This window comes from Iodobacter violaceini, from assembly GCF_011601265.1.
Taxonomy (GTDB): domain Bacteria; phylum Pseudomonadota; class Gammaproteobacteria; order Burkholderiales; family Chitinibacteraceae; genus Iodobacter; species Iodobacter violaceini.
Genome location: NZ_JAAOLX010000004.1, coordinates 230,687 through 288,357 on the forward strand (window position 1 = coordinate 230,687; position 57,671 = coordinate 288,357).

General features: G+C 47.5%; 52 protein-coding genes (1 of these 52 cut by a window edge). 7 read left to right on the forward strand and 45 right to left on the reverse strand.

Going from position 1 to position 57,671, the window contains the following annotated elements; all coding sequences use genetic code 11:
• Nucleotides 1–460 precede the first annotated feature (460 nt).
• The 12 genes from HA050_RS09405 to HA050_RS09460 all read right to left on the reverse strand — a co-directional run bounded on the left by HA050_RS09405 (nt 461) and on the right by HA050_RS09460 (nt 16,977).
• Entirely contained in the window at nt 461–2,692 is a 2,232-nt protein-coding gene (locus HA050_RS09405; protein WP_205836375.1) for an alkaline phosphatase D family protein, read from the reverse strand.
• A gap of 102 nt (nt 2,693–2,794) precedes the next feature.
• Nucleotides 2,795–3,646: an ABC transporter substrate-binding protein gene (locus HA050_RS09410; protein WP_205836376.1), complete on the reverse strand. Its 852-nt coding sequence runs from the start codon at nt 3,644–3,646 to the stop codon at nt 2,795–2,797.
• A 203-nt stretch (nt 3,647–3,849) separates the two neighbouring features.
• Nucleotides 3,850–5,583 (reverse strand): ABC transporter ATP-binding protein, encoded by a 1,734-nt coding sequence (locus HA050_RS09415; RefSeq protein ID WP_166825038.1) that lies wholly within the window; start codon nt 5,581–5,583, stop codon nt 3,850–3,852.
• Between the two features lie 12 nt (nt 5,584–5,595).
• Complete coding sequence (locus HA050_RS09420) at nt 5,596–6,654, reverse strand: ABC transporter permease (protein WP_166825041.1); 1,059 nt, start codon at nt 6,652–6,654, stop codon at nt 5,596–5,598.
• Between the two features lie 15 nt (nt 6,655–6,669).
• Complete coding sequence (locus HA050_RS09425) at nt 6,670–7,608, reverse strand: ABC transporter permease (protein WP_099397183.1); 939 nt, start codon at nt 7,606–7,608, stop codon at nt 6,670–6,672.
• A gap of 37 nt (nt 7,609–7,645) precedes the next feature.
• A complete protein-coding gene (locus HA050_RS09430; RefSeq protein WP_166825043.1) occupies nt 7,646–9,418 on the reverse strand; it encodes an ABC transporter substrate-binding protein in 1,773 nt (590 codons plus the stop codon).
• 95 nt (nt 9,419–9,513) lie between these two features.
• The gene (locus HA050_RS09435; protein WP_166825046.1) at nt 9,514–11,514 is read right to left on the reverse strand and encodes a M3 family metallopeptidase; all 2,001 of its coding nucleotides are present in this window, start codon (nt 11,512–11,514) and stop codon (nt 9,514–9,516) included.
• A gap of 159 nt (nt 11,515–11,673) precedes the next feature.
• Nucleotides 11,674–12,093, reverse strand: a complete 420-nt coding sequence (locus HA050_RS09440) for an ExbD/TolR family protein (protein WP_166825049.1) — start codon at nt 12,091–12,093, stop codon at nt 11,674–11,676.
• A 101-nt stretch (nt 12,094–12,194) separates the two neighbouring features.
• The gene (locus HA050_RS09445) at nt 12,195–12,578 is read right to left on the reverse strand and encodes an ExbD/TolR family protein (RefSeq protein WP_205836377.1); all 384 of its coding nucleotides are present in this window, start codon (nt 12,576–12,578) and stop codon (nt 12,195–12,197) included.
• Between the two features lie 59 nt (nt 12,579–12,637).
• Nucleotides 12,638–13,375 (reverse strand): MotA/TolQ/ExbB proton channel family protein, encoded by a 738-nt coding sequence (locus HA050_RS09450; RefSeq protein WP_115226902.1) that lies wholly within the window; start codon nt 13,373–13,375, stop codon nt 12,638–12,640.
• Between the two features lie 37 nt (nt 13,376–13,412).
• Entirely contained in the window at nt 13,413–14,078 is a 666-nt protein-coding gene (locus HA050_RS09455) for an energy transducer TonB (protein WP_205836378.1), read from the reverse strand.
• Nucleotides 14,079–14,448: 370 nt separating this feature from the next.
• Complete coding sequence (locus tag HA050_RS09460; RefSeq protein WP_166825055.1) at nt 14,449–16,977, reverse strand: TonB-dependent receptor; 2,529 nt, start codon at nt 16,975–16,977, stop codon at nt 14,449–14,451.
• Nucleotides 16,978–17,766: 789 nt separating this feature from the next.
• Here HA050_RS09460 and HA050_RS09465 point away from each other — a divergent pair.
• On the forward strand, nt 17,767–18,462 hold the full coding sequence (locus tag HA050_RS09465; protein ID WP_166825059.1) for a crotonase/enoyl-CoA hydratase family protein: 696 nt from the start codon (nt 17,767–17,769) through the stop codon (nt 18,460–18,462).
• A gap of 77 nt (nt 18,463–18,539) precedes the next feature.
• Here HA050_RS09465 and HA050_RS09470 read toward each other — a convergent pair whose 3' ends face one another.
• The 3 genes from HA050_RS09470 to HA050_RS09480 all read right to left on the reverse strand — a co-directional run bounded on the left by HA050_RS09470 (nt 18,540) and on the right by HA050_RS09480 (nt 20,064).
• Nucleotides 18,540–19,013: a WbuC family cupin fold metalloprotein gene (locus HA050_RS09470; protein WP_166825062.1), complete on the reverse strand. Its 474-nt coding sequence runs from the start codon at nt 19,011–19,013 to the stop codon at nt 18,540–18,542.
• 6 nt (nt 19,014–19,019) lie between these two features.
• Nucleotides 19,020–19,247 carry an RNA-binding S4 domain-containing protein gene (locus tag HA050_RS09475; RefSeq protein WP_115226897.1) on the reverse strand — a complete coding sequence of 76 codons (228 nt, stop codon included), beginning with the start codon at nt 19,245–19,247 and terminating at the stop codon, nt 19,020–19,022.
• A gap of 67 nt (nt 19,248–19,314) precedes the next feature.
• Nucleotides 19,315–20,064: a fused MFS/spermidine synthase gene (locus HA050_RS09480; protein WP_166825065.1), complete on the reverse strand. Its 750-nt coding sequence runs from the start codon at nt 20,062–20,064 to the stop codon at nt 19,315–19,317.
• A 6-nt stretch (nt 20,065–20,070) separates the two neighbouring features.
• Between HA050_RS09480 and HA050_RS09485 the strand changes: the two genes are divergently transcribed.
• A complete protein-coding gene (locus tag HA050_RS09485) occupies nt 20,071–20,352 on the forward strand; it encodes a GIY-YIG nuclease family protein (RefSeq protein ID WP_166825067.1) in 282 nt (93 codons plus the stop codon).
• A 13-nt stretch (nt 20,353–20,365) separates the two neighbouring features.
• Here the strand turns inward: HA050_RS09485 and HA050_RS09490 are convergent, their stop codons facing one another.
• The 6 genes from HA050_RS09490 to cysM form a co-directional block, all read right to left on the reverse strand.
• A complete protein-coding gene (locus tag HA050_RS09490; RefSeq protein WP_166825070.1) occupies nt 20,366–20,710 on the reverse strand; it encodes a hypothetical protein in 345 nt (114 codons plus the stop codon).
• Nucleotides 20,711–20,746: 36 nt separating this feature from the next.
• Entirely contained in the window at nt 20,747–21,949 is a 1,203-nt protein-coding gene (locus HA050_RS09495) for a tryptophan--tRNA ligase (protein WP_166825073.1), read from the reverse strand.
• Between the two features lie 68 nt (nt 21,950–22,017).
• Nucleotides 22,018–22,659 carry a site-2 protease family protein gene (locus HA050_RS09500; protein WP_166825076.1) on the reverse strand — a complete coding sequence of 214 codons (642 nt, stop codon included), beginning with the start codon at nt 22,657–22,659 and terminating at the stop codon, nt 22,018–22,020.
• A 41-nt stretch (nt 22,660–22,700) separates the two neighbouring features.
• Nucleotides 22,701–23,324: an L-threonylcarbamoyladenylate synthase gene (locus tag HA050_RS09505; RefSeq protein WP_166825079.1), complete on the reverse strand. Its 624-nt coding sequence runs from the start codon at nt 23,322–23,324 to the stop codon at nt 22,701–22,703.
• A 3-nt stretch (nt 23,325–23,327) separates the two neighbouring features.
• Nucleotides 23,328–24,197, reverse strand: a complete 870-nt coding sequence (locus tag HA050_RS09510) for a 3',5'-nucleoside bisphosphate phosphatase (RefSeq protein WP_166825082.1) — start codon at nt 24,195–24,197, stop codon at nt 23,328–23,330.
• Nucleotides 24,198–24,447: 250 nt separating this feature from the next.
• The gene (gene cysM / locus HA050_RS09515; protein ID WP_166825086.1) at nt 24,448–25,326 is read right to left on the reverse strand and encodes a cysteine synthase CysM; all 879 of its coding nucleotides are present in this window, start codon (nt 25,324–25,326) and stop codon (nt 24,448–24,450) included.
• Nucleotides 25,327–25,485: 159 nt separating this feature from the next.
• Between cysM and HA050_RS09520 the strand changes: the two genes are divergently transcribed.
• Nucleotides 25,486–26,844, forward strand: coding sequence for a sodium-dependent transporter (locus HA050_RS09520; protein ID WP_166825089.1), 1,359 nt, complete (start codon nt 25,486–25,488; stop codon nt 26,842–26,844).
• A gap of 53 nt (nt 26,845–26,897) precedes the next feature.
• Here HA050_RS09520 and HA050_RS09525 read toward each other — a convergent pair whose 3' ends face one another.
• From HA050_RS09525 to HA050_RS09640, 24 genes are all read right to left on the reverse strand, one after another.
• Nucleotides 26,898–28,031, reverse strand: a complete 1,134-nt coding sequence (locus tag HA050_RS09525; protein WP_166825092.1) for an MFS transporter — start codon at nt 28,029–28,031, stop codon at nt 26,898–26,900.
• A gap of 4 nt (nt 28,032–28,035) precedes the next feature.
• Nucleotides 28,036–28,365: an EscU/YscU/HrcU family type III secretion system export apparatus switch protein gene (locus HA050_RS09530; protein WP_115226886.1), complete on the reverse strand. Its 330-nt coding sequence runs from the start codon at nt 28,363–28,365 to the stop codon at nt 28,036–28,038.
• The gene (gene fliK / locus HA050_RS09535) at nt 28,355–29,413 is read right to left on the reverse strand and encodes a flagellar hook-length control protein FliK (protein WP_166825094.1); all 1,059 of its coding nucleotides are present in this window, start codon (nt 29,411–29,413) and stop codon (nt 28,355–28,357) included. The genes HA050_RS09530 and fliK overlap by 11 nt, the downstream gene beginning before the upstream one ends.
• 2 nt (nt 29,414–29,415) lie before the next feature.
• Nucleotides 29,416–29,808, reverse strand: coding sequence for a DUF2802 domain-containing protein (locus tag HA050_RS09540; protein WP_166825096.1), 393 nt, complete (start codon nt 29,806–29,808; stop codon nt 29,416–29,418).
• 36 nt (nt 29,809–29,844) lie between these two features.
• Nucleotides 29,845–30,162 carry a flagellar protein FliT gene (locus HA050_RS09545; RefSeq protein ID WP_099398481.1) on the reverse strand — a complete coding sequence of 106 codons (318 nt, stop codon included), beginning with the start codon at nt 30,160–30,162 and terminating at the stop codon, nt 29,845–29,847.
• Nucleotides 30,149–30,610 carry a flagellar export chaperone FliS gene (gene fliS / locus HA050_RS09550; protein ID WP_115226884.1) on the reverse strand — a complete coding sequence of 154 codons (462 nt, stop codon included), beginning with the start codon at nt 30,608–30,610 and terminating at the stop codon, nt 30,149–30,151. The genes HA050_RS09545 and fliS overlap by 14 nt, the downstream gene beginning before the upstream one ends.
• Nucleotides 30,611–30,731: 121 nt before the next feature.
• Nucleotides 30,732–33,161 carry a flagellar filament capping protein FliD gene (gene fliD, locus HA050_RS09555; RefSeq protein WP_166825098.1) on the reverse strand — a complete coding sequence of 810 codons (2,430 nt, stop codon included), beginning with the start codon at nt 33,159–33,161 and terminating at the stop codon, nt 30,732–30,734.
• Nucleotides 33,162–33,204: 43 nt separating this feature from the next.
• Nucleotides 33,205–33,588, reverse strand: a complete 384-nt coding sequence (locus HA050_RS09560) for a flagellar protein FlaG (protein ID WP_166825101.1) — start codon at nt 33,586–33,588, stop codon at nt 33,205–33,207.
• Between the two features lie 73 nt (nt 33,589–33,661).
• The gene (locus HA050_RS09565; RefSeq protein WP_166825103.1) at nt 33,662–35,293 is read right to left on the reverse strand and encodes a flagellin N-terminal helical domain-containing protein; all 1,632 of its coding nucleotides are present in this window, start codon (nt 35,291–35,293) and stop codon (nt 33,662–33,664) included.
• A gap of 133 nt (nt 35,294–35,426) precedes the next feature.
• A complete protein-coding gene (locus HA050_RS09570) occupies nt 35,427–40,307 on the reverse strand; it encodes a rhamnan synthesis F family protein (protein ID WP_166825105.1) in 4,881 nt (1,626 codons plus the stop codon).
• A gap of 66 nt (nt 40,308–40,373) precedes the next feature.
• Entirely contained in the window at nt 40,374–41,531 is a 1,158-nt protein-coding gene (gene rffA, locus HA050_RS09575) for a dTDP-4-amino-4,6-dideoxygalactose transaminase (RefSeq protein ID WP_166825108.1), read from the reverse strand.
• Entirely contained in the window at nt 41,528–42,550 is a 1,023-nt protein-coding gene (locus tag HA050_RS09580; protein WP_205836379.1) for a class I SAM-dependent methyltransferase, read from the reverse strand. Before HA050_RS09580 ends, rffA begins: the two co-directional genes overlap by 4 nt.
• Nucleotides 42,551–42,623: 73 nt before the next feature.
• Nucleotides 42,624–43,634: a class I SAM-dependent methyltransferase gene (locus tag HA050_RS09585; protein WP_166825110.1), complete on the reverse strand. Its 1,011-nt coding sequence runs from the start codon at nt 43,632–43,634 to the stop codon at nt 42,624–42,626.
• 35 nt (nt 43,635–43,669) lie between these two features.
• Entirely contained in the window at nt 43,670–44,479 is an 810-nt protein-coding gene (locus tag HA050_RS09590; RefSeq protein ID WP_205836380.1) for a phytanoyl-CoA dioxygenase family protein, read from the reverse strand.
• Between the two features lie 26 nt (nt 44,480–44,505).
• Entirely contained in the window at nt 44,506–45,426 is a 921-nt protein-coding gene (locus HA050_RS09595) for a glycoside hydrolase family protein (RefSeq protein ID WP_166825112.1), read from the reverse strand.
• The gene (locus HA050_RS09600) at nt 45,423–46,094 is read right to left on the reverse strand and encodes an acetyltransferase (RefSeq protein ID WP_166825114.1); all 672 of its coding nucleotides are present in this window, start codon (nt 46,092–46,094) and stop codon (nt 45,423–45,425) included. The genes HA050_RS09595 and HA050_RS09600 overlap by 4 nt, the downstream gene beginning before the upstream one ends.
• Before the next feature lie 2 nt (nt 46,095–46,096).
• A complete protein-coding gene (locus HA050_RS09605; RefSeq protein WP_205836381.1) occupies nt 46,097–46,720 on the reverse strand; it encodes a class I SAM-dependent methyltransferase in 624 nt (207 codons plus the stop codon).
• Nucleotides 46,717–47,430, reverse strand: coding sequence for a WbqC family protein (locus tag HA050_RS09610; RefSeq protein ID WP_166825117.1), 714 nt, complete (start codon nt 47,428–47,430; stop codon nt 46,717–46,719). The genes HA050_RS09605 and HA050_RS09610 overlap by 4 nt, the downstream gene beginning before the upstream one ends.
• Nucleotides 47,431–47,554: 124 nt before the next feature.
• Nucleotides 47,555–48,424: a UTP--glucose-1-phosphate uridylyltransferase GalU gene (gene galU / locus HA050_RS09615; RefSeq protein ID WP_166825499.1), complete on the reverse strand. Its 870-nt coding sequence runs from the start codon at nt 48,422–48,424 to the stop codon at nt 47,555–47,557.
• Between the two features lie 263 nt (nt 48,425–48,687).
• The gene (ligA, locus tag HA050_RS09620; RefSeq protein WP_166825119.1) at nt 48,688–51,084 is read right to left on the reverse strand and encodes an NAD-dependent DNA ligase LigA; all 2,397 of its coding nucleotides are present in this window, start codon (nt 51,082–51,084) and stop codon (nt 48,688–48,690) included.
• Between the two features lie 172 nt (nt 51,085–51,256).
• Nucleotides 51,257–51,820, reverse strand: coding sequence for a hypothetical protein (locus tag HA050_RS09625; protein ID WP_166825122.1), 564 nt, complete (start codon nt 51,818–51,820; stop codon nt 51,257–51,259).
• Nucleotides 51,821–51,971: 151 nt separating this feature from the next.
• A complete protein-coding gene (locus HA050_RS09630) occupies nt 51,972–53,168 on the reverse strand; it encodes a cell division protein ZipA C-terminal FtsZ-binding domain-containing protein (RefSeq protein ID WP_166825124.1) in 1,197 nt (398 codons plus the stop codon).
• Between the two features lie 958 nt (nt 53,169–54,126).
• Complete coding sequence (locus HA050_RS09635; protein ID WP_166825127.1) at nt 54,127–55,065, reverse strand: DUF808 domain-containing protein; 939 nt, start codon at nt 55,063–55,065, stop codon at nt 54,127–54,129.
• Between the two features lie 30 nt (nt 55,066–55,095).
• Nucleotides 55,096–55,962: an MBL fold metallo-hydrolase gene (locus HA050_RS09640; protein WP_166825129.1), complete on the reverse strand. Its 867-nt coding sequence runs from the start codon at nt 55,960–55,962 to the stop codon at nt 55,096–55,098.
• An 85-nt stretch (nt 55,963–56,047) separates the two neighbouring features.
• Between HA050_RS09640 and HA050_RS09645 the strand changes: the two genes are divergently transcribed.
• The 4 genes in view from HA050_RS09645 to HA050_RS09660 are tightly spaced (at most 8 nt apart) and all read left to right on the forward strand, a layout consistent with a single transcriptional unit that may run on beyond the window.
• Complete coding sequence (locus HA050_RS09645) at nt 56,048–56,380, forward strand: ArsR/SmtB family transcription factor (protein WP_205836382.1); 333 nt, start codon at nt 56,048–56,050, stop codon at nt 56,378–56,380.
• Nucleotides 56,370–56,795, forward strand: coding sequence for a YeeE/YedE family protein (locus tag HA050_RS09650; RefSeq protein ID WP_166825132.1), 426 nt, complete (start codon nt 56,370–56,372; stop codon nt 56,793–56,795). Before HA050_RS09645 ends, HA050_RS09650 begins: the two co-directional genes overlap by 11 nt.
• 8 nt (nt 56,796–56,803) lie before the next feature.
• The gene (locus HA050_RS09655) at nt 56,804–57,220 is read left to right on the forward strand and encodes a DUF6691 family protein (RefSeq protein WP_166825134.1); all 417 of its coding nucleotides are present in this window, start codon (nt 56,804–56,806) and stop codon (nt 57,218–57,220) included.
• Nucleotides 57,217–57,671, forward strand: the 5' end (the start) of a protein-coding gene (locus HA050_RS09660; RefSeq protein WP_166825136.1) for a SulP family inorganic anion transporter. The gene runs 1,240 nt beyond the window's last position; 455 of the gene's 1,695 nt are visible here — the first part of the coding sequence; its start codon is at nt 57,217–57,219; its stop codon lies beyond the right edge, outside the window. Before HA050_RS09655 ends, HA050_RS09660 begins: the two co-directional genes overlap by 4 nt.

Below are 57,671 nucleotides of genomic sequence, written 5' to 3' on the forward strand. Positions count from 1 at the left end.
GGATAATTATTTTCATACATTGAATCATCTTGTTCGGATGAAATACCAAATGTCGCTTTTCATACCTAAGGTTCGGAGGGCTTCACCCCATGCGCACTCTCCAAAATCAAAAAAATAGTGCCTTCGGCACGCTGATTTTGGAGCGGTAGCCACCGCGGGGGCCTTCCTTTCTTAAACGGCCAAGAAAGGAAGCCAAAGAAGGCCGCCCCACGAAACACGAAGGCCCCTGCACTGCGGACAATCGAGTCGGCGGCAGGCGGGATTGGCTCGCTGCCTCGCTCCCTAGCCGAAACCCCGCCCCGCTTGTTCCTCGCTCCGGCGTGTTTCAAGGGGACTTTAAAAAGCCCTATGCGAAGAGCGTGCCTATTATGTTTTTTCGCTATTTTCTAAAAAAACAAATTGCTTTACTCGCATAGAGCTTCGCCCGCTCAGGAATGATGCGATGCTGGAAAAGTCGCTATTAATCCGTAAAGGTTAAATCCAGGCTCCCCGCTTTTACCGTAATCGTTTTAACACTGCTTACGGCTTTTTGTGGGGCAACGCTGCCTTCTAAGCGGCTGATTTTTCTAAACTCCGCCTTCAAACCATCAGCCGTTAACTCAAGCACCGTGTAGCCCTGTGCATCGGTATCGGCGTATTTAATCCAAGGATTATTTACCGCAGGAGGTGTGCCCGCCGCTTGATTTGCAAATGGATTGAGGCGCTTCACCACTTCGGCGGCAGGTACTTGCGCCGTGGTGATACCCATTGCGCTGGCCAATTGCTGGGCAATCATGCCGTACAGCGTTTGCGCCGCCACCGAGCGCCCTGCGGCGGCCAGGGCTGCAATTTGCCCGCCAATTACCGTACCCATATTCCCGGCCAGCGTTTCGTTAAAGGTATTCACAGCCGTAGCCGACAGGCCTGCCGCAGGGGTCACCGCTGCCGCTGGCAATTTACCCGCCGCAATTGCGCCCTTCACTGCTGCGGCAATTGCAGCGGTATTGCTTAAATCTGTAAGCCCCGCTTGCATGGCCACGCCTGCCGATATCATTTGAATGGCGATCCCTTCTGCTGCGGCTTCCGAAGTAAACACGAGCGGCTGCACCGCGGCAAAGCTCTTGTCGCTGACCGCTTTTACAAAGTAGCTGTAGAAAGAATCGCTGCTGATGCCCGCGGTAACCAAATCGATCATCACCGGCTTGCCGCTGGCGTAATCGTCATACACTTGCCCGGCATAGAAAGAATGAATATCGCCAGTAATGGCCACCACGTTTTTGATTTGATTACTGCTTAAAAACTGCATCAGTGCTTTGCGCTCGGCGTTGTAGCCATCCCACTGATCGGCGTTCAGGATGATTTCTGTCTGGAAATCTTTAGGCGCTGCCGTGAGTGATTTGCCGTTTACACACATTTTAAGCAGCGATACTTCATTGCCCCACAGCTTCCAGGTGGCAGTTGACGCCTTCATGGTGTTTTGCCACCAATCACGTTGGGTTTTGCCGAGGATAGATACCAGGGCCAGCTCATCTCCCGATGGCTTGGCTGCGGCTATTTTTTGCGCCTCAGCGCCTGCCAGTACAGCGGTTGGCACCATATAGCGCGAACCAATCGAGCTGCCAGCAGCGGCTTCAGGAATCACATGATCGGCGCGGTACAGGCGCTGATCGGTCATCACCAGATGCAGCAATTGACCAAAGCGGAAATCACGGTAAAGGCGGATATTCTGGAAGCCTTTGTCGGTGATATCAAACTTCACATCGGCAGGCATAAATTCAAACCATGCCTGATTGGCACTACGGCGGCGCTCGGTTTCATGCTTATTGTCAGCCTTGCCGGTTTTAGCATCAAAGCTGCCATTATCGTAAGTGGTGGAATCACCCCAGCAATCATCAGAGAATTCGTGATCATCCCAGATTGCAATCATGGCAAAGCGCTCGTGCACCGCCTGCAAGCGGACATCTGAGCGGTATTGCTTATAAAGGGTGCGGTAATCGGCGGTGGTATTGGCAAAACGTGCGCCATCTTTGCCATTTTTGAACGGACCATCAGGCAGTTTGATTGTGGCGTGAGCGGCCTCTACGGCGCCCTTTTGGAAATCCTCACCCACGGTTTCGTATATGTAGTCACCCAAATGCACTACAAAATCCAGCTCTTCACTTGCCAGAGAGGTAAAGCCCGCCCAGTGATTAATACTCCAGTCCTGGCAGGATAAATAAGCAAAGCGCAGCTTGTTCACATCAGCATCCACCGCAGGAGCCGTTTTAAAGCGCCCTACACGGCTGATGCTGCTGCCTGCAATAAACTGGTAGAAATAAGTCGTTGCAGGTTTTAAACCCTCAACCTTGTGGCGAATCGTGTGATCCCAATCGGCTTTTGCGCTCAGCGCAACCTCATGCACTATCGTACCTGCCAGTGGTTTATTGCTGCCCAGAAGCGCCGACTGATCGCTGCTGCTGATCACAAGGCGCACCGCAATATCCGCAGCTCTGGCAGAAACCACATCATCCGCATCGGCGGGCACAACGCGGGTCCACAACATAATGCTATTGGCTGCCGGATCGCCCGAAGCAATACTTTGCGGGAATTTACAAGGAATAGTCAGTGGCAAGGCAGCATCATCATCGCTGCTGTTACAACCCGCGAGCAACGCAGGACCTACAGTTGAAACAGTAACAAAGCCGGTCCACTTTAAAAACTGACGACGATTCATGCTGCGCATCCAAAAGAGTAAGGAGTGCAACATAGCCGAACAGTATGACAATCAAATTAAAACAATTGTTTTATATATAAAGCCAGCAATCACTTTCTGCCATTATGGCACCTGTGTATCACCCACAATCAGCCGCGGATTCAAATCGTATTGCACAGGAATATCCTGGAATGCCTGTCCCTTTTGATGCATTAAAACAATCCGTGCAGCCAAAACACCCTGAGCACGGTAATCCCCTACTGTTCCTACGCTGCAATGATAAGGAATAAAAGCCTCAATACTGCAAATGGTTGCGATGCGCGCATCATTGAGTGCCTGCATTAATTCCGGCGCGACAGAAATTAAATAACTGTCTGCCGGAATAAAAACCACACTCTCTTTAGCGGCTTGTTGCAAACGGGCCAATTCAGTTTTAAGCAAGGCTTTATCTGGGTTAATTCGCAATGTTTCTAATGTCCATTGATAATCGGCCGCCACAGCCTTTAATTGCTCTCCAATTAATTGCGTATTTCTCTCTCGGGGATTAACCGGCAGCAACATTTTGCTGCCTTTAGGTAAGTACTTTCGGGCATTACTGATTTGCAGTGGCAGAAAAACCATATTACTCACCCCCGCCACCATTTTATTTTCTTCTTTTACGACAGAAATAATTCCTGCACCAATCGGATCTGAAACCACATTAAAAATCAATGGCTTGCGCCCGGATAAAAAGCTTTTGCTCATTAAAGTCGCTGTTGTGCCAAAGCTGTACACATAATCGTATGACGCAAGATGAGGCTCTAATTTGGTCCGCAACATTGTTGCTAAATTGGTCCGGTCCTGATTGGCATCAAAAACGATAATCACGGGTTTGAAGCCCAGCTTTTTTAGTTCATCACGAAAGCCCTGCTCAGCGGCGGTTTCCCCCCTCCACAGTACCATCGCAATTTTAAGTGCATGGGCGGAGACCGGCATCAATATCAAGCAGCAACAAAAGAAGATTCGCATCATCACAGGCACCAGAAAAAGCGCTTACGCTACATCCAACTTAGACCATATCTGCCACATCACCCTTCTGTACTCACTATTGAGCCAAGGCACCGCCCTCTGCACGTTTTATCATGCAAAAAAAAGCCGCTCAGACTTTCATCTGAGCGGCTGATTCTGAGCGAGGCAAGTTACAACGTCACCAGGGCGCTCTCTGAATACTGCTGATTTTGTACACGGCCACGGCCTTGCGGGATGGATGACAGCAGCCTGCGGGTGTAATCGGCAGTAGGGTTAAGATAAATAGCATCCGCATCCGCCTGTTCAACCACTTCGCCCTTATTCATCACCATCACCTGATCTGAAATATGCTTAACCACAGCCAGATCATGAGAAATAAATAAGTAAGACAATTTGAATTCATCCTGCAAATCTTGCAGCAAATTCAATACCTGCGCCTGCACCGACACATCCAGAGCGGATACCGATTCATCACAAATCAGAATTTCCGGCTTCATGGTAAGGCAGCGTGCAATAGCAATCCGCTGGCGCTGGCCGCCCGAAAATTCATGCGGATATTTCGCCAGCGAATTCCAGGGCAGGCATACTTTATTCAGCAAATCACGCGCTAACTTAATGCGCTCGCTGTCATTTGCGCCAATGCCATGCAATTTCATTGGCTCGGTCAGAATTTGCTCAACCGTAAATCGCGGATTTAAAGACGCATAAGGGTTCTGGAAAATAATCTGAATACGGCGTTTGTATTCATTAAATTCACGCGGGCTCATGGCAAATAAATCTTTGCCATTAAAAAAGGCCTGCCCACTGGTGGCCTGATGCAGGCGCACAAGCGTTAAACCTACCGTGGTTTTACCCGAGCCCGATTCACCCACAATACCCAGCGTTTTGCCACGCGCTAATTTAAACGACACCTCTTTCGCAGCATGAAATACACGCTTACCAAACAGACCTTCACGTGATTCAAAAGATTTACCCAGGCCTTTCACTTCCAGCACAATCTCATCATCGGCCTTGTAACCGCGCTCACGATTTGCTGGCTCTGCATAGCCACCCGGCTTTAAAAAATCGTCGATGACGGCAAGGCGCTCCGGACGGCGATCCAGGTGCGGGCGGCAAGCCAGCAGCGCCTTGGTATAGCTGTCTTTAGGCGCATCAAAAATTTGCTCAACCGTTCCTGCTTCACGGATTTCACCGTGACGCATCACCACCACATCATGGGCAAACTCACCCACAAGACCCAGATCATGGGTAATAAACAGCACCGACATGCCGTGCTTTTTTTGCAGATCCGCAATCAGTTGCAAAATTTGCTTTTGAATCGTCACATCCAGCGCCGTGGTCGGCTCGTCTGCGATCAAAAGCTTAGGCTCGCAAGCAATCGCCATCGCGATCATGACACGCTGCTGCTGCCCGCCCGACAATTCATGCGGATAGTTTTTGGCTTTTTTTGCCGGATCAGGCAAGCCTACTTCGGTCAGCAGCTCTACCGCGCGCTTTGCCGCATCACGGCGGCCTAAACCAGCGTGCAGCATCAGGGTTTCAGCCACCTGATCGCCCACGGTAAACACCGGATTCAAAGAGCTCATCGGCTCCTGGAAAATCATGGCGATATCTTTACCGCGCATTTTGCGTAATTCACTGCCGCTCAAACCCAGCAAATTACGGCCTTCAAACAGAATCTGGCTGTCTTTGCTGACTTCGGTGTTGTTAGGTGGCAGCAATTGCATAATCGCCATCGAAGTCACCGATTTACCCGAGCCCGATTCGCCCACCAAGGCCACGGTGCGATGCTTGGGAATATCAAAACTCACGCCTTTGATCGCATTAAAGCGCTCGCCGTCTTCCTGGCGGAAATTAACCACTAAATTGCGTACAGACAACAGTGTTTCAGTATTTTGGGTCATGTCGCGTGCTCCTTATTTCACTTTTGGATCAAGCGCATCGCGCAATGCATCCACCAACAGGCTAAACGCCGTCACCAGGACCGACATCGCAATCGTTACCGCCAGCATTTGCCACCAGAAGCCCTGCACCAGCTCAGCTGGTGATTCAGCCAGCATTGAGCCAAGGCTTACCTGACGCACACCCACACCAAAACCTAAGAAAGACAAAATCGCTTCGTACTTAATCAGCGCAACCGTCATCAAAGAGAACTGCACCAAAAGTAAATGGCTGATGTTTGGCAGAATATGCACAAACATCCGGCGCGAATGAGAAGCACCAATCGCATCGGCAGCTTGTACATACTCACGGTTTTTCAGCTTCATATACTCAGCGCGCACTAAACGATAAGTACCTGTCCAGCTGGTCAGTGCCATCACGGTAATAATCGTGCTGATACCGCGGCCAGAAACCGCAGCAAACGACAGCAGCAAAAGCATATCAGGCACAGAAGTAAAGATACTGTAAAACCAGGTTAAGAAGTCATCAACCTTGCCACCAAAGTATCCAGACACCGCGCCAAGCGCTGTACCAATTGATAAAGCCAGAATGGCACCAAAAATACCGACAAAGATCGAAGTTGATGTCCCTTTGATGGTTTTTTCGATCACATCACGGCCACGTAAATCCGCACCAAAAGGCAAAGTTTCACGCTTAGGCGGGCTGTTATCCGCATACTTGGCCACATTTTTTTGCGCTGCAGCCAGCTCTGCACCAATCGGGTCTTCTGATGGCAGCATGGTTTGAATTTCTTTTCCTGCTTCTACCGCTGCATGTTTACCAGGCGGCAATTGCTCGTCTTTGCCCTTGGTAATCCATGAAGGTGGCGCGTAAGGCACGGCCACTTCATCGGCCCAATGGCTGGCCACCACATTGACCCAGCCACCCACGGCAATCAGTAAATAAGCCACCACCACCCACAGCGCAATAAAACCCACTTTATTCCGCTTAAGCCGCTGCCAGCCTAATGCCCACAAACTTTTGGAAGCCGTTTCTGTCTGCAGACCCGGCATTGCTTCAACAATTGCATTCATTTCCATACTCCGGGTTTATTTAAGCTGAACGCGTGGATCGATCAATTTGTAAACCAGATCGGCCAACAAATTAAAAATCATCGTGGCAATTGCAATATAAATGGTTACTGCTTTAATAACGGGAAAGTCACTTTTATTCACAGCCAGTAATACTTCATTACCCATACCCGGAATACCAAAGAAACTTTCCAGAATCAGCGCGCCCATCATTAAAAACGGCAACGACATCATTACCGTGGTCACTACCGGGATCATGGCATTACGCAATACATGCTTGAGCATGATTTTTTGCTCGGACAAGCCTTTAGCACGCGCAGTACGCACATAATCATTATTCATTTCTTCAATAAAGAAGCTGCGGTAAAAACGAATATCCGGGCCAATTGAAACCAGCAAGCCCATTAATAATGGCAAGGGCACATAAATCAACAGATTGGTAAACAGAGAATCACCCCAGCCCCGCACTGGAAACCAGGCTAATTCATAAGCCAAGACATACTGCCCTACCACGATATACACCAGGGCACTGATCGACATGGCTACCGTACACGCAATAGTGACCACGCGATCCGTTAAACCACCACGGAAATACGCCACGATCGCCGCCAATGGAATAGACACCAATAAACTCACCACCAGCAAGGATCCGGTTAAGGTAAGTGATGGCCCAATCCGGCTGGCAATCATAGTTGATACGGGCTGCTGCGTAGACCAGGACGTGCCAAAATCCAAAGTCAGCACCTGCTTTACAAAGATAAAAAATTGCTCTGGCAAGCTTTTATCCAATCCCAGCTGGCTGCGGATATTATTTAATACTTCTTCGGTTAAATGTTTCCCCCCAAGAATCAGGCTTGGGTCTCCCCCCACCACAGAGAATAAGAAAAACACCAGCAGCATCACCCCGAATATAGTCGGGATCATTTGTAAAACACGGCGAATAATATAGGCGAGCATTATTTTTCCTTGGCCACAAAGCGATCAGTATTGGTCATCATTTTTTAATATCCAGATAGCGCCAAAGGGTATTAAATTGCGGATGAGGTTTATATCCCTTGATCCATTGATGCGTCAGATAATTGTTAAATCGCGTGTCGCCCATCACCCAAGGCGTATCAGCCATCATGATTTTATTCATCTGATCATAAAGCGCATTACGCTCCGGGCTGTCTCCTAATTTTTGGGATGCCTCATAAAGCTTGTCGTAGCCAGGCGATTTGTAGCAGGCATAATTTTCGCTGCCAATATTTTTGCCATACAGCATCATGGTGAAGTTATCACCATCCGGATAATCAGCCAGCCATGCCGCACCATCCATGCCATAGGTGCAGGTACGCAATGATTTAACCTGCTCATTCCATTGCATTTGTCTGAATGCTACTTTTACTTTGATCGAATCAAAGGCTTTTTGCCAGTATTCATTCCACTGCTTATCAATACCACTGGTGCCCGTAATAAAATCAATTTCAAATGGCAGACCGCTTGGCAGCAAGCGTTTACCATCCTTGCCAATTTTATAGCCAAACTCATCCAGCAAAGCATTTGCTAAAGCCGGGTTATATTCAAAAGCCGCTTTAAAATTCGGATTATGCCCAGCCACATTGGGCGGAATAATATATTGTGCTTTCACAGCCTGATTACGGCGGATATTACGAATAGTATCTGTTGTATTAAAAGACATGGCAATGGCGCGGCGTAAAGCAATTTTATCCTTGCTCAAACCACCCACCACCGGGTTTTGCATATTAAATACGTAATAGGTAATCTCTTCACCCAAATCACGGTAAAGTTTGATGCCCCGCTTCTTTAAATCAGGCTTTAAATCAGCACGCCATGGATCATTAGGATCAAGCAATAAAGAACCACGTACCAAAGGCTGAGGCAAACCACTCAAATCTAAATCACCGTTTCTAAATGCCAGCCAGCGTGGTTGCTCTTCCTGAATAATAGAAACTTCAACACGGCCAATTTCCGGAATGCTTTTTCCATTCATTTCTTTGGCGATCTGCTGATCACCTTCATCATCACCTGGTTTGTAATCGATGATCTTTTTTCTGTAATTTGGATTCGCCACCAGCGAGATATGTGTGCCAGGCTTCCATTCAGTCACCATATAAGGGCCCGTACCTACCGGGTGGGACATCGTATTATCCGCATAAGCTTCCATCACTTCGCGTGCTACAGCACCCATATGCGGCATAGCCAGCACATATTGCAAAGCAGGATACGGCTCTTTTAAAGTGAGCTGCAGGGTGTAACGATCAAGGGTTTTAATACCCTCAACTGTTTTATCGTAATCAAGTTTGCCATTTTTGGCCGATTTTACCCACTCATCTAAGCCAATAAACTTGCCTGCAATTAAATACCCTGTAGGCGAACCTGTAGCAGGATCAACAAGACGTTTAAGTGAATAGGCGTAGTCCGCAGCGGTTAATTCACGCTTCTGGCCTTTAAATGCCGCATCAGGTGCAAAGTAAATGCCTTTTTTAATACGCAGGGTTAATACTTTGCCGTCTTCACTGAGCTGCGGCATTTCTGTCAGTGTATTAGGAACCAGCTTTACCGGCCTTGCCATAAAGTCATAGGTGAGCATCGGGTCAAATACATTTTCTGTAATTGAGCTGGAATACACATCCGAAATTTTACCTGGATCAAAGCCCGTTTCAGGCGCAGGAAATGATACCCGCAACACTTTATTCATATCCGCAGCTAATGCTGGCTGGCTAAATAGCGCCCCCGCTATGGCGATGCTTAATAGTTTTTTCATCACCGTCTCCTCATTTAATTCTATATATGCTGTAATAAATGCTTTTATTTTTTTGAACAAAAGCATTCACCTCAATCTGAATCTTGCTCAGCAGGCTATTGCTTAGCCGTTTTAGCCGCCGCGCCACGCTGGCCGGTAATTTCCTGAAAGAAAGCATCGGCATTAGGCTTGCGGCCGATAAATTCTTCAACTAATTCCATCGCAGGACGCTGACCACCGTTTTCTAAGATCAATTCGCGGTAACGCTTGCCCTGCTTCACATCCATCACATTGCTGCCGTAAGCCGACAACATATCCAGCGCTAAAACTTCAGACCACATATAGCCGTAGTACCCTGCCGCATAGCCACCCACGATATGGCCAAAGGTGCCGGGGAATTCTGTACCTGCTACATAGCCCAGCGGGGTTTTACCCTCCATAGCCTGCCATACCGCCTGTGGATCACCCGCATCAGCAGCAGCCAGGGCCATATCGTAGGCGGAGTACAGCACCTGGCGGGCGTATTTAAGGCCCAGGCCAAAGCGGCGCGCTTCATCCATTTTGGCAATCAGCTTAGGATCAATGGGCTTGCAGCTTGGGCAGGTCTCGTTAAACAGTGCTTCGGCCTCAGGCCGGCGAGCCCATTCTTCATACATTTGTGATGGCGCTTCAACAAAATCACGCTTCACCGATGTACCCGCCTGCATGGTGTAACGTGTTTTGGATAACACGCCATGCATCACATGACCAAATTCATGGAATAGTGTTTCCAGCTCATCCTGGTTAAAGCCTTCACGGCTAAAATTAGTGACTAAAACACTAACCGGCGTTTGCCCGCTTAAGGTGCTTACACCGCGAACAGGGAAAGCCGCCGCATGCTTGTATTTGCCATCACGCGGGAAGAGATCAAGGTAAAAGCTGGAGAGGTATTTTTTGCTGCCGCGATCAAATACATCGTAAGCACGTACATCTTTGTGCCATGTTTTTAATTGAGCATTCGGGCGGAAATCAACACCATAGAGTGTGCCGGTGACATTCATCATCCAGGCAATGGTCGGCTCAGTAGGGAACTGCTCACGCACTTGCTTTTGGTCGAGCTGATAGCGGCTGGCTTTCAGCTGCTCTTCGTAAAACTGCACATCCCAGCGTTTCAGTACGCTATCAGCCTTGCCGGTAAAGCGGGCTTTTTCCTGGCGCAGCTCTTCAATATCTGATTTTTCTAAATCAGCAACGCGGGATTGCACATCGGCCAAAAAGGTATTAACCGCTTCTGGCGTGGCGGCCATTTTATTGCGGATTGCAAATGCGGCATAGCTTGGGTAGCCGGTGAGCCGGGCAATTTGTTTTCTTAATTCAACGACTTCTTTGAGAATTTGCAAATTGGCAGCGCCACCAATTTTCATCCGGCCACTGTAATAGCGCTCACGGGTGGCTTCGTTTTCTGCATAGCCCATTACCGCATCAATTTCTGGGTAATCAAAGCCCAAAACATACTGGCCTGCTGCGTCTTTTTTAGCAGATTCTAAAAAACTGGCCGACACGCCTTTTAATTCTGCGGCAGCAAAGCTAATTCTGGCCTGGTTGTCGCGCATATTGCGCGAGAAATCCTGCTGCAACTTTTCAATTTTATTGAAAATTGCGGCTAATTCTGTACGTTTTTCTTTAGATAAATTAACGCCACGGTCTTCAAAATTGCTCAGCAAATCTGCACGGGCTTCCGCATCAATGGCATCTTTTGGTTTTAAAGCTTTAAAACGGCTGTATAAAGCCTCGCTTTGCAATACATCACTGATCAGTGCCGACATTTTTAAATTGCATGCATCAGCCGCAGCACGTACAGGTGCTAAAGGGCTGACCTCAGAAAGTAATCCGGCCGGGCCGCCAAAGCGATCAAGATCCTGATTAATTGTATTCCATTCACCCAATGTATTTGCCGCATTGACTTTAGCCAATGGCAGTTTTTCTAATGCTGCAATTTTTACTTTGGCATGGGAAATCGTTTGCTGACACTGGCGCGCAATATCGGCCGCATCAGGCAAAAGCAATGCGCCTCCCTGTGCTGCAAATAGCGGTGCAGAAGAAAACAATACGGCGAGGCTCATGGCGATTTTATTCAATTTATTCCCCGGCAAAGGTTAATTGGTTATTACTTTGCAATTATTTTTTTGATCTGCAGACGTAGCAAAACTGGCACACGCAAATGCCTGCTGCCATTTTAGTTTTATCTTTTTTTTGGTTAACGCAGAAGAGCTGGGCGAATGACGCCCAGCTTTAAATTACTTTATAAACTGCTCATGCCCGACAATACCAATCTTTTTTACACCCAAGCGCTGCGAGCTGGCCAGAACCAATGCCACAGATTCATAATTTGCATCTTTATCAGGGCGAATATGAAACTCTGGCTGCACAGCTTTGCGCGCTGCATCGGACAGATTTTTTTCTAAAGCAGCACGATCAGCCAAAGGAACACCCGCCCATGAAATGATATTATTGCTGCCAATATCAATCTGAACTATTTCCGGCTTTTCTGTTGATTTAGAAGGTGAATTAACGGGCATATCCAGTTTTACGGCATGCGTTTGAATTGGGATAGTGATAATCAGCATAATCAGCAAAACCAACATCACGTCAATCAATGGCGTGGTATTGATTTCCATCATCATATCATCGTCATTACCACCGATTTGCATTCCCATAATCGTTCTCCACAGCGCATTTGCTTTTTATATCTTATGATTCAGTGAATCAGGCCAGTGGCTTAAATAAATCACCCCATGGCCTGACCCATCGACAGCCATTAATTCCTGGCAGGCGGCTCGGTAATAAAGGCGATTTTTACAATCCCCGCCCTTTGCACCGCTAAAACAATCCGGCCTACCGAGCTATATTTAGAAGACATATCGCCGCGAATATGGACTTCCGGTTGCGGATCCATTTTTGCAACTTTAACCAAACGAGCCAGTAATTCTTCATCCGACTTAATCTGGGTGATATTCCAGTAAATATTGCTTTTATCATCCACGCCTAAAACAACGTTTTCTGGCTTGGTTTGCGTCGGAATATTGACCTCTTTAGGCAAAGTCAATTTAATCGTTTGCGTTACAACTGGAATAGTAATCAAAAAGATGATCAGCAATACCAACATCACATCCACCAATGGCGTGGTGTTGATCGCAGACATGACCTCATCTTCATCGTGGCTGGAAGCCCTTTGTCCTGGCCGCAGATATCTCATGATGATTACTTAGGTGTGCTGAGTAAATTGGTATGCAAGCGGGCTGCTACGGTATGAACCATCTCCACTACCAGCTTGTTACGGCGTACTAACCAGTTGTAGCCCAGTACCGCAGGCACAGCTACTGCCAGACCAATCGCAGTCATGATCAAAGACTCACCCACCGGGCCAGCCACTTTATCGATCGAAGCCTGACCAGAAATACCGATGGCTGTCAGCGCGTGGTAAATACCCCAAACTGTACCGAACAAACCAACGAATGGTGCTGTCGAGCCTACAGTTGCGATAACCGACATACCGGCTTGCATTTTACTGCTGGCGTGATCCGCTGCATCGTAAGTTGCCATCGAAACCCATGTATTCAGGTCTACGTTTTTGCTTAACTCACCATTGTGTTCGCTGGCAGCCTGGGCACCTGCATGTGCTACCGAGCTGTAAATACCATCATCTTTCAGCGCTTTAGCCTTAGTCAGCAGCTCCGGACCACGTGCTTTCAGCAAATCACGGCCTAATTTGATCAGGCGGCGCTGATCCAGAATCTTAACAATACCCACATACCAGGTAGCAGCGGACATGGTCAGCAAAATCACTAAAGTACCTTTAGCAACGATATCGCCCTGAGCCCATAAAGCATCAATACCGTATGGATTAGCGACAGCTGTCGTGGTATTTGCAAGCACTGGCAAAGCACACGCTGCAGCAGCGGCTGCGAACATAAAGAATTGGCGGGAGAACTTAGCCATGATTTACTTACTCCGTAATAAAAAGTGAGGGACTAACTTATTCTTCAGCAGATGCTGTAAAACCAAACTCTTGTTCAAGAGTTGCTTCACCCGATGCAGCTTTACAAACATGCTCTTTTAAAGCTTGTCTGATTGAAGCTTGAAACTGATTGCGATACCCCATAGGGATACTGCTTGCATATTTAATATTGGTAATATCGCTCAGCTTACCTTCCGCATTAACCTTAAACCAAACTGTAACCACACCACCAATGCCATCCGCATCAGCCTTACGCGGATACTCTGGCTTGCCTAATTTGGAGCAATTGCCAATTGCTGAAATTGGCCCGGCAGGCGCAGCAACAGGTGCAGCTGTTGCCTGAGGCACAGCAGGAGCAGAAGGTGCTTTTGCTTCTGATGTAGCCTGAATCGTGTTTGTTGACTGGGTAGTCGGTGCAACCACAGGCGGAGGAACATAGGCCGGCTGCTGTTGCGGTGGCGGAGGGGCTGTATCCTTCACCACTTTTTCAATTTTTGGGGGTGGCGGCGGCGGTGGCGGTGGCGGCTCACTGATCACAGCAACTTCAACCTTTTGCTGAATCACCTTAACCAAATCTTTGCCCAAGCCGGTAACCAGCGCATAGACAACGAGCACATGCAAGGCAGCCACTCCCGCTAAGCCCACTGCACGACGATCACGTGCATTCTGGCCAAAAGCTTCCACGATGCTCTCCTTTAAATAGATTCACGAAATAACTTAATAAAACAATTAAGCAGCTACACCACTAAGATACGCTAGTAGAAAATGAATTTTTACTAGGGTTTACTCTAACTTTTGAAATAAAACTCTTAATGACCAGTCTTTTTATGAACTAATTTCTTTTATTAATAATTCAAAAGAAAAATCATAAAAAACATCACGACCATTTATTTGTCTAACAAAAATCACAAGACAAACAACTGCTAAAAAATAGTCATTTAAAATGACCACTTGCTTGCAACAAATACGATATCACAAGCAAGTGGCCATTTATAATCTTTTACTTTATATCCTTATGCCAAAACACAGAGATATTCAGCAGGTTTCATACACATTATTTAAATGAGTATTGAGCACCAACAGAGAAGAAACGACCGCGCACGTTGTACAGTTCTGCGAAGCCCATTTGTGAATGGGTATTCGTTTCTACATTGCGCAAGCTAAACGGAGGCATATTGTCAAATACGTTTTTCACACCCGCATCCAGCTTCAGACCTTTAAAACCTGTGTAGGTCACAGAAAGATCTGTTTCAGTATAACTAGGCACTGTAGGGACCCCTGCTGGTACTTTCAGCGTGTCTGTTTCACGAATGTCAGTATCTAAGAAATCACCTGTAGTACGTACTGCTAATGCACTAGACCACGCACCAAAATCAGCCTCAGCACGGAAAGTATTGCGCCAAATTGGTGACGCATAAATTCCCTTCAGATTTTCCCACTCACCAGAAGCCTTGGTCTGGCGCTGTTCCAGGTAATAAGTTGCTGAGTCACTGAATGTGTAGGTTCCAAACGAAGTTGGGAAACGTAAGCGACCTTCGACATCAATTCCTGACGACTCAAACTTACTAATATTTTGCAGGTTCGTAAATACAAGTAAGCGACCATCCTTATCATGGCCAATCTTCTTTGCTTGTAACGCCTCTAAAACCGATGGCTTCCCAATCGTGTCATCTTTTTGAATCTTCCACCAATCAACAGAGCCTGAGAAAATGCCAACATCAGCAACAACACCGACGTTGAAAGATGTCCCAGTTTCAGGAGTCAGATTCTTATTACTACCGCTTACTTCATATGCTGTAATCGCGCAGTTAGCTACCTCACCAAGAGCCAAACATTCATCTGCAGTTTTGATATCCATTGCGCCTTGATCCACGCCGCCATTTAATTGCTTAAGCGTTGGCATGCGGAAGCTTTTTGCGTACGAAGCACGCAATAAAAGCTCTTTGAGCGGCTGGAATCGAATAGAAACTTTTGGTGACGCCTTAGACTCCGACGAAGAGTTCTCTGATGAATAAGAGTCGTAACGAACGGCCCCCTGCACCTCTAAAGTGCTATGAACAGGCAAAGAAATTTCTGCGAAAAGCGCTTTATTATCTCTGCTTGCGTCTACTCCAGCTTGTGCGATGCCCCCTACAACAAGACCAGCCTGTGTCAATGCATCAGGCGTATCTTTTAAAACCTCTTTCGTGTACGAAGCCCCCACGGCAAATGCCACTTTCCCACCCGGCAAAGCTAAAGGAGTTTCACCACTAATTTTACTATCCACAAAATAGAGAGCATTACTTGCGTCACGCGTTGCCTTGACTTTTAAGCTCTCCACTAAGGCGGGGTTATTAGTTGTAACTGTTGCATCGATCAAACCATTACTAAGTGCGTCATCCCACTTATTTGCATCAAAATAATTACTATTCAGGCTATAAACCTGGCTCAAACCATGACCAGCAGCCACACTCCAATCAAAGCCCGCAACCGACCCTTCCAAGCCCATGACAAACTGGCTTAATGAAGCCTGGCGATCTGTAATCCGCGGACCGCCTTGCATAAAGCGTCCGGCATAACTACTGCCATCTGGCAGCTTAAAGAAATCTGGAACAGGGTGAGCTTCAAAATGGTCAGTACTTGTTGAGTAAAAACCCTGGATATAGGCTGTAGTCGTGTCAGAAACACGCAAACGAGCCACTCCCATACCACTCATTCGATCCGCGCCATTAAATGACGTTAACAGGCTCGAACCAAAGTCATACCGGCAACGACCATCTACCAGTAAATCAGCCGGACAAGGCTTGACTTGTTCGCCAGTAAAGCGTCCTTTTGAATCCAGTTTATTACCATATGGCGAGTATGAACTGCGGCCATCCGGCCCGCCAAAACGACGGAAGTCTGCACTCTTAGTTAAATCACGATCAGCACGATAAATAGGGTCGCGCTTAAAAACATCAAAACTGGCAAGTACATTAAATCCATCTTCTTCGTAATCACCAAAACCAGCACTCATCCCTACGCTGGTTTCATTTGCATCACCGCGACTTGAAATCCCAGTTTTGGCACGAAGATCGCCACCCTGATAATTTTTCTTGGTAATAAAGTTAATTACACCAGCTACAGCATCAGCGCCGTAAATTGCTGAGCCCCCATCTTTTAGAATTTCAACACGCTCAATTGCGCTCAGTGGAATCAAATTAATATCAACAGCAGCACCTGAGCCTGAGCCATCCGCCATTGCATTTACAGGTAAGCGCCGACCGTTAAGAAGCACCAGTAAGTCGGTTTCACCCAAACCCCGCATTTTGGCGTTTGCACCACCAGAACCGCTAGGACTGTTACTTGAGATCTCCCCTTGGTCAAAAGTATCAAGTGAAGAAACGCTTTTCAGCAACTCGTTAACAGTTGTTGCACCCGTTTTTTCAATCTGCTTACGCGAAATTGTTTCAACCGGTGCTGCACCTTCTTTTTGAACGCGCTTAATGCTCGAGCCCGTTATCTCGACGCGCTCAACTTTATTTACTTTTTCTTCAGCATGAGCACTGATCGCCGCACCGGCACCGATTAAAGCGATCGCAACCGCTAGTTGTTTCATCCGCATGAAAGCCCCCTGATATTTAGACTTACAAATGCTCACTAAAAAGTGAGATCCCTCGCTCTGCATTGCCGCTGTCTTTTTGTCCGCGGCTTTCGCTAAGTAAAAATTACCATAGGCGAATAATGCGAATGTAACGATATGTAACCAAATCAGAGCAGCGGGTGGCGGGGTTTAAAACAGATATTTTTTGAACGGGCTTGATGCAAATCAAGAATTAGGCGGCAAGCTAGGGATAATCCCAACTTGAGTGACTTTCAAGAAAAAACGCGGTGGTTTTATTTTTTATGAAAACGAGATGGCAATACAACAAAATACTTATATCAATAAAATCAATAAGATAGACCAACAATCTTTCAGAATTTGTACGCTGCTTCTTTTTAAGTAAAAGTTAATTGTAAGCGAAAGATACAAGTACCACTCATCAATAATGCCCCCAAGGCTCTTATTCAAAAGAAAATGCAAACATTTTTATGCTTTTTTTATAGGGAGACTTGTACTATTACCGTGCTTTCCCTGGTAAAAAGTGGATGAAAAAACCCAAGAATTCATATTTTATTGTCATTATTTATTTATACATTTATGCATCACTATCATCACATTTGAGTGATATCTACCACACTATTTACTTATTGCACCGCACAATAAAAGTAACACGAAATATTCGTGTAATATTTAATGCTAAATGATTACAAAAAACGCCGTTTCATCGCAATGTAAGCGGGCTTGCCCTACTTTACCAATGACCCAAGAGCCGATAAGGTTTGCGCTTCCCCCTTTACGTCAGGTTTATTTATGAGCCCAGTTCTTTCTTATCAATTAGAAAATGGCATCGCGACGCTTTGTTTAAGCAATGGCAAAGTGAATGCAATTTCTATGGATGTTATTGATGCATTTAACCGTGCCCTTGATCAGGCGGAGCTAGATCAGGCTGTTGTCATGATTACGTCCGGACCGGGTGTTTTATCTGCAGGCTATGATCTGAAAGTCATGACTTCGGGTTTAGACCATGCGCTGCCACTGGTCACTGCAGGATCCAAACTAAGCCGCCGTCTGCTGTCTCACCCCTACCCGGTTATTGTGGCGTGTCCTGGCCATGCCATTGCCAAGGGCGCATTTTTATTGTTGTCTGCTGATTATCGGATTGGTGTGGCTGGCCCGTTCAGTATTGGCCTGAATGAAGTACAAATTGGGATGACCATGCCCTACGCGGGCATCGCAATTGCGCGCAATCGCTTAAGCCCGGCAGCTTTTGAGCGCTCTGTCATTAATGGGGAAATGTTTAATCCGCAAGGTGCGGTGGATGCAGGGTTTTTAGATTTATTGGTTGAGCCGGAAGCGCTCGCAAGCAGCGCACTGGCCGCAGCAGAATCTTTAAAGAAAATCAGCATGAAGGCGCACAGAAATACCAAGCTAAAAGTACGCCATGACTTTTTAGCCGCCTTAGATAAAGCTATTGAGCAGGATAAAGAAACCCTGAGTCTTGATTAAAAGGCTTGGTGGCAAAAAACGCAGCCCGCGTTTTTTGCCTGCCTCTGCAAAATGCGCCTGAGTTTCAGACCCACCTGCTAGCCAGTCCAGCGCTCACCTAACTGAGCGCGCTTATACCAGGCAAGCAAACCAGCCACTTTACTCCCGCCATCCAAAGGCCCCCAAGGTGCAAAGTCTTGCTCAGCAATCGGCATATAAGGCCCATGCTTCACCTCAAAAATCACCCCGCCCTGATCCAAAGACAATACAGCGTGCCATACACCCGCCGGTGTTTCCAATACAGCTGCATCCTCCCCCAGAATCTGGCGGGCAATCACTTCGCCGGCATCATTAAAATGCAGTACCAGAAATCTTCCGGCCAGAGGATAAAGCAGCTCCCATGTATGCGGATGCCTGTGAGGACGCACCAGCGTATCTGGCTCCATAGCAATGGCAAGGCGCTGTATCGGATCAGCCAGCTCCTCATGCAGATTATGATTTGCACGGCGGCGGGCAGATGCCTGCGCTTTGCCAGCCAGGCTTGTAAGATCAGCCGGAGTTATTTTTTTCATGCTGATTTACTCTGCCGCAGCCACAACACGGATTAATACGGATTCACCTACTTGCACAATCTGCCCGGCACGAATTTTGCAGGCTTTGCGCAGCTCCTGATGCCCGTCAACCTGCACATCACCCGAGGCAACAATCTGCTTACCCTGGCCGCCAGAGCTGGCCACATTCGTAATTTTCAGCAAATTATGCAGCTCAATAAATTCATTACTGAGTTCAACTTCAAATTCTTGCATTTCAATTTCTCTTTTCAATACTTCAAATAAGGGCCGGATGATACCAGCTTCTCCGGCTCACGAAAAATCAGCTCAGGCTGTATTGCAAGCCTGCACGCAAACGCCGCACGATACCTTGTAAATCCAGATCATGCCGGGCTTCTAATTTGGATGCCAAGAATAAAAACTTGATCCAGTTCATTTTAAAGTGCTCATCATTACTTGCAAAAACAATCACGTTATAACTGTTAAATGCGCGGCAATACCAAACACGGCCATTAAAGACCCGCTTTAATCTTTCGATATAGATATTTAGTTTGGGGTCTGTGCCCCATAAATTAATCACCAGCACGCCTTTTTCAGATAAAGCCATGCGGCAATGATCATAATATGATTCTGTTGCCAGAACGGCAGGCAAGCCTTCATTGTCATAAGCATCCAGCATAATTACATCGGCTTCGGCACGCCCATGCGTTATATAATCCACAGCATCGGTTTGAATAATGCTGAAGCGCTCATTATCATCCGGAATAAAAAATTCATGGCGCAAGGCTATGACTTCTTCATTAATCTCAAGCGTGGTGATTTTGCTTTCAGGCAAATATCGGTAACAATACTTGGGCAAAGAGCCGCCGCCCAAGCCTACAATTAATACCTGTTTGGGGTCAGGAACAAAGAGTAAAAAACCCATCATTGTTTGTGAGTAGCCCAAAGCCAGCAAATAAGGATCATCTAAATCCATTGCGCTTTGAATAGAATTCCCGTCAAAGCGCAAAGATTTACATCCATTCTCTAAAGTGAGATAAAGCGCTTTATCAAGCGATGCTGAAAAAGTCATTACAATATGCCTAAAGAATTAACTAATGCGCACAAACCATGGTTTGTATACCTGATTGAATGTCAGGACTATTCAATTTATACAGGAATCACCGTGAATGTAGAAAAACGCTATGCAGCTCATTTAAGCGGCAAAGGCGCACGCTATACACGCATTCGCCCGCCGCTAAAATTACTGGCTGTGATTGAGTTTGCCGACAGGGCCGCAGCGGCCAGTACGGAATACACTATAAAGCAATGGACGGCAAAGCAAAAACGCGCATTTGCCGCACAACATGCTGTGATCTGATTATAAAAACCCGCTATTCCTGTGCACTTTGTTCTGCCCGATCAGCAATATGGCTGGATCTGGCCAGTAACATCAGTAAACCAGCCAAAACCATTAATGCGGGGATAGAAAGCTTTAAACCAACCCCATGATAATCTTTAAGATAAAGTGCAAACCCTGTAGCAATCAGCATCGGCGCGGTAACGACACTGGATTTATTAATCCCTTCCAATGCCAGCACGGCAACTCCCGCAGCAATCAGCCCCAGAATAATTAAAGTGCCCATTTGCGGCATTAATTGCAGCTCATTTATTAACCAGCCGCCCCCCACTGCAATCAAAACAACAGGCAAGACGGCACTACGTTTTTTTTCCAGCATATTAACCCCTTGTTTACAGTGTTTTTACTCCGGATCTTAGTAGTAAGACAGCCCCATGGCTTCCCGAACATCCCGCATGGTATCTCTGGCGAGATCTCTTGCGCGCTCACAGCCATCGGCCACAATGCTTTTCACTAAAGTAAGGTCTTCCAAATAAGGCTGAGCACGCTCAAACATTGGTTTTTGCTCTGCAAGCACGCCATCAATCACCGGCTGTTTGCACTCCAGGCAACCAATGCCCGCGCTCTTACAGCCTTCAACCACCCAGCTTTGGGCTTCGGGCGATGAATAAACCTGGTGCAATTTCCATACAGGGCAACGCTCAGGCTCTCCCGCATCTGTACGGCGTGCACGGGCCGGATCAGTAGGCATTTGCCGGATTTTCTTTGCCACTACATCGGCACTTTCACGCAAATTAATAGTATTTCCGTAAGACTTGGACATCTTTTGCCCATCCAGCCCAGGCAAACGCGGCGCCTCAGTCAGCAGCGGCTGAGCTTCGGGCAGAATCATTTTTCCACCGCCCTCTAAATAACCAAACAATCTTTCTCTGTCGCCATGGCTCAGATTTTGTGTTTCCTGCAGCAGCGAGCGCGCGGCCTCCAGCGCCTCCACATCACCATCTTGCTGATATCGGGTGCGTAACCCATCGTAAAGCTTGCCTTTTTTACCGCCAATTTTCTTAATTGCGGCCTCAGCTTTTTCTGCAAAACCTACTTCTTTGCCAAACACATGGTTAAAACGACGTGCCACATCGCGGGTGATTTCTATATGCGGCACCTGATCCTCGCCAACCGGCACTAAATTACTGCGATAAAGCAAAATATCCGCAGCCTGCAATAGCGGGTAGCCTAAAAAGCCAAAGGTATCCAAATCTTTATGGCTCAGCTTTTCAATCTGATCTTTATAGCTTGGGGCACGCTCCAGCCAGGACAGCGGTGTAATCATGGAGAGTAAAAGCTGCAATTCTGCATGTTCTGGCACACGGCTTTGAATAAAGATGGTGGCTTGTGCCGGGTCTACACCTGCAGCAAGCCAGTCAATTACCATATCCCACACACTTTTTTCAATAACACTCACATCATCATAATTCGTGGTTAATGCATGCCAGTCGGCCACCATAAACAGGCACTGGTATTCACTCTGTAACTGCACCCAATTTTTTAGTACACCATGATAATGACCAAGATGCAGCTTGCCAGTAGGGCGCATGCCAGAAAGAACACGGTCGGGGAACATCGCAAATCCTATAAAAAACAATCAAAAGACAGGGCAAAGCCCTGCCCGGCAGCGTTCAAAAACTTTGTCTAAACAATAAAATGGATCAGGCGATAAGCCAGCGCCATAAATGGCGCCATGATGCCGCCTAATACACCCGTAGCCAGTAAACCAATCAGGATAAACATGCCATAAGGCTCAACAAGCGCCAGCTTTGCGGCAAGATGATTGGGTAATACTGAGAGCAGCATTCGTCCGCCATCCAGCGGTGGCAGCGGAATTAAATTCAGCACCATTAAAGACACATTAATGCTGATTCCTGCTTGCGACATATAAGCCAGCGGCAATTGAAACGAGCTGCCGTCCATGCCTTCCGCCAGCTTAAAAAACAAGCCCCAGATAATCGCCATCACAAAATTAGCCGCAGGCCCTGCAGCGGCTACCCACAACATATCCTGCTTAGGTTTTTTCAGCCGCCCAAAATCAACCGGCACGGGTTTTGCCCAGCCAAATAAAAAACCACCCGGCAAAATAAGAAAAATCAAAGGCAATAATATGGTCCCAACCGGATCAACATGCTTTAGCGGATTAAACGTAACACGGCCCAGTAAATATGCAGTTGGATCGCCAAACTTTTTCGCCACATAAGCATGGGCGGCCTCGTGTGCCGTAATGGCAAACAAAACCGGCAATGCCCAAATGGCGATTTTCTGAATCAGATTTAATTCCATTCACAATCCTTATTAATGCGCCATACAACGATGCTGATCCTTTATAAGCCCAAAGGAGCCAGGCTGCCTTTACCAGCCCGCATCAGCTCGGCAGTATCACCGGATAAATCCACCACCGTTGTCGGCTCCATGCCGCAATAACCGCCTTCAATCACCAGATCAACCTCGTGCTCCAGCCGGTCGCGAATTTCCCATGCATCGGTTAAAGCCTCTTCTTCACCCGGCAAAATCAGTGTGGAAGACAATATCGGCTCGCCCAATTCTTCCAGCATTGCCAGGGCAATCGGGTGATCAGGCACACGCAGGCCAATTGTGGATTTTTTAGGATGCCAAACCCGGCGGGGCACTTCCTTAGTGGCTTCCAGAATAAAAGTATAGCTGCCAGGCGTTGTTGCCTTCAGGATTCGGTAAACACGATTATCCACTTTGGCGTAAGTGCCGATTTGCGATAAATCACTACAAACCAGGGTGAAATGATGCTTATCATCCAGCTGGCGGATGCGTCTGATCCGCTCCAATGCATCTTTTGAATCCAGCTTACAGCCAATGGCATAACAGGAATCGGTCGGGTAAACCACCACCCCACCCTTACAAATAATATCAACCGCTTGTTTAATTAAACGGGCTTGTGGGTTTTCTGCATGAATAGAAAAAAACTGTGACATTATTTAACCTGCTGAAATTGAAGAGGGCATCGTCTCTGGTGGCAACCAGCGATGCCAGACGGGTTGGCAGTCCATAGGTAAATCAGGGTTCAGACCGGGCTCACGTGCACCTTCGCCGGTTGCGTGATAATCCGTGCCACAAGAAGCCAAAAAACCAAATTCCTGAGCCAGCCGGCCAAATCGCGCGGCATCAGGAATGCCATGGCAGCCGGAAACCACTTCAATGGCCTCGCCACCAAGGCGTTTATATTCGGTGAGTAATACGCGTAAAGTTTCATTACCCATTTCATAACGGGCCGGATGAGCCAGAACAGCCACACCGCCCGCGCCGGTAATCCACTCAATCGCTTCGTGCAAACGCGCCCATTCGTGCTCAACAAAGCCGGGTTTGCCCCGCACTAAATAGCGCTTAAACACTGAGCCCATATCTTTACACACGCCTGTTTTCACCAGATGACGGGCAAAGTGTGCCCGGCTCAGGATTTCCGGGTTATCTGCATACTGACGTGCACCCTCTAAAGAGCCATGAATGCCCGCCTTATCCAGCTCGGCGGCCATACGCTCTGCACGCTCACCGCGGCCGGAACGCACGCTGGCCAGCCCTGCCAGCAGGGCTTCATTATTGCGATCAAAACCAAGACCAACGATATGCAAAATATGCTTACCCCAGCTCACCGAGATTTCCACGCCATTAATAAACTTCATCCCTAGTTGCCGGGCTTCGTCTTCCGCCTCGGCAAGGCCGCGCGTTTCATCATGATCGGTGAGTGCAAACAATTGGCAGCCCCGGTCAAAAGCTTTACGCACCACTTCACGCGCAGGGAGCAGGCCATCGGAATGGTTTGAATGGCAATGCAGATCGACAGGGGTCATGCTTGTTCCTTACAAATACATCTGAATGAGTACTTCAAAGCATTCCTGATTATAAAGATGCTTCAGTTTAAAGCTGAAAGCGCAAAATCACGAATCAAAGAGAACGCAAAGTGTTACAGAAAAAACGAACAATATAATGACTTTCGTCGTGAGCCAGCGGTCCGCTTTTTACGCTGAGGCGCAAGGCCTCACTCAAAGAAAAAATCATATGGGCCAGAGTGCGCCCAAGCCCGCTCGCGGCAATGCCCCCTTACGCAGGAAACACGCCGGTCGAAAGATAGCGGTCCCCGCGATCACATACAATGGAAACAATCACTGCGTTTTCTACTTCTTGCGATAACTGCAAGGCTGCGGCCAAAGCCCCTCCTGATGAAATCCCGGCAAAGATGCCTTCTTCTCTCGCCAAACGGCGCGTGGTTTCTTCAGCCAGCGCTTGGTTGACTTCCATCATCCGGTCTAATTTAGAAAAATCACAAATAGCAGGTACGTATTCAAGAGGCCATTTGCGAATACCCGGAATTTGCGCACCATCGCAAGGCTGCACACCCACAATCTGCACCGCAGGATTCTGCTGTTTTAAATAACGCCCTGTACCCATAATCGTACCGGTGGTGCCCATACTGGAAACAAAGTGGGTGATTAAACCCTGAGTGTCCTGCCAGATCTCTGGCCCTGTGCTTTCAAAATGAGCCAGCGGATTATCGCCATTGGCAAACTGATCAAGCACGATGCCCTGCCCTTTTTCCACCATTGTTTGCGCCAAATCACGGGCGCTTTCCATGCTTTCTTCCAAAATTACTTCCGCGCCGTAGGCTTTCATGCTTTGCACCCGCTCAATACTGGCGCTTTTGGGCATGATTAAAACCATTTTGTAACCCATCACAGCAGCGGCCATTGCCAGTGCAATACCGGTATTTCCTGATGTCGCTTCGATTAAAGTATCGCCTGTTTTTATATCGCCCCGTAGCGCCGCGTGCCGAATCATGGATAATGCGGGCCGGTCTTTCACTGATCCAGCGGGGTTATTACCTTCAAGCTTCACTAAAATAATATTGCTGGTATTGCCGGGTATCCGTTTCAAACGCACTAAAGGCGTGTGGCCGACAAAGTCTTCTAGATACTTAAACATGCAGGGCTCCGTAATTGAGCAGCTTGCCGGGCTTAAGTACGGCAGGCTGCATGGCCGATTATACCCGCCCCAGCCCGGGCAGCACTCAACAAGTAAGCCATGCCGGGTGCTTAAAGACATAAACAACGTTAATTTGCTTTCAAGAACAGGAAATACATTATGAGCAGTTCATCCCGAGACGGCTTTACCTCTACCTTTGGTGTGCTTGTTGCCACCCTGGGCTCCGCCGTTGGCCTTGGCAACATCTGGAAATTTCCTTACCTCACCGGGACTAACGGCGGCGCAAGCTTTCTTTTGGTTTACATCATTGCCACGCTTTTAGTGGGCTTACCTGTGATGATTACTGAAATCATGCTGGGCCGTGCATCCAGAGCCAATGCAATCACCACCTTTGAAAAACTGGCCCCTAAAAGCCAGGGGGGCTGGAAATTAATTGGCTATATGGGCGTAACAGCTGCAATCCTTATTCTGGCCTTTTACACCGAAGTGGCAGGCTGGGTTTTTGCCTATATTTTCAAGGCACTCTCAGGCCAGTTATGCTCGGTTGATCCAGCCCACACTAAAGCAGTCTTTGGTGAATTAGTTGCCAATCCACAATCCGCATTGATCTGGCAATGGATTGTACTGGGCTTTACCGGCGCAATTATTATGTGTGGCGTTTCCAAGGGCATTGAAGCGGTCAGCAAAAAACTGATGCCCATCTTATTTTTGCTGCTGATTGCGCTATGTATCCGCAGCCTGACTTTACCCGGTGCAATGCGTGGCCTTGAATTCTTATTTACCCCGGATTTTAGTAAAATTAATGCCGCTGTTATTTTAACGGCTGTGGGCCTCGCTTTCTTTAAACTATCCATCGGCATGGGCACAATGCTCACGTATGGCAGCTATTTCCGTGCCGAGCAAAATATTCCACTAACGGCGACCCGGGTGATGTTTGCCGACCTGACCGTCTCCCTGCTTGCCGGGATTGCGATTTTTCCGGCTGTGTTTGCATTTGGCTTTGAGCCCGCAGCTGGCCCGTCGCTTGTATTTATTACGATTCCAGCGGTATTTCACAGCATGCCTGGTGGCAGCATTTTTATGGCGCTGTTTTTTATCCTGACCGCCATTGCCGCTACGGGCGCCATTCTTTCCATTTTAGAAGTGCCAGTTGCCATGCTGATTGAACGCTGCGACTGGAGCCGCAAAAAAGCCACGGCAATCAGCATTTTGATTATTGCTCTCTTTGGGTTGCCTGCTGCGCTGTCACAATCGCTTACCGCTAATTTTAAATTGTTTGGCCTGAATGCTTTTGATTTATTTGATTACATCAGTTCAAATATTCTTTTACCACTTGGTGGTATTTTAATCTGCCTGTTTGCAGGCTGGTCTTATGGCTTACCCAAGCTAAAAGAAGCACTTTCTAACGGTGGCATATTAAACAATGCCACTCTGATCAGAGTACTGTTTATTTTGCTGCGCTATATTGCGCCTTTGTTAATTGGCATTATTCTTTTAAATGGTTTTGGCTGGATTTAAACCTGATTTAAAAAAAGCATCGCGAGGCAATCAAGCCAGCGATGCTTTTTAGTTTAAGCGGGCCAGCTTATTTTTCTCACCAGTAACGCAATCATCAGCGCACCCAGCGCCACAAAAGCCAGACCCCACCCCAGACTACTGATGTGAGCAATAAAGCCGATCACAGGTGGCCCCATCAAAGCACCAATCGACCCCATCGTCGTGACCGCAGCCAAAGCCACAGCCCCCTGCCTTGCTGCTGCCATATAAACACACGGCGAAACGGCAGCTACGCCCAAGCCTACCAGTGCAAAAGCAATCAGCGCAGGCAGAACGCCCCCCACAGCCAGCCCCAGTAACAAACCCAGCCCGGCAACACTGCTCCCTGCCAGTAAGAGCGTTCGCTCACCCCAGCGCGCACGCCAGCCATCACCAAACCAGCGGGCCAAAAGCATTGCACCAGAAAAACTGGCCAGACCAAGCGGCGCAACCCATTGCTCGGCCTGCAAGTCATTGCGTAAATACAGCGCTGTCCAATCCACCATTGAGCCTTCAACAATGGTGCCAAATAAGGCAGTCAAGCCGAGCAAAACGGCCATTCCTGTTGGCAGGGAAAAACGTTTCCCGCCCGCAGATGCAGCCTCGGTGCGATCAGCAAGTAAACGGGGCGAAGCCCATAGCACAGCCCCCCAGATCAATACGGCCACAATACAAAGATGCAGGGGCAACTCAGGAGAAATCCCCGTCATTAAAGAAGCAAACAAAGCAGCGGCTAAGCCACCTAAGCTAAAGATGGCATGGAGCCTGGACATAATCGGTTTGCCGTTTTCTAACTCTGCCGCAACGCCCTGCGCATTCATTGCCACATTCAGGCAGCTGTGCGCTACGCCCTCAAAAACCATAATCGCCAGAGCAAAACCATAATTTGGCGCAAAAGCCAAGGCAGGCAACACCAGCGGCAAAGCCAGCCCTGCCCCAAGGCATACTTTCTTTGATCCAAAGCGCTGTAAGACAGAGGTTGTCACCGGAAAAGAAAACACAGCGCCAAGGCCCGCGGCCAAAAGCAAAAAACCAACCTGTGCCGGGTCTAAACTGAGTTGTGATTTAATAGCGGGCAAACGAGATGCCCAGCTACCGTAGTTAAAACCGAGGGCAAAGAAGAGCGCGGCAACTGCATAGGTTGCCGTTTTTAAATGATGGCGAAGCATGTATTTACTCTGGCTGATCGTCGACGAGGGGCGGTAAATCAAAAACAGGCGCGATCGCTGTTTCTCCGCGTTCCAGATGATAAACGAAGGCCAGCAATTCGGCGATGGCACGATACAGCTGCGGGGGAATATGTTGATCTAAATCCACTTGCATCAGCATGGCCACCAGCTCTGGCGACTCATGCACAAACACGCCGGCTTCCTGAGCACGTTCAATAATACGTTCAGCCAATAAGCCCTTACCCTTAGCAACAACACGGGGCGAGCTATTACCCTGCTGGTAAGCCAGAGCAACGGCTTGCTGACGGGTACTAACGGGGTGTTTACGTGACATTCACAGGCTCGGCATTCACGACCTGACTTGAAACAAGAGTGAGCCCTGCAGCCTCAAAACGATTTTGTAATGACTTAGTTTCAGCACGAATTTTATCTGCCGTTTCAGCAGATGCTTCAAAACGTAAAGAAAACTCACCATTACGTAACACAGCCACAATGCCCACATCTCCCAGGTTTGGAAGCTGCAAATCCATTCTGGATTGCCAGCTGCGCTGCATTTCTTCTTGCCTGCCACTGGCTTCGCGCTCATTTTCAGGGGCCACTTCCCAGCGCACAGCCTGCCCAGGCCAGGCTTGCCCATTCCATACAACCGGACGCTGCTCTAACACATCAAGTTGCTGCTGCACTAAATGACGTAAAGCAGCACTGGTATCAGGAGCCAATGCCGGTTTCTCTGTGCCATTTTCTTCAGAGGGAATTGCAGCAGCATTTTTTTCAGCACCATCAGGCGATGCAGCAGTGTTTTGCAAGGGCACTTTAAGTAAGCCCGCCTGCGGCTCCTTGAGCAAAGCCTGCAAAGGCCGTTCGCCATTCACCCACTCAGCCTGATGCGATTCATAAAACAAGCCGCTGTCGGCCAGCTTTTGCGCAAGCTTATCGGCCAGCTTTGCTGTATCTGGCGCGCCCTCAAACAGCGGCTGGGCCTGATTTAAAACAGAAGCAAGGCCATCTTTGCCCGCCTCACCCTTAGCCAAAAGCGAGGACAAGAAACGCGCCCCCTGGCTCAGGGCCATCTCCTGAGGCAGCGCAGGCTGCTGTGCAGCGCCACTATTAATCGAAAAAGTGAGTTTGGGATTGCTGGTCACCACGGTCAGATCCAGCTTTTCACCCGGCTCGGTATTTCTGGGTAAATTTAAATCAAGCAACTGATCTTTAATCAGAACAGCAAAGCGCCCGTTAGGAAGCAGACTGGCTACCGTCGCATGCACACGCTCCCCTACGGTATAACGCACATCATCCGCAGAAATACGCGTTACTTCAGCCACACCCTCTTGCGCTTTAAGGTAGTGCTGAACAAGGCTGATTGGACTGGTGCCGGGCAACATGATTATCTTTGTGTACTGGATCGGTAGAGGGCCACGATTAAATCGGCCTCACCACGCGATATGCCGCATTGATGCGCGACACTATTTGAATCAGCCCCTAGTTTGGCCAGGCGTATTGCGTGACTATAAGGGCTTTCCTGACTGGACTCTAAAACCAGCTCAGCCGGCTGGCTCCACTCGGCCTGTGTTGCCACAAGGCGCAATTTAAGCGCATCCATTTCGAACCGAAGCTGAGCAATTTCCTTCCGAAGCGCATCCGCTTCAAAAGAATCAGGGCTAGCGCCCTTATGCGCAGAAGCTTTGCGCATAAACAGAAGCAATTCAGCCACGTAAAATAAGATTAATACGAGGCTGATATAAAGCAACTGTACCCAAGTGATGACGATGCCATTCATAAGACGATCTCCCCTGCCGGGGCTGGCAGGTCATTATTAGACGTCATACGCGCGTTGTAGTTTTCCGGTGTTATGCATATTTTGCAAAAGCGCAGCCAGCTCCCCACGTTGGCTAATCGCCCTTTGCTCCAACTCTTGCACGTCTTGATTGCATTCTTGCAACAGCTCAGCGAGCTGTTGCTGCTCCAAGCTAGTTAACGCGCCCCATTGAATAATAGGCAAATTCGAGCTTAATTCTGCAAAAAATTGCGACTGCAACAACATATTATCCCAATCTTCCGCCTTAGCGGCTGAAAGCATTTTTGTTGTGCACGCTTTCAAATCTGCATACACAGAAAAATCAGATACGCCCATAACTTAAAAGACTCCGGTCTTGTTCATCCCGCTCTGGGGCCGACACGGCTGATTCTACTTTACTAAAGCCAATAGACAACCAGGCATCTTTCAGCTGATCAAGCAAACCCAGCATCTCATCCAGACGCTCAGGCGTATTATTGATATTGGCTTGCAGCAATTCAAAGCTGATGTAGTCGTATAAGGCATCCAGGTTTTCTGCCAGCTCACCGCCATTTTCCTTATCCAGAGCCAAACGCAGGCCGTCTTCAATAATCGCAATCGCTTTTGAAATGGCAGCGCCTTTTTGCGCTATCAGGCCTTGCTGCATATAGATTTTACCCAACTGAATCGCTTTGATTGCCCCCTCATAGAGCAGCACAATTAACTGATGTGGGCTGGCAGACTCAACCACGGTATCTAAACTTGTTTGCCCATAGGCAGAAAGCGCTTTTTTGACAGCACTCATAAGAATAACTCTCTAAAATATGGCAATAAATACAAAAACTGACATCCGTGACACTATTTCCAGGACATATAAAAAACTTAAACGCAATTAATCAACAACGTATATGCGGCCATCATTCCGTTTATTTTGGCAGATTAGCAAGCTGCGCCGTTAAATTGCTGCTTGTATTTCGCATTGTGGCAATGGCAATATCCATCGCGGTAAATTGCTTGCGGTACAAAGCCTCAGTGGCATCATACTGGCGGTTCATCCTGACCCGTTTTTCTGCCAGCTGAGCGATACTGGCGTTCACGCCATCAGTTTGCTTCGCAACCAGGCCAGTGCGATCCTTAACCATACCATCAAGCAACTTATCTAATGCAAAAGCAACCCCGCGATTAAAAGATACAGAGCCATAATCCCCTGCCGTACTGGCAGTCACAATCAGGCTTAACCCTTCACTGGCACCCGTCCCCGTTAAGGATTGTCCGGTACCCTTCGCTTTTTCACCACCAATCAGCCCTTCTACATCCGCACCAGCGGTGTAAGTATACCCAACCGTCGGGCCTGAAGGCGTATCAGAATAGCCACCAACCACAATACCTAAAGTAGCAGCTGTGGTGCTTGTTGCCGCATCGCCAACCCCGGTAATTTTAATTTTGGAAGTGCTGCCATAAAGCCCTGAAGACAAATCAAATTTACTTGTTGATTCGTTAAATGCCACACCAACTGTTTTTCCGCCCCGAACTAAAGACTCATCACTATTGATTTTTGACTGCATTTCAGCCGCCAGATCAGCCATCGTGGCATAGCTTCCTTTTGACAGGGTCACAGGCTGGCTGATCACCCCATCCACAGACACCATCAATGTTTTATTATTGTCGTCAATGGTTATTGGCTTAGGAGCAGAGCTGATTGCCAGAGCCATTGAGTCTTTCTGAGTAGTTGGCGGTGTGCCTGCAACCACTCTTTCTCGACTGATATCAAAGTTTTTATTCAGCTTATTGTATTCCACCTTTACCGTATCACTACCGGAGGTAAACAAAGTGGAATCTGCTTCGATTTTTGACTTAATTTGAGCGGCCAGGCTTTCCGTTGTGTAATCGTTATTATCAAGCGTTAGGCTCGCACTTACGCCGCCCAAAGTAACATTTTTAGTGTTATTGCTTGAATCAACTTTAAAAAACGATAATGCAGAGCCGCTATATTTAGCCTGAGTTGCAGGTGTTGTAACCTCAATGGCATATTTTCCAGACTGAGTTGCAAGAGAGCCGGATAAAAAAGTAATTTGATTACTGCTGGCCACACCATTTACGGTAAACAGATTGGCTACATCACCTGGGTGGCTGGAAATAGCGGCTTGTAATTTAGCCTCATTAAGCGATAAATCACCTTTAGGCGTTGCACCACCAACAATAGTGCCTTTCGCATCCGTCTGATAGCCCGTAAATGACACACCAATATCACTAAGCGATTTAAAATAACTGCCCTCACCCTGCATTTCATTTACTACTGAGCGCATTTGGTTTTGTATTGCACGAATCGCAGAGTCACCATTGAGCGGAGCAGCTTTAGCCGACGTTGTTGCATTTCCCGGCGTGTAGCTGGACACATCTTTAAGTGTCTTATTTAATTCGTTATATGCCTTAATAAAACCTTTAATGGAATCTTTAAGGCCGGATAAATCAGCACCAATCGTAATTGTGGTTGGCGCCAGGGTTGTAGCCCCCGTACTGGTTGGGGATGACACCTTAGTTAAATTAATAGTCAAACCCTGAATGGCATCCGATACCGAATTGGTAGGCTTGCTGACATTAATCCCGTCAATTTTAAACTTTGCGTCTTTTGCCGCCTGCGTTTCAATTAAATTCCGTGTACCAGCCGGATCATAAGCCAGGGCAGAAAGCCCCGCAGTATCTGTGCTGTTGCCATCAGAATCCGTAACCGTTAATTTAATTGAATTTTCAGCACCAGAGTCTTTGCTCGTCAAAACTAAACGGCTGCCCGTACCATCATTCAGAATACTGGCACTAACCCCTTTATTGGCCAAATTAATGGCATCACGAACACCCGCTAAACTATTGTTTTTATCTGTGATATCAATTGAAAAAGCCGCTTTTTTAGCATTGGCAGTGAATGTGTCATCGCCTGTTGCATCCGTGCCGTGCGAATCTACAGTACCAAACTGCAAAGTAATGGTACCTGTACCCAAGCCGGTGTTAATGCTGCTAAAAGCGTTAGATGTCAGCTTCTGATTTTGTGCCAGCTGAGAAACTTCCAGGCTATATGATCCTGGCTGGGCGAGGCTATTTGAATTAACCGTTGCAATCGACGAATCAGCCAGCGTGGCGGTCGTACTTCTGAATGTTTGTACGCTTGAAAGCCCCTTTAAAGAAGTCTGAAAAGCGGCCAAAGCACTTTTTACAGAGCCATAGGCGGATATCTTGGCTTGATATGACGCTTCTTTCAGCAATAAAGTTTGTAATGGCGCTTTTTCAGCCGTCATTAATTTATCGATCAGGCCGTTCAGATCCATTCCTGATCCTGAGCCTAAAGAAGCAATAGAAGCCATGATGCCCTCCCTTTTAATTTATCTATTCATCAGAGCGGCGAAATTACGCACGATCTTTTATCAGTAAGCCCTGAAAACGATCAATTGCTTTCGCAATTGAAATCGCCTCTTCACTTGGAAACTGCCGTATCACTTCTTTTGTTTTTGTATCAATCAGTTTCACAACAGGTAATTTCGTTTCTTCTTCTACGGAAAACTGCAAAGAATTCGAAAAACCCTGCACAGCCTGGTTTAATTTGTCAACGGCTTGTTTGACATCTTTGCTATCCGGGGCAGCCTTCAATGCCTGTACTGCATCAGGGCTGACCTTGACAGGTTCAGCACTGGCCACCTTTGCCAGATCGCCTGCTGGCGCATCATGAAAGCGCTCACTAACACTTTTTGTCGCAACAGGCGTAACAAGCGACGATGTAGACTGGATATCCATGATACACCTTCCTGTAGAAACGCCCCGACAACACGAGTTTGCCGGGGCCTTAACTCATTAAGCTTAATGCATATTAACCGCGTAACAGACTCAGAACCTGGTTAGGCAACGCATTCGCCTGACCTAACATTGCCGTACCCGCTTGTTGCAAGACCTGAGCACGAGTCAGCGCAGCTGTTTCACTTGCGAAGTCTGCATCTCTGATCCGGCTGCGTGCTGCACTCATGTTTTCTGACGTTGTAGCCAGATTATTAATGGTAGCAGTGAAGCGGCTTTGCAGCGCACCAAACTTAGCACGTTGGTCATTTACTGTCGACAAAGCGTCATCCACAACACGCAGCGCCTGGTTAGAGCCTTCAACGGTTGAAATATCCAGCTTTTCAACTGTTTTTAGCGTAGATGCATACGCTGCACCACTGCTTAATGCGGTTGTTGCAGAAGAGCCACCTACAGCCAGCACACCAGATGCAAACGCCGCACCGCTGGTTGTTACAGAGTAAGAGTTAGTGGAGTTCAATACGATCTGACCACCGAATGTCACCACACCCGAACCTGCTGCAGATGTAGAAATAGCACCCGCCTGGCCGCTCGACATAAACTGGATCGCGCCGCTTGAATTGGTTGTATCCATATCCCATTTCGTTACGCCACCACCAAAACCGCTGACATTGCTTGGATCGTTACTCAGAGCAATGTTAGAACCATCCGTTGCGATCAGTTTCAAGGCGTACTGAGTGGTCTTGGAAGAATCCTGGAATGTAGACAATTCAGCCGTAATACCTGTCTTAGAAGACTTAGCATTAAAGGCCTGGATGGCTTGAGAATACTCATCCGCCTCAATCTTGCCGTTGTTATCCAGATCGTTCACGTTAAACGATACAGATTCAAATGTGCTGCTCTTGGATGCGGCAGTTAAGCTGTATGTACCGGAAGCCAGACCTAAGTTAACTTCAGTACGTGCAGTGGCGGTTACACCTGTTCCTGCGGCATTGATTTTATTGGCAATGTCTTTTGCCATATCCGTACCAGAAACAGAAATGCTTGTACCGTTAATACTGAAAGAACCTGAGGCAGTCACTGCTGCGCCATCCACGTTTACTGTACCTGTTGCACCAGCAGTTACTGCTGTTGAGCCTGATACAGAGTTAGTGGTAACAAAATTACCTGTACCGTTACCCACACCCATTTGGTAAGTACCATATTGGTTTGTGCGTAAGTTTGCAGTATTAGCAGTAATGGTTTGATTGGTATTTGCACCGACCTGGTAAGTCGCTGCAGTAAAGCTGCCGTCAAACAATTTCTGGCCGTTAAACTCGGTAGAGGTTGCGAAGCGATCCAGCTCGGATACCAGCTGTGTCACTTCAGAGTTGATCGCCAGGCGGTCATTGGATGTGTTAGTGGCATTGGCAGATTGCACAGCCAATTCACGCACACGTTGCAAAATATCACCCATTTGGCCCAGCGCGCCTTCACCAGTTTGCGCAAGCGATACGCCATCGTTGGCATTACGCTTGGCCTGATCCATCCCTTTAATCTGGGAAGTGAAGCGCTCGGAAATCGCCAGACCCGCTGCATCGTCCTTGGCACTATTAATACGCAGACCCGAGGACAAGCGTTGCAGAGAGTTGGTTAAGCTCATTTGCGAGGTACTTAAATTACGCTGCGCATTGAGTGATGGTACGTTAGTGTTAATGACTTGAGACATGGTACTTCCCCTTGCTTGTCCTAGAATCGGTGCTTAGTGTTTCAGGCATATAAGTAAGCCCTTGTATGCTTTATCGGAAGTGCTTCGATAAACTTGAGGATTATTTGTAATCTTTTTTTCCTCAAGCGAAAGCCTAAGCTGACAACCATGCAGCACGCCATTTATCTAAGTTAGTACCATCCAGCATCCAGTCTTTTAATACCGCTTTTTTTAATGCCCTGCCGCTCTCAGCACTCGGGCCAGGATCTGATAAATGCTCACGAATGGCATCTACCCAATCCTTGTGCTTATTTCTCACCCGGGTAACCGGCAGGCTGCCGCGATAAGGAGCAATATCTGTACAAATCACCGGAAAGCCACAAGCACCGTATTCCAGCAGGCGCAAATTACTCTTGCACTGATTAAAGATATTTTGCTCTAAAGGAGCCAAAGCCAAATCTAAATTTAAGCTGGCCAGCTTGGCAGCATAAAGACTGATAGGTACACCAGAATGAAATTCATGCACATAAGGGAGCAGCTTATCTGGGCACATCCCAAAAAACACCCACTCCACCTCATTGGCCAGTGCCTTCACCACGCTTTCGATTAACTCCAGATCGCCCGTATGACTTGCACCACCTGCCCAGCCCACACGTGGTTTTTTGCCCTGATTACGCTCAGAGTGCAGATCACCCCAGATTGGCACAGGTAAATAATTATTCACCACGTGCATCACCGGATGCATGCCCTCATAGGCATTCGCCAGCTCATCTGTAGATACTGTAAACCGGTCAACAAAAGTCAGCGCCTTGCGCAAAGACTTCACCACATCTTTAGGCATGTGCGAGCGGTGAGCACTTTTGATCGGCACATTGGGCAAATAATCATCCAGCTCGTAAACCTTAAAGGAGGGTGAGCACGCTTTAGATAACCTTAAGAAATCAAGTTGCTGAGCAGAAATCTGCCGCTGAAACACCATCACATCCGGCGCCAGCTTGGCCAGCTCAAAAGCAGGGAAAAGCTCAAACGCAATAGCGCCCGCTATTTTTTGCGCCTCCAGCATCGCAGCAAAAGGCTGCAAAATACGATACTGCCCGCAGCCGGTCTGATCCGCAGGATGACAAAGCACCGTTGGCAGCGGCTTCCAGCTTAATGGCCGCCAGGATAATAAAGAGCGGTGCTCTAACTCAAAACCATTGCCACTGAGCGTTAAGTTTTTATTGTATGCAGGATCATTGCCAATCTCCGGCAGCCACTTGCGGTACATCGCCACTTGCTCGCCTTCAAAGCGCAATTGCTTGGCCGCGGCTTTATCAGGATTAATTTGCGACTGGCTCACACTGCCTTCGTGCATCACCACCGAGTAAGGCGTCCAGACAACCGAATAGCCCAGTGTTTTTACTTTCAGGCATAAATCCACATCATTATATGAAACCTTAAAATCATGCTCATCCATTCCGCCAGCCTGCTCATACACCGATTTGCGCACCATCATGCAAGCCGCGGTAACCACAGAATATTGCTGATCTAACTGCAAACGATGCATATAGCCGGATTCTTCTAATGATGCCCCAATGCAGGGATGATCAGCCGGCCCGCGCAAGCCCAGCACAACCCCGGCATGCTGAACCAGGCCATTCGGATACAATAACTTCGCACCTACAATGCCCACCTCAGGCCGCATGGCATGATGCAATAACTCTTCCAGCCATGAATTCTGAATAATGGCGGTATCATTATTAAGCAGCACAAGATAATCACCGTTGGCCTGGCCCACAGCGGCATTATTAATGGCAGAAAAATTAAATGCATGCGGATATTCAAACACCCGCAAACGATCACTCAGCAATAATTCAAGCTGCTCAAGATAAGGCAGTACCAGCGGATCATCACTATTATTATCAATAATAATGATTTCATAATTCGGATAACTGGTTTTTTCTAAAATAGATTCAATGCAACGCTGCAGCATAGGCAGCTGATTTTTAGTCGGAATAATAATACTGACCAATGGACGCTCTGGCAGCGCATATTTCACCCGCAGCGCCCCCTCTACCCGGCCATTAGGTAAAATTTCAGCAACGATATTCTGGCGCTGCAAGTGCAAATCAATTAAATCCGAGAAGGCTTTATAGCGCAGCGGATTCGATAATTGCCGTGATTCATTAATTTGCAAATGCGTTAATACTTCAGGAATATGCCCAATTGCGCCGGCCCCATCCTGCTCATAGCAATGCAATAAAAGAGCCAGCTGCTCCGCACCCCACCCTTCCATTTCAGCATAAACATCAGAAAAATCAGCCGCAGACCTGAGCAATATAAAGCCATCCGCATAGGGAATACTGCGTAACAAATTGATATCAAAATCAGGTTTAAAACGGGGGCAGGCAGGCCGCCCGTCCGCATTCATTACATCATCATCAAAATAAACCAGCTTCCATTCGGGGTGATCCACCAGCTGGTGCATGGCCAATAACAAACCGCTCATGGTTAACTGATCACCCGCCTCCAACACCCCCAGCCAGCCACTATCATCCTGTTGGGCCAGCGTATTTAAAATGGCAGAATAAAACCCATCTTTCACCTGAATCCACTCAATACCGGATTCCGGCATTGGATTGGCTGCGCTGGAGCAAACAAGCAGTTTTACATTGGCATAAAACTGGCGTGAAACACTGTTAATGGTTTCAATTAAGCCACTTTTATTTGCAAAGCGATCAACAATACAAATTTTAACTTCAGGCAAAGCAACCGCTTCTGCATGCAAATCGAATAACTTAGCTTCAGGAATGCACAATTCCTGCTTAGACAGCCAGTGCAAATATTCTTCACTGCTATTAGGGAAACGTGGATTAGGCACATTGCCCTGATAACCAGAATCAACGGTGAGTAAGCCCTGATGATAAGCAATTAAGGGGAATATCCGCTCAATCGCGTGCGCCAGCGTGCCATTGGTCTGGCCTGATTCTGGCTCAAAGTCTTCCTCAGAAATATTCAGGGCATTCAATGAATTAAAAATCTGCCCGCGGCACCAAAACATCGAGCCGCCCGGAAACTCGTACGCCATTTCATCTAAATTAAAACCAAGGCGCGCCGCCAATTCGCGCAATAAACCAATATTGCCACCCGGCGTATAATGCGCATGCACCAGCACCCCCGCCCCGGTCACAATTCCAACCTCCGGGCGGGTATTAAATAAATCAAAAATAGCCTGCACGCCTTCTTTTGAAGGCAATAAAGAAATTAATAATTCCTCACGCCATTTCTGCACCAGCTCCGGATCTAAATGCGGGGATTTTTTGGTATGCAATTTACATACAAAATCATACGCAGCCAGATTCTCGTGCTGCAAAAGACCAAACAAGGGGCCAATATCACGCCCTCTGTTGGCGGTGATATATAATTTTGCATCCGGAAAATGAAGCGAGAGCAACTCGCTGACAATATGTTTATTTTCAGCCGTCGTGGTTACAAATAAATCAAAGGAGAACGGAATGTTTTTTAATAACTCACGAATATCATCCCACTGCTCCACATAATATAAATGTAAAGCCACAGCAATGCGTAAGAGGCCGTTTTTCTTCAGTAATCCCTGCTGCCGGTATTCATGATCAAGACCAACCTGCAGCGCCATATTTTGTGCCAGCTGCAATTCTAAACGATCAAATAATTCAAACCGGGCTGCAGACAAAACGGGATCTAAACAAATTTTGGGCAGAACGGCTGCGCGATCGTAGGCCGCTTCCAGCGAGTGAACAAACGTTTCATCCGCATGATAAAGCCGTGTTGCCGTATGCCCAAAATGACCACGCCACTCGCGAAAGGCGAGATCGTCCATTAATCGCTGAATATCTCTCTGATAAGAAGGCGCATCCGACCATACGTACAGTGAAGTAGGCATGGTGGCTTCAATATCTAAAGCAAACTCGCATGCTCTCCAGGCTGCCGGCGCAAAACGCACCACAGGCTTACCCATCGCAGCAGCTTCAAATAATGCAGTTGGCGAAGTAAAAGGCACAGCATCCAGGTAAACATCGCAGGCCGTGTAAGCCGCCACCAGGCTCTCTTCAAACAAATGACCAATGCAATGCACACGCCCGGGAAATCTTGCAGAAAATTCAGCCCATGGCGCAGTAAGATCAGGGCCGACCAAAATCAGATGCGCTCCGGGATTATTTTCAAGCACAGGCGCAAGTAAATCCGCAAGACAAACACCTTCAATTGGAAGGTATTTATAAGGCGAACCACAAGACATTAATACAAAAGCATCTTTATCAATTGCGCATTCCGCACGGATATCACGCACAGCGACTTTCTCAAGCCTTTGAAAATCCAAAGGAATAGGAATCCAGCCGATATTTTCTTTCGCAATACCACGGCGGCTGTTCAGCAGGGCTGCCGACATACTTAATACAATATTTGATACCGTCGCCCCCAGCCAGAATGTGTGGGCAGCATGGTCCTGAAAAATAACCGGCGGAGGTGTCTTCATACCTGCCAGTGCGGCATTCGCCAATACATCATGAGGATGAATCAGTAATACCACCCGATCAGCATCATTTATTCTTTGGCGCAAATGACTTGCACGCTCTAAAAGAGTGGGAGAATTTAATACAACAATGGTGAGCCTTCCCTCTTCGGAAAGAGCTTGTAATTGCACGGGTACAGGATCAATTTGCTGAGTTAATACTAAAGTATGGTGAGAATTTTTATCCAGCTCAATCCAGCGCCACGCAATACGGCTATGCCCGCCACTTGCCGAAACATTGGTCATGATTGTTAAAATACGGCGCTGCTTGCGGGGGGCAGAAACCCCGTTGTTTAATACTGGCAGATGGCCTGATACGCCCGCAATCAGCTGTTCAAGCTCGCTGCTGGCAAATAAGCCCATACTATGATGCCAGGCAAACATGGCTAAATCCTGAGCCTGGCGTAATACTTGCTCGTATTTTTTATTTGCAAGTAAGGATTTTATTTCTTTAATATCGCGTTCAAATTTAAGCAGGTTTTCAGAAACTTGCGATTCAAATGACATAAGTACCACCATAAATTATTATTGAATCGCCAGTGGCCACAAGCCGCGATCAAAATGAGCAAAAGACTAGCTGTAAAGAGCAATATTCTGAAAGAAATGGGTAACATGATGGCAAACAAAGCGCACCTGATCATGATTCATTTCATTAAACATCGGCAATCTTAATAAGCGCATGGAAACATCAATCGTGACATTTAAATCACCATGCGCCCGCCCGAGGCGCATCCCCGCAGGAGAATTATGCAAGGGTACATAATGAAAAACAGCATTAATCCCCTGCTTAGTTAAATAGTGAATCAAGTTTTTACGCTCAATTTCATTTTTGCATAATACGTAAAAAATATGGCCAATTGAGCGATGCCCATCACGCACATAAGGCAATACCAAATGCCCTGCATCTGCCAGCGGCTGTAAAAGCTGCATGTATTTTTCATATAAAGCACGGCGGTTGGAATTAATTCTTTTTGCCTGCTCTAATTGAGCAAACAAAAAAGCGGCCGTTAATTCGCTGGGCAAAAATGAGGAGCCAATATCTACCCATGTATATTTATCAACCTGCCCCTGAAAAAAAGCTTTCCGATTTGTACCTTTATGCCAGATTATTTCTGCACGTTCGATCAATTCAGGATTATTAATCAGCAATGCTCCGCCTTCTCCGCTGATAATATTTTTGGTCTCATGAAAACTAAGGCAGCCCAAATCACCAATTGTACCCAAGGCCCTGCTCTCATCAAAAGCCAGGATAGCCTGAGCAGCGTCTTCAATCAGTTTGATATTATATTTTTTGCATAGCGCTTCTAATGCCTGCATGGCGCAGGGCTGGCCTGCATAATGCACGGCAACAATGGCTTTGGTGCGGCCTGTAATCGCAGCCTCAACCAGGCTTTCATCCAGATTTAAAGTATCCGGGCGAATATCCACAAAGACGGGCGTCGCTCCGCGCAACACAAAGGCATTCGCGGTAGAAACAAAGGTAAATGAAGGCATAATCACCTCATCCCCCGGCCCTACATCCGCCAGAATCGCACTCATTTCCAGCGCTGCAGTACAAGACTGTGTAAGCAGCACTTTTTTGCAGTGTAATTCTGTTTCCAGCCAGGCCTGACAACGCCGGGTAAATTGGCCATCTCCGGAAATAGAGCCATTAATCACCGCCTGGGCAATATAAAACAACTCTTTGCCAACAATAAAAGGCTTGGCAAAAGGAATGGGTAATATACTCATTTTTTTATTTTCCTGAAGATGCCAAAGAGTTTATATCCCAAATAATCATCGTGCAGCATATCTGTATTCAGCGCCTGCATGCTCTGCAGCGGTTTACCGCTTAATTGCTGGTATACAGCAGCCACAGCGTCTTCGGGATAAGCCTGAATCCGGTCCAGCTCAGTAATATAGGTTTCCAGGAAACACACTTCAAAACCAGCCTTAAGTAATAAAGCACTTAAAGTATCAGGGGTAAAATAGCTCCAATGCCCATGACATACATTTGAATTTTTCGCGCCTTCGATCCGCAGCAACAGGCTATTGAAATTGGGCACCTGAACAATTAAATAGCCAGGGTCTGCCAACTGGCTGCTGACTATAGATAAAAATGGCAAGGGGTCTGCAATATGCTCCAGAACATCCAGGACAACGATTGCATTAAAAGGCATTTCATCAGCCGGCAACGCCGCCGGGTATTCCCCCTGTACAACGGTAAACCCCTTAGTTTGCGACAGTGCCACCGCGTCGGCATTAATTTCGACGCCCATCATTTGCCAGCCCAGCTCCTGAGCGGCTTCTAGCAAAACGCCATTTGATGAGCCAATTTCCAAACCTTTACCCTGCCCAATAAACTGGTGCATCCGGCCTGCCACATACCGGGCCTTTTCACGCTCCAGGAAGGAATAAGTATCCGTTTGCTTTTGCAACAAATGGCACTGTGCTGAAGAACTATTCTGATAACGCAAACGCTCCTGCTCTGGTGTAATGACTTCACGGCTATAAATAAAACCACAATCCCCGCAGGATAATAAATGCATTCCATGCGCTGTCATGACCAATTCTGCATTTTGATGCAAAGCCCCGCATTGAGGGCAATCACGCTGGTAGGTAAGCCCCGGCAAAAAATCTCCTGCTGAATCTAATAGCGCAGCAAAAGTTTCTTTTTCTGCTTGCCGCAATAATCCAACTGCAGATGCTAAAGCAGACCGGGTTCCGGGAATTAGCGCCGCATCAAAGCGGTTTTTATCAAGATCAATCAAAGCAACACCCTAATGATTACGCTATTTATCACAAGCCATTAAGCAATGAGAAATTCAGCTCAAATATTGTCGATTATTTTTTTTCGTTTTTAATAAGTGAATTCTCAACCGCTTTTTCCAGCCATGCGCTTGCACTTACCCCTGCAGCAGCTGCTGCCTCAGCTATTTTTTGCTTAAGCTCCGGATCAACCCCCTCTAACTGGCCATAGTATCTTTTTCTGATACTTCCACCCCGCACACCCTGATGAGGTACATCAATATTCATATAAGGCAATGAGGACGCAACTGTAAAATCGATAATATAAAAACAATTTCCCAATACCCAGCTTAAATGAACGTCGGATGCGGTTTCCGGCAGCAATGCCAGTGGCGGCTCTAAAGCCCACAACTTATTATTGCAAATAGCCATTTTTCCATACTCATGCTCTTTCAGCCACGGCGCAATCCCTTCATCCCCCAAAACAACCCTGCCGCCCGCCTTCACCACACGAGACATTTCACTAATAGCCGCTTTCATATCAGAAAATAAATTGATGCCTCCAAAATGATATGCTGCATCAAAAAAATCATCCTCAAAGGGCAGCATGGAGGCATTAGAAACACTTAAATAAATATTCTTCAGATCAATTTCATCTGACACAGTATTTTTTAAAATCCGGGCTGTTGCAGCAACCATTAAATCAGAGAGATCCTGGGCATAAACCTCCCCATTTACGCCCACTTTAGGCAGCACGCTCAAAATATCATTACCCAAACCACAGCCGGTGATCAGTACCCGATCACCTTTTTTTAAATTTAATTTATCAAGCAATGTGCTTCTGAATATTGACTCATCAACATTAAATGTTTCAAATAACCACGAAAGGAAATTATCATAGGCTTGCTCAGAATTATCTCTGCTGTACATTACCTGAGATATTTTATCTCCGCCTGACAATAACTTTTCATCAATAAACACCGGAATTTTATTAATCATATCCGCATTAAGAAATGGGTAGCCCCCGCCCTGCAGGCTGCTTAAACCAGAATCAGCAACGAATAATTTTTCTTTTGATAATGGACAGCAATATTGACTAATCAACATAAATACCCCTTTATAGCAGACAGTCGCTGATGCGCTCAGCGAGATAAATATTCAGATACAGAATTAAATTCCTGAAATGTAAACCCTAAAATTTCTTTTTCCTCATCAGTCAGAGAAACATCAGGCATAATCCTGGGAATATTGATTTGCTGCTTGAAAAATGGAATATTATATAAATGGTTCACCGCTCTGCGCTCTGAGCCTGTACTGTTAAACCCGCCCGAATGAAACACCATACAATCCAGAATAATAAAAGAGCCTGCCTTTGCTTCAATTTGCACAGCATTATTTTTAATGAAATGTGCAGAAGGGAAAGCCTCAGCCTTATGCGATGCCGGCAATAAAAAGGTGGACCCATTTTCAAAAGTAAAATCATCAACACAAAAAAGGGCATTAATGGCAACCGGCATGGAAGATACAAAATGCTGATAAGGAATATCCCTGTGCCACGCAGCTTGATTATAAGTTTCCCCTGGCGGATTAATGACACCATTCTGCTGATTCAGAATAAACTTCCCCATAATTAATTTTTTAATTACAGGTAATAGGTTTTTATTCAACGCCAGCCGGAGAAATGCTTCATCACCATGAGTCAGAGGAGCCCGAATAGTATTGTACTCATTGGCAGCTCTCAGTTTTTCTTCGCCCTGATTTTTAATATATTCAGCACGGGTATGGTTAAACACTTCAGAGAAATTTTTTAACTCTGAAGAAGAATAACCAGAATCAATCACGCCATAGCCAAGCATTCTGATCTGCTCGACGACCTCATCAATCACGGTATCCGTCTGATTTTGAATAAGAATGCCGTACGATGCCTCTGGAATATTATTTTTTGTCATCATTGATGATATCTCGTTTGCTGAATATGCTAAGCAAGCACCAGCTTTGCTAAACCAAAGCCTGTGGCACCATAGTGATTGCCGTTATAAATCATGTACCACTCTTTACCATACTGAAACACGCAAGGATAGGTTTGCTCAAACGATTCCCATTCTTCTGCATTTCCCTGCCAGCTGAAATATTCATCATGCCTTTGCCAGCGAATACCATCATCTGATTCTGCATAACCAATTGAATATTGAGTAACAGTGCGAATTGAATACCACATGCGCCAGATATGGCCATCATGACAAACACAAGGGCGTGTCAGCGCAATTTCACCAGGCAATAAATCCAAGCAAACCACACCTTCTCTTTGCCATAACTGACCATCTGCTGAGCTGGCATATTTCAAAACGTGCTGCATTCCCCCCTGATTAACACCCCAGGTCAGCGTAGAGCCATACCACATATGCCATTTTTGATTTGCATCACGCAATACCCAAGGATAAGACAATGAATAGGGATCATGCTCATGGCGATCAAGAACAGGTGCAAGTTTCGGCCGTTTAAAAACACCATCCAAAGTGCCTGTAGCAATACCAATACTATTACGCCATGGCACGGTAACTGCTAAATTCCAGCCAATATAATAGAGCCACAACTCATGGTTAACCGGTGTAATACAGCCTAAGGATATTCCGCTATCATCATAGCTGCCTGCTTCCCCAGGCAATAAAACAGGGGTTTCTGCTATGGCAATAATCTTACCCAGCCCTTCATCATCAGGCTGCCAATCCAGCCATGCCACGCCTGCGCAATTTTGTGTATTTCGGTAATTGAAATAAATACGGACGCGCCCATCGGCAAGCACTAATGGCATTGGATTAGCCGCATGGCTATGCAACCAATCCCTTTGCTGATTGGGCTCAAACAAGCGTCCTATTCTTTGCCATATTTGCTTAGTCATTCAGTCACAACCTTGAAAAACCGCCGTGCGCCTTCGCTTACTTCTGAGCGTGCGCCTTTGGCAAAGCCATCTTCTTCCATATTTCGGGTGACTAATGCCGCTGCACCAATCATGCAATCGTCCGCAATGGTTAAATTATTTGACAGCGTGGCATTCACGCCGATAAATTGATGATCACCGATATGACAACAGCCTGAAATAACTGCATGTGAAGCAATAAATACATGGCTGCCAATTTCAGAATGATGACCAATATGGTTTCCACTCCAGAGCACCACATTATCGCCAAGCTTTACAAAGGGTTGCACGGTATTGTTTTCAAAAATAAAGCAATGCTCGCCTAATTCAACATTTCGCCAGACAAATGCCCGTGAGCTGATATAGCTGGCTGGGGTATAACCCATTTTTTTTGCATTGTTAAAAAAACGCTCTCTGACCCTGTTAAGCTGCCCGTAGGTAATAGCAGCATAAAAGCTGTGCTCTGCCGGATTAAACTTTTGAGTAATTTCATCCGTGGCAATCACTGGCAGACCAAATTTCTGCTCACATTGCAGATAAGGACGATCGACACAAAAAGCCACGACCTGGTAATCCGAATCATACGTAAAATACTCATATGCAATATCTGCAAACAAGCCATCGCCAAATAAAACCAGATTGCGCTTCATTGCTAGCCCCCTTTCCTGACCAGAATGGTAAATTCATAAAGATCATAATCATGCAGTAAAGCCACATTTCTGGAAAAATTTCTTTTGCAGTAATCAAAAAAACGGCATGGATCGCCATAATATAAATGAGGTTTCATTTTTTCCTGATCTGAATAAAGAGTCAGGCAATTAAATGAAAACCCCAGGCGGCTCTCCTGATTAAGCTGATTAATCATGTTAAATACAAACTCTTCCCAATCCTGCACGGCAACATCCTGCTTCACGCTCAGCAGGCCACTTGCCACCGCATAATCTGCCTGCCGGCCGGCCTGATCCGCACAAAGAAACGTCACACCCGTCTTATCGGCAAATTTTGCTTTAGCATTAGAAATCATTTCAGAGGAGAGATCATAACCAAGATAATCTGCATCGGCCCCTTCCGCACGCAGGTGTTCAAGCAGTGCACCGTAGCCACATCCCATATCATTCAGGCTATATGGCTGATTGGCCGTAATCTGCAAAAGCTGCTTAAAGCGCAATCGTTGTGATGCCTCGCTATTCCAATCCACTCCTGCCGGTGTAGCACCAAAAGTTTGGACGCGCTGGCTGTAATATTGTGCCACCCTTGTTTTTATATCTTCGCTCATGCTGGCTCACTTTGTATTAAAAATTGCGCCGCACCCTCACCGCAATTAAACAACAAATCTAAAATGCTGACGCCATGTACAAAATCACCATATAACTGAGGATACTCAGGGTAATGATCATATGTCATATATTGCAGACGAATATTTGCCTTCTCAAATTGATCAATATCAATATAATTTGAAGCAGATGGCCCGGAGATATAATCAGTGGCCTGAAATGACTTGCATAAATGAACGAGATTTTCTGTTCTGCCCGCCACTTTCGGAAACTGAGCAGACCACATAATAGGTGTATCAATACCCAGCAACTGGCAAAGTCGCTTTAAAAATAAATAATTAATCTCTGAAAGCTTACGCAGATGCGATGCTTCTTCATAAAGAGATTGAATTCCGGGTGCATAATCAGCAAAAAATGGCGCGCGGCGATAGCTGTTATTAATTGTTTTCCAGTGAGATTCAGCCCAGCTATGCTCGCTGACTTCTGTTTCATCAATTCGCTGCTCGTATTTGCCTTTCACCTTAACGGGGATGGTTAACCACTGTAAACCCTGAGCGGTTTTAATCAGATTGCGGTTGCGCCAATCACGCCGGGTATATTGCATATCATCATATAAAACAAAAACATCGGCCTGACGAATTAAATCAAAATACCCTTTCCACGGAATATAATTTGACTGAACGATTACAATTTTTTTTTCAGGGATACACATAAAACCCTTAGAGGCAAAAGAGTTATTTTAGATTTAATTCTTTAAATTTCTTTAAGCATCATAGAGCAAAAAAAAAGGCGGCACCAGAGGCGCCGCCTTTTTTGCAAGCTTATAGAAATAGCAATTAAGCTTTTAAGCTCTTTACGTAAGCCGAAAACTCTTCACCAACTTCACTGTGCTTCATACCATAAGCCATAGTGGCTTTCAGATAGCCCAGCTTAGAGCCGCAATCGTAGCGGGTGCCTACAATCTTATGCGCAAGAATGTGCTGTTCTTGCATCAGCGCAAAGATGCCATCTGTAAGCTGGATTTCACCGCCCTTACCTGGCTGCACATGCTGCAAATGGTGAAAAATACGTGGTGTTAAGATATAGCGGCCAACAACGGCCAGATTAGACGGTGCTTCTTCTGGCTTTGGCTTTTCAACAATATTGGTGATTTTTAAGCGGTTATTACCATCTTGTACTTCAACAATGCCGTAAGAGCCGGTATCTTGCTGCGGCACTTGCTCAACACCAAGGATGGAGCAGTGAGTATCGCTGAACACATCAACCATACGTTTCATTTCGCTGGTTGCACCACCATCGATTAAATCATCCGCCAGAATCACTGCAAACGGCTCATCGCCAACTACAGGCTTGGCGCAGAGTACAGCGTGGCCCAAGCCCAGCGCTTCTGGCTGACGGATATAGATGCAGCTGACTGACTTGGGAATAATGCCACGCAGGATTTCCAGCAGTGCTTGTTTGTTTTTTGCTTCCAGCTCGGCCTCTAATTCGTAGGCTTTATCAAAGTGATCTTCAATACTGCGTTTATTACGGCCAGTAATAAAGATCATTTCAGTAATGCCTGCTGCCAGTGCTTCTTCTACCGCATACTGAATCAGCGGCTTATCCACTACCGGCATCATTTCTTTTGGGCTGGCTTTGGTAGCAGGCAGAAAACGGGTGCCCATGCCCGCAACAGGGAATACGGCCTTGCGTACTTTTTGCATTTGAGAATCCTGATATGAAGTAGAGAGTAAGCCTAATCGAAGAGCTGCACCCAGCACCTGATCGGCCTGGCGCTGCAAAAGCGGATCGGGCCACTGGGATACGGCAGAGCGCCCAAGCCCGAGTGCATCAGCAAGGCGGGTTTGAGTGCCAAAGAGTTTGATTGCTTCAGACTTTTGCATGGCGCAATGTTTATATAAATAAACACCCAAGTCAACCAAAATGACGGCATTCACGAATGTTTAATAATATAAACAACACGCCACTACTCACTTATCTCCAACATCCGCAGCAAGGCTGCCTCATCTAAAATTGACACCCCCAAATCCTGCGCTTTAGTCAGCTTGCTGCCGGCATCACTCCCTGCCACGACATAATGCGTTTTTTTCGAGACGCTGCCAGACACCTTACCCCCAGCTGCTTCAATCATGTCTTTTGCCTGATCACGCGATAAGGTAGGCAGCGTGCCGGTCAGCACCAAGGTTTTATCTTTAAACACCCCCGCAACGGATTCAGTTTCGGCCGGTAATTGGCTTTCTAAATCAGCACACCATGCGGCCAACTGCTGCAATGATGCACGCCGCCCTTCTTCATCCAGCCAGGCCAGCAATGCTTTTGCCACATCACCGGGTAAAAAGGTGAGTGTCAGCCAATCGGCCTCAGCCAAAGCACTTAAACTTGTAACCCGCTCAGCCAGCTGGCCACTGCGCACGGCCGATAATTTAGGCACACCAAGATGGGCGTAAAGTGCAGCGGGCTGTAGTTTTTCACGCAACAAGCCACTTGGGGCATGCTCGTCCTTAGGCGCAACGCCCGCCGCGAGCAAAGCATCAAGCGCGAGCTGGTTTTTGGGCTCGGCAAAAAACTCACTGATGGCCACAGCCACAGTGTCACCAATATCAGGCAGCGATCTCAAGAGTGATGCAGGTGCATGGCGAATGACCGCCAGACTACCCAGCCAGTCAGCCAGTGTTTTGGCGGTTGATTCACCCACATGACGAATCCCCAGCGCAAACAGAAAACGCGCCAAGAGCGGCGCTTTACTGGCAGCAATGCCTTCCAGCAAGTTTTCAGCCCATTTGGTTGCAAGGCGGCCTTGCGCAATACTTTCGGCACTGACACCGGCCGCTTCGTCGGCGGCGGCTTTCATATTCTGAAAATCGGACAGAGTCAGCGCGTATAAATCCGCCAGCGATTTTACATAACCCAAATCAACCAGGCTTTCTACATAGCGCTCACCAAGGCCGTCGATATCCATCATGCGCCGGCCCGCAAAGTGGCGAATTGCTTCTTTTCGCTGCGCGGAGCAGCTTAAGCCGCCAGAGCAACGTGCAACGGCCTCGCCCTCTTCACGCACCACATGCGAACCACAGACCGGGCAAGACTTAGGCAAGGAGAACACCGGGTAAAGCGGCTCTTGCGCGGGTGAAAATAAATCTGCGCCCGGCACGTCTTTCATCGGGCGACGCTCCAGCACCACATTCACCACTTCAGGGATCACATCGCCTGCGCGGCGCACAGCAACGGTATCGCCCACCCGCACATCTTTGCGTCTTGCTTCGTCTTCGTTGTGCAGCGTGGCATTGGTTACTGTTACACCGCCCACAAACACAGGCTGCAAGCGCGCCACTGGCGTGATTGCACCCGTGCGCCCCACCTGAACATCAATAGCTTCCACAATGGTTAAGGCTTCTTGCGCAGGGAATTTATGCGCGACGGCCCAGCGTGGCTCGCGTGTTCTGAAACCCAGCTCTTTTTGCAGAGCCATGCTGTTGACTTTGTAAACCACACCGTCAATATCAAACGGCAGGCTGTCACGGATATCGCTCACATGCGCATGAAACTCCGCGAGCCCCTCTCCACCCTGCAGCACAGCCCGTTCAGCGCAAACAGGGAAACCCAAGCCTGCCAGCGCATCCAGCACGGCCGAATGTGTTTCCGGCTGCGCCCAGCCTTCAACCACGCCGAGACCATAGGCAAAGAAAGACAACGGTCTTGCGGCTGCAATAGCCGGATCAAGCTGGCGCACCGCACCGGCTGCGGTATTTCTTGGATTCACAAAAGTTTTGTCGCCTGCAGCCAGCTGGCGCTCGTTCAGGCGATCAAAATCATCACGGCGCATATACACCTCGCCCCGCACCTCCAGCACCGCAGGCAAAACCTCACCCTGTAAACGCAATGGAATCTGCAAAATGGTACGGATATTTTGTGTAACATCTTCACCCGTCGCGCCATCGCCCCGCGTGGCGGCCTGCACCAGCACGCCGTTTTCATAGCGCAAACTAATGGCGAGGCCATCAAACTTCAGCTCGGCCGCGTATTCAATCGCAGCAGCGCTTAGCGGTAAATCCAGCTCTTTACGCACGCTGGCATCAAAAGCCAGTGCGCCCGCAGGCGTGACATCGGTTTCGGTGCGGATCGACAGCATGGCAATGGTGTGGGTAACAGAGTCGAACTGCGGCAGGGGCTTGCCGCCTACCCGAAGCGTGGGCGAATCGGATGTCGCCAATTCGGGGTGCGCAATTTCCAGCGCCTGCAGCTCACGAAACAGGCGGTCGTACTCCGCATCGGGCACCGTGGGCGCATCAAGCACATAGTATTCATGGGCATATTGGTGGAGTTGTTTGCGCAGAGATTGCGCCTGTTCTGGCAATGTCATCATTTTTTTCGTGGTTGTGTGCAGATTTTCAGATTAGGGCGGGATTAAGCTTGAATGAATAAACAGAAGCCTGAGTTCATTTTTTCAGGACGCATAGCAGCATTATATTGCTAATTGCAGAGGCACAAGCAATCTGCGCCTCTGCATAATCAGGATCAGAAGCAAATCACCACAATTATTGAGTAAAAATCGAAATACCCATTCCCTGAAACGGCCCCAGCGGGGTATTTTCTTGTTCAAATTGCTCAATACTGGGCGTGCCACTCCATAATTTATAAACTAGGCGCTCATTTTGAATAATGTAGATCACATCGAAATGCCAGCCGGAAATCATAGTTTTGCGTTCAAAATTTAAAAAATCCGCCCAAAAATTGCCATAGCGTTTTTTCGTCATGCTTTTTTGCTCAATTTCATAAGCAAAGCACGAGGTTTGCGCGGCAATACACACCTGAATTTGCGGCGCCAATAATCGCGGCTCGCCCGCGCCGCTCAAAGCCAGACGGCGCATTAGATCGGCATAGCTGAGCACAACAATATTGGGTGTTTTCAGCGGATCCAGCCCCATATCATGCAATTGCTGCAGACTGGTGGTTTCAAGCGTCATACTTTTAAAAGCCTGCTCTGCCGTTTGATAATCGGGCCAGGGAGTACGGCTGATTTGCTCTGAATCGGGCAGAAGGGCAGCACAGGATGTCAGGACTACACAGGCAATCGCACAGCTTATTTGAGCGTGTTTCATACACCCTCCGACAGCACAACAGCGATATACTCATATCGGCACTCTAGTCGAAAAATGCAGCACAACCAGCCTGTTTATGGCTAAAAGTAGCAATACCGCTGACAAGCAGCGGCATTGTTGTAAAACTTCTCACCCACACTACAAACAGCGGTCAGGCAAACAAACGTAACGCAGCTACCGAACCTGGCGCAATGCCTCTGTCATCCATTTTTGCGTACAAAACACCCAACTGTTTACGAATATTATCCAGGCTTGCCTCAGTTAAAGGCTTGCCATTATCGTCAACCAGTTCACCAGAAAGCGCAACAGACAGATGCTGGGCAAATTCGGCAAAGTAATCAAACACTGAAACACCACCTGCCACCCTTGGCACATCAAACAACAGGGTTAGGCCGTTAGATGTATTTCCCAGCGGCGAATGATCGTGATTAGACAATGTAAACAATGTTTTGCCTGAATCACTGCGGTAGTGGAATGCGCCTTCAGGGCTGCGAACCAAACCTGCATTTTCTGCCAGCAAACGAACCCGCTCCATTGGAAACGGACGGCTGGCAGCCATAACATTCAGGCCGATCAGCACATCAACCCCGGCACAAAACTCGTCCAGATTCGCTGCAGCATTTAGCTTGGCCGAACGCTGAGGAAAAGTAACAACCGCCTCGTGCTCATCTGCAAATTGTTGCACTGACATGCAAAACGCATTGAGCTGCTCAGCGCTTAACGCGCCCTGACGATCAGCCAGCTGCAAGCCAACCTTTAATTCTTTGTAGCGGGAACGCGACCCGGGCACACAGGCCTCCCAGCGGCGATCCTGTAAAAGCCCCATCACCTGTACGCGCTTAGAGCCCCTGAACACAGGAAGTTCAAGTGCAGCAATGGGCTCGATTGCATGAATTTCTGCTACAAAATCCAGCGCCGGATCAAGCAAGCTACTGGTGAGTGCATCATGATCGTCGCCCACTGGCGCGGCGGGCTGAACAGGAACTTCCGGCAAAATGGTTACAGGGGCCGGCGCCGGTGCAGGTGCAGGTGGTGCAACCCTGGGCTCTGCATACGCAGCAGGGGCAGGCTGCACAGGTAAATCATCTTCTTCAAACGCTGGTTCTGCAAATTGTGGCTCATAGCGATCAACTACAGGCTCGGCGCGCTCCAGCGAAGGCTCCATGCGGGCAGCTTCACCGCTTCGAACCATGTTTTTAGGCACATCAAGCAGCGCATCGCTTTCATTACGCGCAAATGCTTTTGAAGCCTGCTTACGATAGCGATATTCCTGCCACCAATTGAAGGCATAGACAGTGGCGACAATCACGCCACCCACAATCAGCGATCCTAGTTGCAAATCGGTCATTCTTATGGTCTCTTGGCAGATCGATCAATCATCGGCTATCCCATTTCTTTATGCAGGCTATTAATCGCATAGCAAAAACGGACAAACCAAACACTTATCGCTCTGGCCTATTATTCAGTGTTAATTAGGTACGCAGCCAGTGAAAACACCCCAGCCGCAACACGCTGCTTTCACAAACACCACCAGCACCATTCTGCTTCAAACCCAAGGATAAGAAAGCAGAGGTCCGGATGTTTGTTTTAACTTATATCGCCTGCACCCCTATCCATCCATTGCTCATGCAGCACAAAAAACACGCGGCTCCGCAAAATGGGGATAAAGCCTGAAGCAAAAGAGTAAGGATACCAGACTTAAGAGACTCAGTACCCCCTTCAAGCCCCATCGTAGCTCATTTTCACCGTACTTTTTACCCATACACGGCCGCATTATTTGCACCAAAACCCAGACAGCTGCACTCAATGAACCAGAAACGCCTGACAACACCGGCATTTAAATGAATGGCTGCTGATTTAATGACTGATTGCAATCCAGAGGACACAAGCTGATTCGGAAAGAATTAAACCATTACAATCAGTGTGTTATAAATCAATTTTGAGCCGCAGGCACCATAAACAATGCATTTTATTTAAGAGCCCCGCTCAGATCACCTAAGCATCTGCTGCGGCAATTCAATACTTCAGCGGTTCCTAATTAAAATAATGACACAGAAACGTAAACAATTAAAAATACCAGCCAGATGAGGCTCAGCCCGCAAAAAACCCAACAATCCATTTACTTCAGCAAGGTAATCGGCAAGCCCTAGCCAGCATTATGTTACACAGCCGCACAACGACAATATAAGACATAAGCCCCGGCCAGCAAATGAAAAAAATATTGCATTTAATTAATCAGAGCCCATTTCACTTTTAGAAAATGCTTATACAACACAGGCAATCATGCAATTAAATGCTCTATATAATCAAATCCTTTTTTTGAAAACCACAGATATCAGCATAAATAATCCAAGCAATACAGCGCCCGCCAGCACACCTGCCACTGCATTTAAAACAGAGGGCAATATTGCAGACAACAGCCAATCCACACCCGGCACCTGAGCCCCCGCTTCTGCCCAGTGATGAATCAAATCATGAGCGGGTGTAAAGCCATGAGTCAAAATCCCGCCACCCACCATAAACATCGCAATTGTGCCCACGATGGTCAGCGTTTTCATCAGGTAAGGCGCACCCAATAAACAAACCGTGCCCAGCTTGTGCTGCAAATGCGCCAGCCCACCCTGCCCCTGCTTTTTACAAAGAGCCAGGCCAATATCGTCCAGCCTGACAATCCCGGCCACAAGGCCATAAACGCCCACGGTCATCACCAGCGCAATTAAAGCCAGCACGGTGAGCTGTGATAAAAATGACGCAGTGGCAACGGTCCCTAATGAAATCACGATAATTTCTGCTGAGAGTACAAAATCAGTGCGAATAGCCCCCTTTATCTTGTCTTTTTCATAAGCAACTAAATCAACCACCCCCCCATCATCTGCTGCGGTGTGCGAAGCCTCAGCCACCTCAGCGTGGTGTAAAAAAGGGTGAGCCAGCTTTTCAAAGCCTTCAAAGCAAAGATAGGCACCGCCCAGCATAAGAAGTGGCGTAATCAGCCCCGGCGCTACCGCACTGATTGCCAGCGCAGCCGGCACCAGAATGAGCTTATTTATCAGTGAGCCCTTTGCCACAGCCCAGACCACAGGCAGCTCACGCTCGGCCCGCACTCCGGAGACTTGCTCGGCATTCAGCGCCAAATCGTCCCCTAAGACACCTGCTGTTTTTTTGGCGGCTACTTTGGTCATCAGGGCGACATCATCTAAAACAGCAGCAATATCATCAAGCAATACTAAAAGACTGGTTCCGGCCATTGGGCACTATCTCGTTTGTTTAAAGTGAAATTACAAAACATTCAGGGGTATTTTTATGTAGCGCTGTCCATCTGCCTCAGCCGGAGGAAAGCTGCCTGCCCGAATATTGATTTGAATCGAAGGTAAAATCAATTGTGGCATATCGAGCGTTTTATCTCTTGCCAGCCGCATCGCAATAAACTCAGCCTTGCTGATACCCTGGTGCACATGAATATTACCCTTACGCTGATCGGCAATGCTGCTTTGCCATGCCACGGCAGAACGCCCTGCGGGTACATAATCATGGCAGACAAACACACGGGTTGTGTCTGGCAGCGCCAGCAGCTGCTGAATAGAGTCGTAAAGCAAGGCCGCATCGCCCCCTGGGAAATCACAACGCGCAGAGCCCACATCCGGCATAAACAGGGTATCGCCCACAAACAAAGCATCACCTATCAAAAAAGCGATGTCCGCAGGGGTATGGCCAGGCACAAATAAAACTTCGGCGTTTAATGCGCCAATCTGAAACACATCCCCAGCCGCAAATAAAACATCAAACTGACTACCATCCACGGCAAAATCCGCTTCCATGCCAAAGACCGGTTTAAAAATACCCTGTACCTGATTGATGTGCTGGCCAATCGCTATTTTCCCGCCCAGCTTATCTTTTAAGTATGCAGCAGCTGACAGATGATCTGCGTGGGCATGCGTTTCAAGAATCCAATCTACTGATAAATCATTATCCCTGACAAACTCAACCAATTTGTCTGCGCTTACACAGGATGTGCGCCCGGATTTGGCATCGTAATCCAGCACCGTATCGATCAGAGCGGCATGCCCTCCCTGCTGATCAAACACGATATAGCTGATGGTTGAGGTGTTCGGGTCATAAAAAGCTTCAACTTGAGGTTGTTGCATTTTTCTTGCTCCACAATAATTATGTTTGCAAATATTATATATAAAACTATAATGTGTCAAAATACGAACCACCAGTGAACACATCATGACACCACAACAAATTCTTGCTATGCGCCAGTCTGCACATGGCGCAACCCGTATTTTAAAAGTAATGGCCAATGAAGACCGCCTGCTGCTGCTCTGTCAGATGGTTGACAGCGAAAAATGCGTTTCTGATTTTGAAACCCTGCTCGATATTCGCCAGCCTACGCTCTCACAACAGCTTACGGTTTTGCGCAAAGAGGGCTTGGTCAATACACGCCGGGAGGGCAAACGGATTTATTACAGCCTTGCCAGTGCCGATGTACAGCAATTACTGGAAGTGCTCTACACCCTTTACTGCCCGATTGAAACCCTGGAGACACCTGATGCAAATTGACTGGATTCATTTCACACCATGGAGCGCCCTGCTTGGCGGTGCACTACTTGGTCTTGCCAGTGGCTTACTCGCCCTGCTGGCCGGAAAAATTGCAGGCATCAGCGGTATTCTAGGCGGTTTACTCAGCGCTTCTGCAGATATGGCATGGCGTGTTTTTTTCTTGGTTGGCATGCTGCTTACCCCCCTGCTTTGGCTTGCCTTTAAAACCCCCGCTGAGATTCAAATCAGTGCCAGCACACCGGCCATTATCGTTGCCGGATTATTAGTGGGCACAGGCACGCGCTATGGCAGTGGCTGCACCAGCGGCCACGGAGTTTGCGGCTTATCCCGCTTCTCGATCCGCTCTCTCGCCGCGGTTGCCAGCTTTATGGGCGCAGGCTTTATCACCGTATTTCTTACCCACCACCTGCTCTGAGAGATCAAATGCTCAAGATAATTGCTTTATTTGCCGGGCTGCTGTTCAGCCTTGGACTGATTATTTCTGGCATGGTTAACCCGACCAAAGTGATTGGCTTTCTTGATTTAACCGGTCACTGGGATCCAAGCCTCGCGCTGGTCATGGCAGGCGCCATTGCAACTGCCACTCCCTTTTTTATTTGGGCCAAAACCCGCAGGCAAACCTTGCTGACCCATGAAAAAATGGCTTTGCCAGACAGCAAGATCATTGATCGCCCGCTGATTGCAGGCAGCATTCTTTTTGGCATGGGCTGGGGGCTGGCTGGCATTTGCCCGGGCCCCGGCCTTGTTGCGCTTGCCATGGGCGAAGTGAAGGCGTTTATCTTTGTTGTATCCATGCTTATTGGCATGTTTATTTTTAATCTGATCCCCAAAAAGCCATGAAAGCCACCCAATCCCTGGCAAAGTTTTTTCCGATTTTGCAATGGCTGCCTCAGTACCAGAAAAAAACTTTTGCCGGAGATTTAAGCGCCAGCCTGATTGTTGCTGTGCTTCTTATTCCACAAAGCCTGGCCTACGCCTTGCTGGCGGGCCTGCCGCCGCAAGCCGGAATTTATGCCAGTATTTTACCGCTGGTGGTTTATGCATTTTTTGCCAGCAGCATGGTGCAATCGGTCGGCCCCATGGCCATCAGCGCAGTGATGACGGCCAGCGCCCTAGCCCCGCTGGCCGTCATGGGTTCAGCAGAATACAGCGCACTGGCCGCCAGCCTTGCCCTGCTCTCAGGCTTGTTTTTAGCCGCCCTTGGCTTGCTGAGGCTCGGCTTTATAACGCAACTTCTTTCCCACCCCGTGATTAACGGCTTTACCAGCGGCGCCGCCATCCTGATCATCAT

Coding starts and splice junctions, on each gene's coding strand:
- HA050_RS09470 (WP_166825062.1), bottom strand. CDS start 19,013: ATGAAAAAAATAACTCCGGCTGATCTTACAAGCCTGGCTGGCAAAGCG.
- HA050_RS09420 (WP_166825041.1), bottom strand. CDS start 6,654: ATGAATGCAATTGTTGAAGCAATGCCGGGTCTGCAGACAGAAACGGCT.
- HA050_RS09625 (WP_166825122.1), bottom strand. CDS start 51,820: ATGAAACACGCTCAAATAAGCTGTGCGATTGCCTGTGTAGTCCTGACA.
- HA050_RS09465 (WP_166825059.1), top strand. CDS start 17,767: ATGAGCCCAGTTCTTTCTTATCAATTAGAAAATGGCATCGCGACGCTT.
- HA050_RS09450 (WP_115226902.1), bottom strand. CDS start 13,375: ATGGCTAAGTTCTCCCGCCAATTCTTTATGTTCGCAGCCGCTGCTGCA.
- HA050_RS09600 (WP_166825114.1), bottom strand. CDS start 46,094: ATGAAGCGCAATCTGGTTTTATTTGGCGATGGCTTGTTTGCAGATATT.
- HA050_RS09460 (WP_166825055.1), bottom strand. CDS start 16,977: ATGCGGATGAAACAACTAGCGGTTGCGATCGCTTTAATCGGTGCCGGT.
- HA050_RS09425 (WP_099397183.1), bottom strand. CDS start 7,608: ATGCTCGCCTATATTATTCGCCGTGTTTTACAAATGATCCCGACTATA.
- HA050_RS09485 (WP_166825067.1), top strand. CDS start 20,071: ATGCCTAAAGAATTAACTAATGCGCACAAACCATGGTTTGTATACCTG.
- HA050_RS09480 (WP_166825065.1), bottom strand. CDS start 20,064: ATGACTTTTTCAGCATCGCTTGATAAAGCGCTTTATCTCACTTTAGAG.
- HA050_RS09495 (WP_166825073.1), bottom strand. CDS start 21,949: ATGTTCCCCGACCGTGTTCTTTCTGGCATGCGCCCTACTGGCAAGCTG.
- HA050_RS09655 (WP_166825134.1), top strand. CDS start 56,804: ATGCTCAAGATAATTGCTTTATTTGCCGGGCTGCTGTTCAGCCTTGGA.
- fliK (WP_166825094.1), bottom strand. CDS start 29,413: ATGTTGCCCGGCACCAGTCCAATCAGCCTTGTTCAGCACTACCTTAAA.
- ligA (WP_166825119.1), bottom strand. CDS start 51,084: ATGATGACATTGCCAGAACAGGCGCAATCTCTGCGCAAACAACTCCAC.
- HA050_RS09565 (WP_166825103.1), bottom strand. CDS start 35,293: ATGTCTCAAGTCATTAACACTAACGTACCATCACTCAATGCGCAGCGT.
- HA050_RS09540 (WP_166825096.1), bottom strand. CDS start 29,808: ATGAATGGCATCGTCATCACTTGGGTACAGTTGCTTTATATCAGCCTC.
- HA050_RS09570 (WP_166825105.1), bottom strand. CDS start 40,307: ATGTCATTTGAATCGCAAGTTTCTGAAAACCTGCTTAAATTTGAACGC.
- HA050_RS09545 (WP_099398481.1), bottom strand. CDS start 30,162: ATGGGCGTATCTGATTTTTCTGTGTATGCAGATTTGAAAGCGTGCACA.
- HA050_RS09605 (WP_205836381.1), bottom strand. CDS start 46,720: ATGAGCGAAGATATAAAAACAAGGGTGGCACAATATTACAGCCAGCGC.
- HA050_RS09430 (WP_166825043.1), bottom strand. CDS start 9,418: ATGAAAAAACTATTAAGCATCGCCATAGCGGGGGCGCTATTTAGCCAG.
- HA050_RS09635 (WP_166825127.1), bottom strand. CDS start 55,065: ATGGCCGGAACCAGTCTTTTAGTATTGCTTGATGATATTGCTGCTGTT.
- fliS (WP_115226884.1), bottom strand. CDS start 30,610: ATGAGTGCTGTCAAAAAAGCGCTTTCTGCCTATGGGCAAACAAGTTTA.
- HA050_RS09505 (WP_166825079.1), bottom strand. CDS start 23,324: ATGTCACAGTTTTTTTCTATTCATGCAGAAAACCCACAAGCCCGTTTA.
- HA050_RS09490 (WP_166825070.1), bottom strand. CDS start 20,710: ATGCTGGAAAAAAAACGTAGTGCCGTCTTGCCTGTTGTTTTGATTGCA.
- galU (WP_166825499.1), bottom strand. CDS start 48,424: ATGCAAAAAGTACGCAAGGCCGTATTCCCTGTTGCGGGCATGGGCACC.
- HA050_RS09610 (WP_166825117.1), bottom strand. CDS start 47,430: ATGTGTATCCCTGAAAAAAAAATTGTAATCGTTCAGTCAAATTATATT.
- HA050_RS09405 (WP_205836375.1), bottom strand. CDS start 2,692: ATGAATCGTCGTCAGTTTTTAAAGTGGACCGGCTTTGTTACTGTTTCA.
- rffA (WP_166825108.1), bottom strand. CDS start 41,531: ATGAGTATATTACCCATTCCTTTTGCCAAGCCTTTTATTGTTGGCAAA.
- HA050_RS09560 (WP_166825101.1), bottom strand. CDS start 33,588: ATGGATATCCAGTCTACATCGTCGCTTGTTACGCCTGTTGCGACAAAA.
- HA050_RS09530 (WP_115226886.1), bottom strand. CDS start 28,365: ATGTCACGTAAACACCCCGTTAGTACCCGTCAGCAAGCCGTTGCTCTG.
- HA050_RS09445 (WP_205836377.1), bottom strand. CDS start 12,578: ATGTCTGCGATCAACACCACGCCATTGGTGGATGTGATGTTGGTATTG.
- HA050_RS09410 (WP_205836376.1), bottom strand. CDS start 3,646: ATGCCGGTCTCCGCCCATGCACTTAAAATTGCGATGGTACTGTGGAGG.
- HA050_RS09645 (WP_205836382.1), top strand. CDS start 56,048: ATGACACCACAACAAATTCTTGCTATGCGCCAGTCTGCACATGGCGCA.
- HA050_RS09640 (WP_166825129.1), bottom strand. CDS start 55,962: ATGCAACAACCTCAAGTTGAAGCTTTTTATGACCCGAACACCTCAACC.
- HA050_RS09510 (WP_166825082.1), bottom strand. CDS start 24,197: ATGACCCCTGTCGATCTGCATTGCCATTCAAACCATTCCGATGGCCTG.
- HA050_RS09475 (WP_115226897.1), bottom strand. CDS start 19,247: ATGCAAGAATTTGAAGTTGAACTCAGTAATGAATTTATTGAGCTGCAT.
- HA050_RS09650 (WP_166825132.1), top strand. CDS start 56,370: ATGCAAATTGACTGGATTCATTTCACACCATGGAGCGCCCTGCTTGGC.
- HA050_RS09590 (WP_205836380.1), bottom strand. CDS start 44,479: ATGATGACAAAAAATAATATTCCAGAGGCATCGTACGGCATTCTTATT.
- cysM (WP_166825086.1), bottom strand. CDS start 25,326: ATGTTTAAGTATCTAGAAGACTTTGTCGGCCACACGCCTTTAGTGCGT.
- HA050_RS09520 (WP_166825089.1), top strand. CDS start 25,486: ATGAGCAGTTCATCCCGAGACGGCTTTACCTCTACCTTTGGTGTGCTT.
- fliD (WP_166825098.1), bottom strand. CDS start 33,161: ATGGCTTCTATTGCTTCTTTAGGCTCAGGATCAGGAATGGATCTGAAC.
- HA050_RS09595 (WP_166825112.1), bottom strand. CDS start 45,426: ATGACTAAGCAAATATGGCAAAGAATAGGACGCTTGTTTGAGCCCAAT.
- HA050_RS09415 (WP_166825038.1), bottom strand. CDS start 5,583: ATGACCCAAAATACTGAAACACTGTTGTCTGTACGCAATTTAGTGGTT.
- HA050_RS09440 (WP_166825049.1), bottom strand. CDS start 12,093: ATGGGAATGCAAATCGGTGGTAATGACGATGATATGATGATGGAAATC.
- HA050_RS09630 (WP_166825124.1), bottom strand. CDS start 53,168: ATGACCGATTTGCAACTAGGATCGCTGATTGTGGGTGGCGTGATTGTC.
- HA050_RS09585 (WP_166825110.1), bottom strand. CDS start 43,634: ATGTTGATTAGTCAATATTGCTGTCCATTATCAAAAGAAAAATTATTC.
- HA050_RS09525 (WP_166825092.1), bottom strand. CDS start 28,031: ATGCTTCGCCATCATTTAAAAACGGCAACCTATGCAGTTGCCGCGCTC.
- HA050_RS09500 (WP_166825076.1), bottom strand. CDS start 22,659: ATGGAATTAAATCTGATTCAGAAAATCGCCATTTGGGCATTGCCGGTT.